Source organism: Polaromonas sp. P1_F2 (assembly GCF_056405735.1).
This window is the reverse complement of the sequence record NZ_JBFUBN010000001.1, coordinates 443,499-499,076: the sequence shown is the minus strand read 5'-3', so window position 1 is coordinate 499,076 and position 55,578 is coordinate 443,499. Positions and strand designations below refer to the sequence as shown.

Sequence of the window (55,578 nt, the reverse complement as noted above, 5' to 3'; positions counted from 1 at the left end):
AGCTCGAAGACCTGGCGCGCGCCAACGGCCTGCTGCATGACGCGGCGCACGATGCGTTGTCCGACGTGCGCGCCACCATCGCGCTGGCCCGGCTGACCCGCCAGGCGCAGCCCAAGCTCTTCGACTTCGCCTTGAGCCTGCACAAGAAGGACCGCGTCGCCGCCGAACTCGGCCTGCCCACCAGCCCGCAGACGGCCCAGCCCTTTCTGCATATCTCGGGCATGTTTCCGCCCGAGCGCGGCTGCCTGGGCGTCATGTGGCCGCTGGCCACGCATCCCACCAACAAGAACGAGTTGCTGGCCTGGGACCTGTCACAAGACCCCGCTGAGCTGCCGCTGCTGGACGTCGCCACGCTGCGCCAGCGCCTCTTCAGCAAATCCGTCGACCTGCCCGAGGGCGTGCAGCGCCTGCCCATCAAGTCGGTGCACCTCAACAAGTCGCCTATGGTGGTGCGCAAACTCGCCACCCTGACGCCCGAGATGGCGGCCCAGTGGGGCGTGGACATAGACGCCGCTTTGCGCAACGCCGAAAAAGCCGCAGCCCTGCCCGACATGAGCGCCATCTGGCCCGAGGTTTTCCAGCGCCCCAAAGAGGCCGCGCCCGACGTCGACGAAGACCTCTACGGCGGCTTCATCGGCAACGCCGACCGGCGCCGCCTGAACCAGCTGCGCGCACTGTCGCCCGCCGAGCTGGCCCACAGCCGCACCGGTTTTGACGACGACAGGCTCGAAGAGCTGCTGTTCCGCTACCGCGCCCGCAATTTCCCCGAAACCCTGTCGCCCGAGGACGCCGAGCGCTGGGAGGGGCACCGCGTCGCCTGGCTGCTCGAAGGCGAGGGCGGGGCGCGCAATGTGGATGCACTGTTCGCGCGGATTGACGTCCTGTCGGAGACGGCGGATGAACGGGGGGAAGGGATTTTGGGGGCGCTTTATGAATATGCGGAGGTTGTGGCGCCAGAGGTTTAGGCGCCGGGTCTTGCGCTGGCGAGCGCGCTTCCTCTCCTCCTGTGTTCTTTGCTGAGTGTTGCTGGCCGGGGTCGCCCGGCGGCGACTCACTTTTCTTTGCTTCGCCAAAGAAAAGTAAGCAAAAGAAAGGCGACCCGCAGTCTGGGTCCCTACGCTTCGCTACGGGCAACCTGCGGTGCTCGAGCCAAGCGGGGTCCGGCTAAACTCGCCTTCGGCTCAGACAACGCCGGCCCTGATCCGCTTGTCTCTGCGCTCCTCGGCCCAGCCAGGACGGGGCAAGCGGGAACGGGGACAGAAGACAAACACCAAAGAACAAACCAAGACAAACAAGGACTCGCCAAGGCGAGTCCTTGTGGTTTTCAGTATTTGAATTTGGTATTCCTTCCCCACCCCTTGTGGATGCGCCGAGGAGCGCAGGTTCAGGCGGATCAGGGATCGCGTTGTCTGAGCGAAGCGAGTTTAGCGAGACCCCGCCTGAACCGAGCACCGCAGGTTGCCCGTAGCGAAGCGAAGGGACGCAGCAATCAGGGTCGCCTTTTCTTTTGCTTACTTTTCTTTTGGCGAAGCAAAAGAAAAGTGAGTAGCCGCCGGGCTACCCCCGGCCAGCAAGATCAAGAGAAGGGCGCACCGCCGGAGCAAGAACCGAACTCAAGCCGCAGCTTGTTCCGCAGCATGCTCCGCATAAGCCCTCCCAAACCGATTCCCCAAAAAATCCCCCAACAAAATATCTTCCTGCCGCACAAACCCCCGCGCCGGCAGCCGCCCTGCAGCCAGCAGGTCCAGCACCGCACAAATACCAGAAGCCGTGGTGACCTGGATCGCGCTGCGAAGCACGCCATCGACCACCTGGCTGTAAACCTTGTGGGCATAGGTCTCCTGCATGAGCCGACCTTCGCGCTGGCCGCTGACGGTGACGAAGACGATGACCACGTCCTGCAGCGTCACGGGCAGGGCGTTTTCGAGTAGGTCCTTGAGCACGTGGCGGCGCTCGCGCAGGCGCAGGTCGTTGAGCAGCACCTTCATGATGGCCGCGTGGCCCGGGTAGCGAATGGTTTTGTAGTTGAGGTGGGTGACCTTGCCCTGCAGGGTTTCGCACAGGGTGCCCAGGCCGCCCGAGGTGTTGAAGGCTTCATAGGTCACGCCGTCGAGCGAGAATTCCTCGTGCTCGGCCAGCGGCGGTACCTGGCGCAGCACGCCTTCGACAATCGCTTCGCAGGGCTCGCAGTACTCGTTGATGACGCCGTCGGTGCTCCAGGTCAGGTTGTAGTTGAGCGCGTTCGACGGGAACTGGGGCAGTGCTCCCACGCGCATGCGCACGCTGTGCAGGCTGTCAAAACGGCGGCACAGGTCGGCCGCGACGATGGAAACAAAACCCGGGGCCAGGCCGCATTGCGGGATCAGCGCCGAGCTTGCGCCGGCTGCCGCCAGCTCCTTCACGCGCCGTGTACTGGCCACGTCTTCCGTCAGGTCCAGGTAGTGCACGCCCTGGGCCACGGCGGCTTCGGCGATCGCCGTGGTCAGGTGAAACGGCGCCGCGCTGAGCACCGCGTACTGCCCGGCCAGTGCCTCACGCAGGGCCTGCGGCTTGCTGATGTCCAGCGCCAGCCGCTGTACGCGCGGGCCGGTGCTGATGCCCGCCAGCGCCGCCGGCGAGGCGTCGGCGACGGTCACCGAATAGTCCCCGGTGGCGCCCAGCAGCGCGGCGATGGCGGAACCGATTTTCCCGGCGCCTGCAACCATGATTTTTTTCATGAGGGTCTCCTTGGATAGTGCACCCCGATGCAGAGGCATGGACCATTGTGGAAGCCCGGGAAGGCAGTTGCCAGTATCAATTTAGACAAAATAACGCCATACTTTAGATAAAGAGGCTATCTAAATACGCGATTTAACTAATTTGAGTGAGTACCATGCAACTCGACGCCATAGACCAGACCCTGCTGGCCGAACTGCGCGACAACGCGCGCTGCCCCATGGCCCTGCTCGCGCGCAAGGTCGGCTTGTCGCGCACGGCGGTGCAGGCCCGCATCACGCGGCTGGAGCGCGACAAGGTCATCACCGGCTACGGTGCGCGCACCGGCGATGCCTATGAGCAGTCGCAGGTGTCGGCACACGTGATGCTGACCGTCGGCCCCAAGCTCACGGGCACGGTGGAGGCGGCGCTGCGCAAGATCCCCGAAGTGCGCTCGCTGCTGTCCATCAGCGGCGCCTACGACATGATCGCCATCGTGCAGGCCGGCTCCATCGAAAGGCTGGATGCGCTCATAGACGGCATAGGGCTGCTGGACGGCGTGGAGCGCACGCATACCTCGGTGGTGCTGTCTACGCGGATACAGCGTTGAGATGTGTCTTTCTTGCTCCCTCTCCCTCTGGGAGATGGCCGGGGTGAGGGCCGCAGCCTGTGCATGAAACTGCGGTATTGCTATCGCCGCTGGCCCTCACCCCAACCCTCTCCCAGGGGGAGAGGGAGTAAAGCGCAGCCTGTAAAGAGGAAGAGGGGCGATGACCTTTTGCCTAGTCGTCCTTCGCAACAGACCACTTCCCCGCCTTCAATTCAAGGCGCATGGGACACGATCTTGATTCGGGCATATCCGGCGCGCACAGGCCCGCGACCTTGATGGTGGACGGCCCGCTCCAGCGTGTGTCGGTCGGGCTCCAGTCGCGGGCGTCCGGCCCATAGGTGTACTCGACACGGGGCTTGCCCTGGTTGATCCTCCAGACCTCCACGCCGTTGCCGTCATAGTTTGCTTCGCCCGCCGCCGAGAAGGCCACGGCTCTTTTGCGGTCGGGTGACACGGCCGGAAACCCCAGCATGGGGTATTGCCGGCCGGTGGTGTGGTCGACGGCGACGTAGCTGCTGCCTTCCCACAGCTGGGCATAGAGCACGTGAAGCCGGGCATCCGGCAAGTAGGCGAGGTAGTTGTAGCTGACGTCCTGGTCGCTCTCGTTGTTGACGTCCTTGATCCGCACCGTCTTGTGGGCGGTGCGTATGCTTAACAGCGGGCCCGCCCGCGAAAACCGGAACGACTGGGCGGACTTCGCCTGGACACGTTCTATGGCCTGGGCGCACTCAAAAGAGGGCTGCTGGTTCTGGCAGTGCACCAGAAGCTTCTGGTAGGCCGGGGGCTCGGCCTTGCCGGGGCCGGCCAGCAAGGCGAGGGGCAGCAGCAAAAGGAAGGGGCGCATCGCCTGTGCCGCAATCACTGCGGCGGCAAGAAGGCGCCCCATAGCGTCATGATCATGAGGGGGATGCCGAGCACCACGCCCACCCAGTTCCAGGCGGAGAAACGGCTGTTGGGTTCATGGCCCGGCGCCACTTTCCGGTTCAGTTCGTTGATGAAGCCCTGCACCGGCAGCAGCACAAAAATACTGGCCAGGCAGATCAGCCAGTAAGGGTCGGGTAGCTTCCACAACAGGTTGGGGATGATCCAGGCGGCGGCCAGGCCGCCCGCCTCCATCTTCGCGGCGGGTGAGTCGGGGTCGTGTTTTTTGACCCGGTCCAGCAGCGAATAGAAAAAGAACACGCCGAAGAAGGCGCGCCAGAAAGGCATGATGTTTTTTTCGTCCGTGCGCAGGCGCACCATCTTCCAGTTCTTGTACAGCCAGTACATCTGGTAAAGGCCCAGCGTGCTGAAGAACATCACCAGCAGCTTGAGCCGCGAAACCGGGAAGAAAGGCGGGGCGTCCGCGCCGGCATCGGGTATCTCGGCAACGTCGGCGACCGGGGCCTGGGGTGGGGCGTAGGGATTGGGGTTCATGTGTACTCCTACCACCAGCCGTTTTGCCTGAGCACCATCTTCTTGTAGTAATCGATGTTGGAGCGGGCCGCGAAGATGGCCGCGACGCCATAGCCCAGCGAACTGCTGAAGCGGCCCAGGCCCATCATTCCCAGCACGAGCTGGAGCAGCAGCACCACCGCCACGCACACCACAAACAGGCTGATGGCTTTTTTCCACATGCCTTTGGTGAGGTAATAGAAGGGGCCGAAAAGGAAAGCCAGCACGCTGAAGCCGATCTTCATGCGTTCGCCGACGCCGAGGGCCTTGAACTGGGGCAGCTTCACGCCGCCGGCTTTTTCGATGAGCTGGAATTTGGTCTTCCACGCATCGGAAACCGGCAGGCCGGCGATGGCTTCGGTGGCCTGTGGCGCGGGCACGTCGCTGACCGGCGCTTGCGGCGGCGCAAAAGGGTTGGGCTGGGGCGTGGGCTGACTCAAGATATTCCTCCCGTTGATGACTGGCATGGGCGCGGCTGGTAGCGGCCTGCGGCGGCGGCGCTGCCGGCTCAGTGTCCGGTCTGGGGCGTCGCTGTGTGGTTTATATCAGCATTGAACCCGGACGTCGCTTGCCTGCCACGGCGCGTGTTTTTCCATCACGCCCAGGAAGCGCGCGCCGGCCTCAAAGCCCGCCAGCCAGGCCTGCAGCCGCGGCCAGGGCTGCGCGGCGAACCAGGTCGCATCGGTGTGGGCGAACTGGCGCACAAAGGGCAGCAGGGCCATGTCGGCCAGGCTCACACGCGGGCCGAACAGCCATCCTTCGTTCAGCATGCCATCCAGCTTTGCCAGCCATGCCGCGCCTTGCGCGCGGTGCAGCAGCGCGAACGCCTGAACGTCGCCTGCGGAATCTTCAGGATAGCGGTGCGGGTATTTGTAGCGGTCCAGGTCGCACTTGAAGTCCCCGTCATTGGCGGCAACCAGCGCCAGCATGTCCTCGATGGCGCCTCGTGGCGGCAACAGCCAGCTTTCCGGGTCCTTGCGCCGCAGCGCCCACAGCATCACGTCCAGGCTCTGGTCAATGACCGTGCCGTCAGGCAACACCAGCACCGGCACCGTGCCCTTGGGCGAGGCGGCCAGCAGCTCGGCGGGTTTGTCGCGCAGCACGACTTCGCGCAACTCATACGGTTCGCTGCTGGCCGCCAGCGCCAACCGCGCGCGCATCGCATAGGGGCAGCGGCGAAAGGAATACAGGACGGGCAGGGCGCCGCTCATGGGCAGAGGGGTCAGGCGCCGGGCTGGCGCACGCCTATGTGCGCGGCCTGGCGTTTTTCGGCGAGCTCGACCTGGCGCTGGCGCTCGCGGTAGCCGGCTTTTTGTTCTTCCGTCGTTTTGCCGTGGCAATGCGGGCAGCTCACGCCGAGTTCATACAGAGGCGATCGGCGGTCTTCCTCGCTGAGCGGGTCGCGGCACGACCTGCACAACGTGAAGCCGCCGGGCTTGAGCCCGTGGCCCACCGAAACGCGCTCGTCGAACACAAAACATTCGCCCTGCCAGCTGCTTTGGGCCTCGGGCACGGTCTCCAGGTATTTGAGAATGCCGCCTTCGAGGTGGTAAACCTCTTCAAAACCCTTGGAGCGCAGCAGCGCCGTGGATTTTTCGCAGCGTATGCCACCGGTGCAGAACATCGCGACTTTGGGTTTCTTGCCGTCCTGCGCCGTCAGCTTGCCGCCCTCGGCCATTTCGCGCTCCACCCAGCCGGGCAGCTCCGAAAAACTGCCGGTGTGCGGGTTGATCGCGCCTTCAAAAGTGCCGATGGAGACCTCGTAATCGTTACGCGTGTCGACCAGGACCACGCCGGGCTCGCTGATCAACTGGTTCCAGTCCTGCGGCTTGACATATTCCCCGGCCATCAGCGCCGGGTGGACTTCGGGCACGCCCATGGTGACGATCTCGCGCTTGAGGCGCACCTTCATGCGGTAGAAGGGCATCTCCGCGGCCCAGGCCTCCTTGTGCTCCAGATTGGCCAGGCGCGGGTCGGCGCGCAGAAACGCCAGCACCGCCCGCACGCCCTCGGGCAGGCCGGCGATGGTGCCGTTGATGCCCTCGGGCGCCAGCAGCAGCGTGCCCTTGACGCCGTGCCCCTCGCAGCGCGCGAGCAGCGGCGCCTGCAGCGCGGCGAAGTCGGGCAGCTCGACGAATTGGTACAGGGCGGCAGTCAGGAAGGGGGACATGGAGCGGATAAAACGGGATGAAACGGGTTGGGGAGGGCCCGAAGAGGCTTTTTAAGGCGTGCGGGCCAAGCCTTTAATGGTAACGGCCTGGGCTTTTACGCCACCAAAACCTGATTTTGTGACAAAAGGCACCTGATTCAAGCCAGGCGGCAGCGCTTTAAGCCTCTGCCCGGTAGACATTTTGCTGCAATGCAGCAAAATAACCGTGTACTTATTAAAGACACCCGTCCAGACCGCGCCGGCCACCCTTCATGACTTCCCAAGCACAAGCCCTTCCATGCCCAAAAGCCTGAGCAGCCTCTGGCTGAAAAGCCTGCGCCGCGTCAGCAAGGCCCAGCAAGCCCAGCAGGCGCGGGGCCTGCGCCTGCTGGAAAGCCTGTTGCCCAAAGCCGTGCCGGCCACCAAACCGCGCAGGCCAAAGCTCAAACTGGTCAAGCCCGCCGTGGCCCGGCCCGCCAAAAAGGCGCGCCGCCCCACGGCCGTACAGACCCGCGCGGCCGCGGGCTTGCCCGGCACCTGGCGCAAGGCCTGGTTCAGCGTGCCGGCGGACGGCCCCTTCGGGCATGCCCGGCGCATGCTGTACTGGCTCTACCTTCCCGCCAGCGCGGCCGGAATGACGGATACCCCGCCAGCGCCGCGGCCCCTGGTCGTGATGCTGCATGGCTGCAAGCAGACGGCGGCCGACTTCGCGGCCGGTAGCCGCATGAACGCGCTGGCCGAACGCAAGGGCTTCGCGGTGCTGTACCCGCAACAATCCGCCGCGGCCGACGCCCATCGCTGCTGGCACTGGTACCGGCGCGACACGCAGCGCGGCGAGGGCGACGTCGAGCTGATCGCCGCGATGATCGCGCAGGTGCAGCGCAAGCACGGCCTGGACACTTCGCGCACCTATGTCGCGGGCCTCTCGGCCGGCGCCGCGCTGGCTGCCATCGTGGCCTTGCGCCACCCGGAGCTGATCGCCGCCGTGGGCATGCATTCGGCGCCGGTGTTCGGCACCACGCATTCGCCCTTCAGCGCCTACCGCGCCATGCAGCACGGCTCGGGCTCGTCTTACAGTGCCGCGGCGCGCGAATTTTCCGGTATGCAGCCACAGTTCCCCGGCATGCCCGCCATCCTGGTCCACGGCGACCACGACACCGTGGTGCGCAGGGTCAATGCCGACCAGCTGGCCGAGCAGTTTGAAATCATCAACGGCCCGGCCCTCACGCAGGGCGCGTCGCGCGAAGGCCCCGTGGTACGCCGCCACGCCGAGCGCCGCGGCGGCCGCAAGCCGCGCCACGCCTACCAGACCGCCACCTGGTACGCCGGCCGCAAGCCGCAGCTGGTGAGGTGCGACGTCGATGCGCTGGGCCACGCCTGGAGCGGCGGCGACGCCAGTGTCGAGTTCAACGAGCCCGACGGGCCCGACGCTTCGCTGCTGATGTGGACCTTCTTCAGCTACCACCGCCGCAATGCTGTCGTTGCGGCGGCGGAAGCGGGTGAGCCGCTGCAGAAACCTTGACCCCTGGGGCACTCATGCACGCCCCGTCGCGGTGAGTCCGGTCATTGAAGCCAATCCCTTCGTCATCAGCCGCGGTGGCATAGGCAACTATTTCACGCTTTCAAGAAATAAATCCCGATCCGCAACAGTTCGTTGCAATTCGTGCGCATGGCTCTCCGAGCCTCTGTTGGGTGATGGCTAAGATTGCCCGCGGCGCAGCAGGGATGGGCCCGCCGCGCTCCAGGCCACGACGCATATTTGCCCGGGGCCTGCTTTTTATCCAGAACGTAAGGAAGAGGGAGAAGCATGATTAAAAAGATAGCAGGCCAATGGGCCTTGATGTGGGCCTTGGGCGCCGGCCTGGCGGGAGTGGCTCAAGCGGCGGCGCCTGATGTGGGCGGCATTCGCCTCGGCATGGATGTGCAGGAGGCCCTGAATATTGCAAACACCGAGCTGAAAAACAATGTCTATGTGTCCACCACGAAAACCGCACTGAAGCTCACCATAGACGGCAGAACCGGTACCTTCGACAACTACACCTACGTCCCCAAATTCAACAACACGGCCAAGAACCTGAACTTCAGCATTTCGCCTTTGACCAACAAGGTGTGGGCTATCACCAAGACGGAATACCCGGCGGGGGACCGGCCCGCATTGAAGGCCATCGCGGATGCATCGGCCAAATACGGCAAGCAGGACCCCGCGAGCATTAAGCCCACCGGCTATAGCCAGCACTGGATGTATGACAAGGCGGGCAAGGAAATCGAGTGGGTCAACGTCTACGACAAGCCCAGGAACGGCAACTGCTTTGAGGAGATCAAGGATTATTTTGTGGGCGGCGTCGTGACGGGCTATCTGTATTACCCCGTGGCACCCACCTACGCTTGCGCCACGATCTACAGCGTATCGTCCAAGTCCAACAAGCAGGACGGCCTGGCCGACAAATTCTCGTCCTTTGCCATGGATGTCAGCGCGTTTGCCGACTGGTACAAGGTGCTGGATGCGCAGAGGACCAAGGCGCTGGAAAGCGAAAAAAGCCGCGCGGCCAAGCCTGCACTCTGAGTGATTCCGGGCATTGACGCGAAGTTCATGGGATTGTTGAATCCATGGAATCGCACCATCCCCATCCCTTATGCCATATGAGGAATGGGGCAATGAACACGAACCGGCGGGGCAACCCGCCGGTTTTTTTATTGGAGGGTTGTCAGCGCGGCAGCAAACCCGTGATGAAACCGTCGACCGCCTCGGTGTACGCGCCGGGCAGTCCCAGCGTGGTGTTGACCTGTGCATGCGTGAGGTCCTGCGGCAGCACGCTCGCATGGCCGCCCTGGGCCGTGGCCTTGGCGGCAAAGTCACGTGCCTGTGCGCAGGGGTCGTCTGCCCGCTGTGTCGAGCACACCAGCAGCATGGGTGCGGCGCCCGACGCCAGCACGCTGCTGGGCGACACGCTGCGCCAGTAGGCCGGGTCGGCGCCGAACACGCGGTCGTAAAAGCGCATGTGCCGCGCTTGCATGATGCGTTCCAGGTCCAGCGCGGCGCTGTCGAGCGCGACCGTGCCCAGCCAGGGCTGGGCGCCGGCCTCGCGCGCCAGCGACGGCGAGGCCGCCAGCAGCGCCGCCAGGTGCGCGCCGGCCGAATGCCCCATGAGGATGAACTTCGCCGGGTCGCCGCCCCAGGAGTCCGCCAGGCCCTGGGCCTTGGCTAGCGCCGTGGCCACGTCGCGCGCCTGAAGCAACGGGTCGGCTTGCGGCGAAAGGCGGTAGCCCACGGAGACAAAGATATAGCCCTTTTTCTGGACCCAATGCGCCACCTTGTTGTCGACCACATTCGACATGGCTTTGTTACCCACCATCCACGCGCCGCCGTGCACCATGACGATCACGGGCGCTTTCGCCGTCTCCGTCGCGGACGCCGGCAGGTACACGTCCATGCGCTGGCGCGAATCCGTGCCATAAGCGATGTCGGCCATGCGGCGCACGCCGTCAGGCACGGCCGGTGCAGCCGCGGCAAAGGTGGCCGAGAAAAGCAGCGTGGCGACAAGGCCGGCCTGTCGCGCCCGGGTGGCAAGAGCTGTCATCAAAATCTCCAGTCAAGCAGTGCCCGGCGGGGCGTTCTTGAGGTTAAACCATTCGTGTGGCCTTGTGCGTGGCGGCCCGCATCGAAGCCGCCGCATCAGCCGGCCGGCTTGCGCGCGCCTTTTTTCGAGACCACAAATGCCTCGATGTCGGCCAGCGAAATGGCGCCTGTATGGCCGGCGTCGATGGTGTCAAAGTTTTTGTACACCTTGGGCATCTTTGCCTGCGCTTCTTCGCGGGTCAGCTTGCCGTCCTTGTTGGTGTCGGCCGATTCAAAGCGTTTTTGCAGTTCGGTACGGGCTTTTTCCATACGGTCGGCCTTGGGTGCCTGGGCATGGGCCGCGGCGCCCAGTGCCAGCAGGCCCATGATTGAAAGTATGCGCAGGGTGGAAGAAGACATCATGAAAGTACTCCGGTTAAACAGGGGATAAGCGAAATGTGAAGGGGGCACGCTCAGCGCGACGGGCAGCTCATGCTGGCGCCGCTGGCGTCATAGCAGGTTGTGCTGCGGGTGACGCCGGTGGCCTGGTTATAGGAGGCCGTGCTTTGCACGCTGTTGCCGGTGGCGGCGCTGGTGGCACTGGTATTGCGGCTGGCGTTGATGCTGCCGTCGGCGGTTTTGCTGCTGCTGCCGCTGCTTTCCACGCTGCCTTTGGCGCCGCTGGCGGCAAAACTGCCGCTGCGCTGCGCGGAGCCGTCCGCGCTGCGGCTGGCCTGGCCCGAGCGCACGGCGGTGGCACCGTTAGGGCCTGTGGTGGAGACGTTACCCGCAGTGCTGGCGTTGCCTTGCCCATCGGCGGTGGTGCTGTGGTTGCGCACCCGTGTGCCGCCTTGTGGACCCTGGCGCGTGACAGCCTTGGTGACGGAGGTGCCGCCGTCGGCATGGGCCCGCAGCACCTGGCGGCTGGCCGCTTCGGCGTCGGGGGCGGCAAAACCCGCGGCGAGCAGGGCGCATGCCAGGGTGATGGAGGAAAGCGTGGTTTTCATGGCGAACTCCTTGGGGGAACGGTGAAGGGTTTTGAGGTTTCGGCCGCATTGCAGCGCCGTGATGCCACTGTGGCCGCGAGATGTGAGCCAACCATGGCTGGCGCCGGCCTCTTGATGACAAGGCATGAACAAAGCGCGGCTTTGTCATCGTTTGTCATGATTTGCCGGGTGGACGGCCCGGTGCGGGCCGCTACCATGGGGCATCTTTCTTGCAGTGGGATGTTTCTGATGCTGGTTTCCAACGCGCTTTTGCGGGCAGGCCCCTCACCATGAGCGAGGCATTGGCCCGGGTCCTGGTGGTCGACGACGAGGCCGACCTGCGCAGCCTGCTGCAACGCTACCTGAGCGACCAGGGTTATGCCGTGCGCACGCTGGAAGACGCCAAAACCCTGGACACCCTGCTGGCGCGCGAGCGCTTCGACGTGCTGGTGCTCGACGTCATGATGCCGGGCGAAGACGGCCTGGCGGTGTGCCGCCGCCTGCGCGCGCAGGGTGAAACCATTCCCATCGTCATGCTCACAGCCCGCGGCGACCCGGTGGATCGCATCGTTGGCCTGGAGATGGGGGCCGATGATTACCTGCCCAAGCCTTTCAACCCACGCGAACTGCTGGCCCGCATCCAGGCATTGGTGCGCCGCCAGCGCATGCTGGGCGCGCACAGCGGCCCCTTGCCCGGCCAGGGCACTGTGCGGTTTGGCGCTTTCACCCTGAAGCTGGAAGCACGCCGGCTCGAAAAAAACGGCGAAGACCTGCCGCTCACCACCGGTGAATTCAGCCTGTTGCAGGCGCTGGCCCTGCACCCCAACCGGCCGCTGGGCCGCGACCGGCTGATCGAGCTGGCCTACGGCCGCGACCACGAAGCCACCGACCGCAGCATCGACGTGCAGGTCATGCGCCTGCGCAAGCTCATAGAGGCCGACCCATCGCAGCCTGCCCACATCCAGACCGTGTGGGGCGTGGGTTATGTGTTTGTGCCGGAAGGCGGCGCGGCAAAACACGGCAAGGCGGGCAAGCCGTGACACTATTTCCGCGCAGCCTGTTCGGCCGCAACGTGCTGCTGATCGTGGTGCTCATCGTGGCGGGCCAGCTGGCCAGCGCGCTGCTGGTGCGCCAGCTGATCGTCAAACCCCGGCTGGCGCAGCTGTCGGTGGCGGTGGCGCGCAATGTCAGTTCCATCCGCGCCGGCCTGGCCGCGCTGCCGCCCGCGCAGCGCGAGGCCTTTGTGGCGCAGTTCAACCGCCGCGCCATGCAAGGTGTGGCGGATGAAGACGGTGACGGCCGCGGCGGACGCCTGTTGCTCAGCCGGCTGGAGCGGCGCTTCGTCAATGAAGCCTCGCGCGGCATTGCGCTGGAAGGCGAGGGCTCTGAAATCATCTGGCGCCGTGAAGCCGGCGGCAGCCTGGCGGTGCGCTTGCGCCTGGACGGCGCCGACCATTGGGTCACGCTGCCCGGCGTGCTGCCGACGCGTGAATTTACCGGCGCCTGGGTCGCGGCCTCGCTCACCAGCGCATTGCTGGCCCTGCTGGGTGCGCTGCTGATTCACCGTTACCTGAACCAGCCCCTGCGCCGCGTGATGGCTTCGGCGCGGACGCTGGCTGGCGGCGCCAGCCCCCAGCCCTTGCCTGAAGACGGCCCCACGGAAATCGCAGGCCTGAGCCGCAGCTTCAACCAGATGGTGCGCAGCCTGGCCCAGGCCGACGACGAACGCACGCTGATGTTGGCCGGGGTGTCGCACGACTTGCGCACGCCGCTGACCAAGCTGCGCCTGGGCATCGAGATCCTGCGCGACAAGGCTGATGAAGAGTTGATGGCCCGCATGACCCGCGGCGTTGAGGAGATGGACGCCATCATCGGCCAGTTCCTCGACTTCGCCCGCAGCACCGACGGTGAAGCGCTGTCGCCGGTCGACGTCGATGCGCTGGCGGCCGAAGTCACCGCCGCATCGGCTGCCCAGGGCATGCCGGTGGCGCTGCGGGCCGGCGGGCCGCCGGCCGTGTTGCTGCGCCCGCGCGCCATGCGGCGCGTGCTGGCCAACCTCGTCGAAAACGCCTGGCGCCATGGCCGGCCGCCTGTGGCCATGGCCACAGGCATGCAGGATGGCTTTGTCTGGATAGAGGTGACTGACGCGGGCCCCGGCATCCCGCCCGAACAGGCCGAGGCGCTGAAGCAGCCTTTCCGCCGCGCCGAAGGCACGCGCGGCGGCCCGGCCGGCGCCGGCCTGGGCCTGGCCATCGTGGACCGCCTGGTGCGTGCGCATGGCGGGACGCTGGCGCTGCTGCCGGCTGACGGCGGCGGGCTGCGCGCCCGCATCACCTTGCCAACAGCCTGAAGGCCTGGCCGGTCCGCGGCTTCAGCAAGGCCGGCGCGCCTGGCGCCGGCCGGGATCACCTTCAGAGGTTTAGAGGAAGTGGTAACGCAGGCCGAAGTTGACCTGGTTCACCGCGCTGACACCGGTGGCGGAGGTGCCGACGCGGTTGTAGTGCACCAGCTCCGCCGTCGCATCCACATTCGGTGAGATGGCGTAAGCGACACCGGCGCCCAGCGCCAGCGAGGTGTTGGAGCCTGTCGTCGATACGTTGGCGGTGCTGCCGGTGGCCGAGGCCGTGTCCAGCGAGGTGTGCCACTGTTCGACGCCGGCGCGACCGTAGAGCGACCATTGGTTGTCGAGCGGTGCGATGCCCAGCACGTGCAGGCCGAAGCCGTGCGCCTTCCAGGTCCCCGAAGCGCTGTCCGCCGCCGGCGATGCGATGGCGGACTGCAGGTCGGTCGAGCCTATGCGGTCATAGCTGGCCTCGACGGCCAGGTTGGGGTTGAGGCGGTAGCCCAGGCGCAAGCCGCCTGAGGTGCCCGGTGTGCCGGTCGAGGTGCTGCTGGCCAGCCCCTGGTTGCCCAGCGCGCCGTCGATGCTGCCGCCCAGGCCGGACGCGCGGCTGGCGGCGATATTGCCGCCGAGGTAAACATCCTGTGAGCCCGCCGCCAGCGGCGCCGCCTGCGCCGGTTGCGCCAGTGCGGCGCCCAGCGACAGCGCGGCGGTGGACAGCCACAACAATCTGGATGAATAGGTGAACTTCATGATTTCTTTTTCTCCGGAAAAAGCCGGCGCATGGCACCGGCAACTTCAGACCTGCCTGGGTGGGACAACAGGTGCACCCTGTTGTTCAACCCAGGCCGCGCAGGACCCTGCGCCTCGCCATTGAGCGATGGCCCGGTATAGCGGCGGTCTAGCGCCGGTAAACCAACGGTAAAAAAATTGTGACTTTACGCAGTGCGCCGCACCGCACGGGCCTGTTCGTCAGCGACGGGTCAGGCCGGCCCGGCAGCGGCCTCAAGCGAAGTGCACGAGGTTGAGAATCGGCAGCGGGCCGCCCGGAAACTGCGCGAGGCGCGCGCCCACGGCCAGTGCACCCAGGTCTATGCCCGAGAAGCCGAGCCGGGCGATCAGTGCGGCCACGGTGGCCTTGGCGGCTGCGTCGTCGCCTGAATAAAACATCACGCGCTTGCCGCCGTGGTCGGCCGGGTCGGTGGCCAGCAACGCGGCGGCCAGGTGGTTAAAGGCCTTCACCACACGGGCACCGGGCACCAGGTCCGCCACTATCTCGCTCGACAGGCGGCCGTTCAGTTCGGCGGGCTTGAACAGCGGCGCCTCGATCGGGTTATTGGTGTCGATGACGATGCGGCCGCCGAAATTGGGCAGGCCGGCCAGTGCGGCCGGCAGGCGGCCCCAGTTGACGGCGACAAACACGATGTCCTTGGCGGCCGCTTCCTCACGCGTGCCGGCCGTGATGCCGGGAAGTCCGTGCACCAGTTCCTTGAGCGAGCCGGGGCCGCGGCTGTTCGAGAGGGTGGCCGGGATGCCGTGGCGGGCCAGGATGGCGGCGACGGCCGAGCCGATGGCGCCGGAACCGATGATGCCGATGCTGGGGGTGTTGACGGCGCTGGTGTTGACGGGGGTAGACATGAATTCACTCCTTGGGTTGTTGATGGAGTGAATGATGGGATTTGGATTGCCTTTTGATAAGCCGGTAATGGCTTGAATTATCTTCAAGCATTGCTTTAAGATGAGGCGATGGAAACCCTGGCCAACCTCGAATCCTTTGTGCGCAGCGCCGAAAGCCGCAGCTTCTCGGAAGCGGCGCGGCGCCTGGCTTTGACGCCCGCGGCCGTCAGCCGCAATGTCGCGATGCTGGAGCGCAACCTCGGCGTGCGCCTGTTCCAGCGCTCCACGCGCAAGCTCACCCTGACCGAGGCCGGCGAGCGCTTCCTGGTCTCCATAGGCGGCAACCTTGACGCACTGCAGTCCGCCATCGCGGCGCTTGCCGACGACGGCGGTGCGCCTGCCGGCACACTCAAGGTCAGCATGTCGCCTACCTTTGGCGTCGAACACATACTGCCGCTGCTGCCGGCTTTTCTCGAGCGCTACCCCCTGGTGCGCCCCGACTGGTATTTTGAAAACCGCCCGGTCGACCTGATCGCCGAGGGTTATGACGCCGCGATAGGCGGCGGCTTTGAGCTTTCGCCCGGCGTGGTGTCACGCCCCCTGGCGCCCATCCACCTGGTCGCCGTGGCTTCGCCCGCCTACATGGCCGGCCGCCAGTTGCCCACTGACCCCGCGGGCTTGGCCGGGCACAGCGGCATCGTCATGCGTTCCAGCGCCACGGGCCGGCTTCGCCAGTGGGTGATGCGCGACACGGCCGGCGCCGAAATGCCGGCCGCCCAGGCCGAGTCGGTGCGGGTGAACGACCCGACCGCCATGCGCACCGCGGCGCTGATGGGCCTGGGCGTGACCTTGCTCGCCGTGCCTGACGTGCTGCCGCAACTGGAGCGCGGTGAACTCGTCAGGCTGCTGCCGCGCTGGTATGTGGATGCCGGCGCGATCTCGATTTATTACGCCACGCGCAGCCAGATGCCCGCCAAGACCCGCGTCTTTATCGATTTTGTGGCCGAAGCCTTTGAACGAAATCAGCTGGCCCGGCGCTTTGCCGGCAGCCTCGGGTAGGTTTGTCTCCCGCCGCCAGCAGGCACGGCGGACTTGAAACACAATCGCTGTCTTCACATCTCCCGCCAAGCGGAAGGCAGCTCTCCATGACCCAATCCCTCAAAGTCGCCGTGATGGGCGCAGGCGCCGTCGGTTGTTATTTCGGCGGCATGCTGGCGCGAGCCGGGCATGAGGTCGTGCTGATCGCGCGGCCGCAGCATGTCGAGGCCATTGCGCGCGACGGCCTGCGCATGGAAACCCGCATGTTCGACGAACACGTGCGCCTGGCCGCCAGCAGCGACCCGGCTGCCGTCAAGGGCGCCGACCTGGTGCTGTTTTGCGTCAAGTCCACCGATACCGAATCGGCCGGCGCGCTGATACGCCCGCATCTCGCGGCCGGCACCCTGGTGCTGTGCCTGCAAAACGGCGTCGACAACGCCGACCGCCTGCGCGCGGTGCTGCCCGGCAACGCGGTGGCCGCCGCCGTGGTCTATGTCGCTACCGAAATGGCCGGCCCCGGCCACCTCAAGCACCATGGCCGCGGCGACCTGGTCATCGAGCCTTCAACGCGCAGCGACAGCGCCGCGCAAGCCCTGGTCGCCGCCGGCGTGCCCACCGAAATCTCCGCCAATGTGCGCGGCGCGCTGTGGGCCAAGCTCATCCTCAACTGCGCCTATAACGCCGTCTCGGCCATCGCCCAACTGCCTTATGGCAAGACGGTGCAGGGCGTGGGCGTCGTGGACGTGATGCGTGACGTGGTCGCCGAATGCCTGGCGGTGGCCAAGGCCGAAGGCGTGCAGGTGGCCGGCGACGTGCATGTCGCCGTCGAAAAGCTGGCCGGCAGCATGCCCAACCAGTACGCCTCCACCGCGCAAGACCTGGCGCGCGGCAAACCCACCGAGATCGATTACCTCAACGGCCTGATCGTCAAACGCGGCGATGCGTTGGGCGTGGCGGTGCCTGCGAACCGGGTGCTTTGGGCCATGGTGAAACTGCTTGAAGGAAAAGCCGCAGCGGCCTGAGCGGCTCTCCCCCAGAGGGGAAGGTGCAAGAGAAATGGCAAGGGCAGGGCGCAGGCGTCACAAACCGGCAGCGTCAATCGTCATAGAGGCAGGTGGTGCTCAATTTCGAGCCACTCAACCAGGAGGAACTCCACCTCTACCTCCACCCTGAACCAGAAAGTGCACACATGAAGATCGTCGTCATCGGAGGCTCAGGCCTCATCGGATCCAAACTCGTCAACATCCTTCGCCAGCGCGGCCATGAGGCCGTGGCCGCATCCCCGGCATCCGGCGTCAACACCCTCACCGGCCAAGGGCTGGCGGAAGTCCTTGCGGGCACCCAGGTGGTGGTCGACGTGGCCAACTCGCCCTCGTTTGAGGACAAGGCCGTGCTGGAGTTTTTCGAGACTTCGGGCCGCAACCTGCTCGCGGCCGAAGCGGCCGCCGGTGTCACGCACCACATCGCGCTCTCGGTCGTCGGCACCGACAAGCTTGTGGAAAGCGGTTATTTCCGCGGCAAGATCGCCCAGGAAAAACTCATCCGGGCCGCCAGCATCCCGTACACCATCGTCCACTCCACCCAGTTCATGGAATTCCTGGGCGGCATCGCGCAGTCGGGCACCGAAGGACAGACGGTCCGGCTGTCGCCGGCCTTTGTGCAGCCCATCGCGTCCGACGACGTGGCCGCCGCGATGGCCGACTACACACTGGGCGCGCCGGTCAATGGCACGGTCGAGATCGCCGGGCCGGAAAAAGTGCGCCTGCCTGATCTCGTCCAGCGCTTCCTGACCGCAAGCAATGACCCGCGCAAGGTCGTCGCCGATCCGCAGGCACGCTACTTCGGCGCCGAGCTCAAGGACGACACGCTGGTGCCCGTTGGCAAGGCACGCCTGGGCACGGTGCGGTTTGAGGAATGGTTCGCCAGGGCACAAGCTGCGAAATAAGCGCAGCCACTCCTTACCCCTCTGGGGGAAGGCTGGGATGGGGGCTCCCCGGTTTCCGTGTTCCACGCCTGCCAGGCAAATCGATGGCCGCGAGGCCCCCATCCCTACCTTCCCCCAACGGGGGAAGGGGCAAGAGTGAGAACCTGCCGGCGTCACAAGCCGGCGCCCTGAATCGTCTTAAGGGGAGGTGCCTCAATTCCGAGCCGCATCAAACAACCCTGTGAAGAGTCCCTTATGAAAAAGATCTGCATCTCCCTGTTCCTCGCAAGCGGCGCCTTGCTCACCCAGCCGGCCCTGGCCGTCGGCCCAGAAGGCGTGCGCGTCACGCCGGTGATGGCGCAAGACCTGGCCGATTTTCCCGGTAAAGAGGGCCTGATGATCACCGTCGACTACGCCCCGGGCGCGGCCGACCCGGTACATCGCCACCTTGCGCATGCCTTTGTTTATGTGCTCGAAGGTTCCATCGTGATGCAGGTCAAGGGCGGCAAGGAAGTCACGCTGACGGCCGGCCAGAGCTTTTATGAAGGCCCCAAGGACATCCACACCGTGGGCCGCAACGCCAGCACCACCCAGCCCGCGAAATTCCTGGTGTTGCTGATCAAGAAGAAAAAGGCCGAGGTGCTGGAACTGGTCAAGTAGCCACCGGCGCCGGCCGGCCCGCAGGCACCAAAATGTCGAGCCCGCCGCGGCCCGGTGCACGCATTTGGGGCAATGCGCGCCTGCTGCCGTCGCATGGCGGGGCAGAAAGGCCGGTTTCCGCCCGCATTCCTCGCGGCACAGTAGTTGCTTTGACCTACCTGTCCGGCTAATGACGGCTGGGCATGGCGTGGCCCGCGGGCCGCTGCCCGGCGGATTCAATGGATAACGGCGTCCACTTCCAGCCTCCCATTTTTTGGGGAGCGCCTGGGGGTGGATTTTTTTTGGCCTTTTGATTTGAGGCCCACAACTACAGACGAGAGGATCGTATGGCGTATTTAGTGCCTTCGGAATTTGTGACCAAGATGGTGGACGCGGGGGAATCCAAGATTTTCATGTCCACCCGCGACACCGTTATCCGGGCCTATATGGCCGGCGCCATCCTGGCCCTGGCGGCCTGGTTCGCCGTCACCATCAATGTGCAGACCGGCCAGCCCCTGCTGGGCGCCGTGCTGTTCCCGGTCGGTTTTGTCATGCTTTACCTGTTCGGCTTCGACCTGCTGACCGGCGTGTTCGTGCTGTGCCCGCTGGCCTTGATCGACAAGCGCCCGGGCGTCACCGTCAAGGGCGTGCTGCGCAACTGGGGGCTGGTCTTCACCGGCAACTTTCTTGGGGCCTTCACGGTGGCGGTGATGATGGCCATCTACGTCACCAATGGCTTTTCCACAGAGCCCAGCGCGGTGGGCAAGGCCATAGGCGTGGTCGGTGAAAACCGCACGCTCGGCTACCAGAAGTACGGCGCGAACGGCATGCTCACCTTGTTCGTGCGCGGCATGCTGTGCAACTGGATGGTGTCGGCCGGCGTGGTCGGTGCGATGATCTCCACCCAGGTCAGCGGCAAGGTGATCGCGATGTGGATGCCCATCATGCTGTTCTTCTACATGGTGTTCGAGCACTCGATCGTGAACATGTTCCTGTTCCCCTCGGGCCTGTTGCTGGGCGCGCATTTCACCATCATGGACTACCTGATCTGGAACGAAATCCCGACGGTGCTGGGCAACCTGGTGGGCGGCCTGGCTTTCACCGGCTTGACGCTGTACGCCACGCACATTAAAACCGGACCCGTGCGTTCCATCAAATAATCCGCCTTTAAAACAAAGCAGCCTCAAAAGCCCCCGCGCATGCAAAGAAGCGCGGGGGCTTTGCGCCACCCCACATGTCCCCTGAACTGAAGATATCGGCAGGCCAGTATTCGGACAAGGGCCGCAAAGAAACCAACCAGGATTTCCACGGCATCTACGTGCCGGTGGAGCCGCAGCTGAGCGCCAAGGGCATCGCCATTGCGCTGGCCGACGGTATCAGCAGCAGCGCCGTCAGCGACGTGGCCAGCCAGTACGCCGTCACCGGTTTCCTGGAAGACTATTTCTGCACCTCGGAAGCCTGGTCGGTCAAGACCTCGGCCGAGCGGATCCTGAGCGCCACCAACTCCTGGCTGCATGCGCAGACGCAGAGAAGCCAGTATCGCTACGACAGCGACAAAGGGTATGTGTGCACCCTGAGCGCCATGGTCATCAAGTCGACCACCGCGCATATCTTCCATGTCGGCGATTCACGCATTTACCGCCTGCGCGGCAAGGTGCTGGAGCAGCTGACGAATGACCATCGCGTGTGGATTTCCCAGGGCCAGAGTTACCTGGGCCGCGCGCTGGGCTTCAAGCCCCAGCTGGAGATCGACTACCAGACCCAGCCGGTGGAGCAGGGCGACATCTTCTTGCTGGCCACCGACGGCGTCTACGAACACGTTACCGAGCACGACATGGCCGCCATCATCCGCGGCGGCGCCGATGCGCCCGGAGGCCTTGAGCTTGCCGCCAGGGCCATCGTCGACAAAGCCTTTCAGCGCGGCAGCGAAGACAACCTCACGGTCCAGCTCGTGCGCGTCGATGCGCTGCCCCGCCGCGAGGCCGGCGAGATGGTGCAGCAGCTCTCAGGCCTGCCGCTGCCGCCCATCCTCGAGGCCAGGGCGGTGTTTGACGGTTACACCATCGTCCGCGAAGTGCGGGGCAGCAGCCGCAGCCACATCTACCTGGCCACCGACAACGACACCGGTGCGCTGGTCATCCTCAAGACGCCCTCCATAGACCTGGGCGGCGACCCGGCCTACCTTGAGCGGTTTTTGACGGAAGAGTGGATCGCCCGGCGCATCAACAGCGCGCATGTGCTCAAGCCTTATGTGCCGACCCGAAAGCGCCACTATGTCTATGTGGCCACCGAGTACATCGACGGGCAGACGCTGAGCCAGTGGATGATAGACAACCCCCGGCCCAGCCTGGAGGCGGTGCGCGGCCTGGTCGAGCAGATCGCCAAGGGCCTGCGCGCCTTCCACCGGCACGAGATGCTGCACCAGGACCTGCGGCCCGAGAACATCATGATCGACGGCACGGGCACCGCGAAAATCATCGACTTCGGCGCCACCCGCGTGGCCGGCCTTGTGGAAGCCGACACACCTGGTGGGCACGAGGACATCCTGGGCACGGCCCAGTATTCGGCGCCCGAGTATTTTCTGGGGGAGGGCGGCACCCCGCGCTCCGACCTTTTCTCGCTCGGCGTCATCACCTACCAGATGCTGACCGGCAAGCTGCCCTATGGCGCCGAAGTGGCCAGGTGCCGGACGCGGGCCGCGCAGGACAAGCTGCGTTATGAGTCGGTGCTTTACGAAGACCGCGAGATCCCGGCCTGGATAGACGAGGTGCTGCGCAAGGCAGTGCACCCCAACCCCGCGAAACGCTACGGTGAGCTGTCGGAGTTTGTCCACGACCTGCGCCATCCCGGGCAGGCTTTCTTGCAAAAGACGCGTCCGCCGCTGCTGGAGCGAAACCCGGTGGCCTTCTGGCGCGGTCTGTCCCTGATCCTGGCGGTGGTGGTTGTGGTGTTGCTGGCGCTGAAGTCCACCAGCGGGTAAGCCCCGGTTTACCGCCTACCGACTAGCGGATGCCGCCATAGTCCGCCAGCAGCCCGGGCAGCGCCCGGTCGGCGATCTGCAGCTGCTCGGGACTGAACTGCGCCAGCAAGACCTGCGCGGTGGCGTCCAGCGTGGCCAGCATGTTGGAGCGCCTTTGCGCGTCGGCCAGCAGGTACTGGAAGGCGTCTTTCGCGTTCTGTTCGTCCACGATGCGCATGCCGGCCGGGCCGCTGGTCACCATGTCCAGGAAACGCCCCCGGAAATTCTCCCAGGCCGGGCCTTGCTCTTTTGTGATCTGCAGCGCCACCCGCAGGTCAAACAGCCGGCGGCTGACCTGCTCCCAGCGTGACTGGATGCGCGGCGCCTGCGGGCCTTCCGCCTGGGCTTCCCCGGAGCGAGGGGCGCGCGCCCCCCCGGTGTTGTACTGGGCATGGCTGGTGCAAGCCAGGCCCGCCAGCAGCAGGGCCGCGGCGCCCGCTCGCCAGTGTGCCGATGAAATATGCATGTCCTCTTCCTGTGGTTGACGCGCGGCCTTGCGCGCCCCGCCTATTTTCAAGACGCTTGCGCGTCCGGCAGGTAGTGCTTCGGTAAAGGCAGAGTAAACCACAGCCGGAGCGGTCGCTTCCGGCTCGCGGGCTCACGCATTTCGGGGAAGGGAGAGAGGGTGGGGCGAAGGCGCGAAAGCCTTGCCCCTTCAGCGGCCGCTCAGCTGTCGGCCCGTATGCCCCGCAGCATGATGATGCCGCCCAGGTTGCGCGTGTCGGCGCGCATGCGCGTGCGCAGGCCCTCGGCCGTGGACGGCGCCGGCTGCCAGCCCACCGTGATCAGCCGCTGGCGCGTCTCGCCGGTCTTGAGCACGTCGATCAGCGCCGCGCCCAGCTTGTCGCGCACCGCGGCCGGCAGCGAGGCCGGGCCGGCCAGCGCGGTGAAGAGTTCCATGTCCGCGCCCATGATGCCGACTTCGCGCAGGGTCGGCAGCTCCGGCACCAGCATGCTGCGCGTCTCCGAGGTCACGCCTATGACTTTCATCTTGCCGGCCTTCACCTGCTGCATCGCCAGGCCGGGCGGCAGCAGTGCCGCCTGCAGCTGGCCGCCCAGCATGGCGGTGATGATCTGCGGGTTGCCGGGGTAGGGCACATGCATCACGCCCAGGCCGCCGCTGCGGCTCTTGATCAGCTCCATGCCCAGGTGGCCCGGCGTGCCCGCGCCCGGCGAGCCGTAGTTGGCCTTGTCGCCCTGGTTGCGCAGCCAGGTCAGCCACTCCTGCGGCGTGCTGCCCTGCGCGAAATTGCTCACCACCATCACCATGGGCGTCGTGCCTATCAGCGCGATGGGCGCCAGGTCCACGGCCGGATCGTAAGGCGCCATCGGGTTCAGCAGTTTGGCAATCGTCAGCTGGCTGTTGTTCATCACGCCGAAGGTGTGCAGGTCCGTCGCCTTGGCCACCTGGTCGGCCGCGATGATGCCCGAGGCGCCGGCCTTGTTCTCCACAATCACCGGCTGGCCCAGGGTCTTGGACAGCTGCTCGCTGATGGAGCGCGCCGACAAGTCCTGCACCGAACCCGGCGGAAAGCCGATCAGCAGGCGTATGGTTTTGGTCGGCCACTCGATGGCCACAGGCGCCGCCGCGGCGGGCTTCGCGGCCGCCGGTTTTGCGGCGACCGTGAGCTTGCCGCTCGCCGTCTTGCCCGGGGGGATGGGAGTGGCCTGGCCAAAGGCAGCCGGTGATGCCGCCGCCAGCAAAGCCGCCTGCACCAGCAGTGCGCGCCGTGGGAGAAGTCGTGTCATGAGAAGCCCTCTGTTGGAGTGAAGAAAAACCGCCACGGGTCTCAAGACAAGTGGGGCGGCATGCCGATCCCCGGCATGCCGCCTGGCCATGCCCGCAGCCAGTGCCGCGGGCAGTTCACCGCTCCCCCTCTTGTCGTCCCGCCCTTGTTGTTCAAATCATTGTGTTGAGCGGCCCGTGCAACGGTCAACCTGTCAGGGCTGACAGGGTTGGGGGCACAGAAGGCTGGGTAAGCGGGAGAGGGATGCGTCGTCAAACGCTATGTACACAGACGAGGTGCCGGTTTTGGCTGCGCTGGGTGCTTGTGTCAGGAATGACAGTGACGAATTGGGCGGCGGCCGCGCTGTTGTGTGTTTGTCACGCGGCTCAGGGTATTGGGCGGCATTGGTTTTGTGGGCCTTAAGTCATAGGTCTTCCGTTACCTACGGCGCAGAGAACTATTGGCTATCAGCCCGCGATCAGCTGTCAACGTCGCCTTTGGCGGGCTCGGTATGATGCCTCCGACTCAAGCTTCATATCCAAACATCAATCATGAGGGAGACTCATATGAAATATGTACGCGCTCTGGCCGTAACACTGACCTTGGCCGCGGCTGTACTTGCCAGCGGATGCATGTCAGTCCAGGATCCCAAAGTCAACAACCAATCCGGGATGGCAGAGCCGTCCGGAGACACCAAGCCCAATGTTTTGCTGGTGTTTCAGGTCGCGCTGGAGAGAAAGAACTTTCTCACCAATACCCCTGAAAAGGCCGAGGTGTTTTATCACCTTGCCGGGCAGGCCTTCGTCAAGCGGGTAGAAGCGCTGGGAGGCCAGGCAGATTACAAGGTGTTCAGTGATTCGAGTGACTTTGAAATACCCAAAGCTGGCTACACGCATGTACTGGCAGAAAAAATCAAGCAACTCAGCGTCGACAGCGCCGGGAATGCCTGGGACCGGGTATGGGACGCCACCTTGTGGGTGTTGGACAGGTCACCCGAAAAACGGGCGCCGAAAAAAGTCTTTACCCAGGTCTATGAGTCCGACGGTGTCCGCTGCTTCTCCCTCAGCCAGTACGCCAACAGGGCGGAGTGCCAGGTGAAATACATTGACCATTTGGTGGCTCAGGTGGCTCCCGTTCTTCCGGCAAAGCAAGCGGCAAAGTAGCAGGCACGGTTCAAGTCGGGCTGCCCAGCAGCTTGGTGATCAACCGCCAGTGTTGCGGCTCCACCGGTGTGATCGACAGCCGGTTGCCTTTGCGCAGGATCACCAGGTCCGCCAGCGCTTCATTGGCGCGCAGTTCGGGCAAGGCCAGGTTGCGCGTTTTCTTCAGCATCTGCACATCGACCAGCAGCCAGCGCGGTTCCTCGCGCTTGGACTTGGGGTCGTAGTAAGGCGACTTGGGGTCGAACTGTGTAGGGTCAGGGTAGGCCGGCGACGCCACACGCGCGATACCGATAATGCCCGGCTCGGCACAACTCGAGTGGTAGAACAGCACGCCATCCCCGACCTTCATCCCGTCACGCATGAAGTTGCGCGCCTGGTAGTTGCGCACGCCGACCCAGGGGACCGTCGAGTTCTTGGCCGCGAGTGCGTCGTCGACGGAGCACTCTTCGGGTTCGGATTTCATGAGCCAGTAGCTTGTCATGGGGTTTTGATGCATTTTGCTTAGAGCGCTGTAGAGGAGCCAATACGACTAGTGAGAAGAACGATGGTCGGAATGGTGGCTTCGTACATAGAGGATACCAATGGCGTCTCGTTAACTTGCATTTCAGCTTGCCTAAACTCTATCATCACTGACAATGGTGTATGGCAATAACTCCAACGTTGTTAATACCTTTCCTCGCTCAACATGTCCCCTCTGTGTTTGGTTGGGCCGCCGGGTTATTGGCAAAAGTGTTAATTGGAGAAAAGGCAAAGACCGTCTTAAAGGATCGAAGCCAGCGTCGTGCGTATCTCAATGCGGTCGGTCGAGCATTTTCTGACTTTGCCAAAGCGTTTCCGGATTTAGCAGCATCATTTTTTGATGAGTATTTTCTCCGCTCCGTAATTGCCGATGAAATGTTGAAATTTCTGAGTCGGGAGCAAGTGCCGGACAAGGGCAGGATTATTGAAGCTTATGGCCTGCAATTCGGTGCGCCTCCATCTGGAGACATCTCTGCCGCCGTTGACGCATTTCTGCACCTGGTTGAGCGCCATTGCAAGTCCGAAAAGCCGTTGCAGAGTCTATTGAATAGTCGTCAAACGGAAGACAGTAATCGAATTCTTCGAAGACTAGAAGACGGGTACTTGAACTCGGCGCCAATCGCCCTTCCTTTGCAATTTTCTCTCGATGAGGCCCGACCAATACACACCGAAAATGTGATCTCCGCATTCAAAATGGCATCGCAGGAACTGCTGAGTTGGCCTCAACTTCTGGAGGGAAAACATTGGATTGAGCGACCGGAGTTAATGCAACTGATGGGCCGACTTGAAAGCACGAACTATTCGGTTTCAATACTCATCGGTGCCCCAGGCAGTGGGAAATCGGCACTTTTATCTCGACTCGCGGAACGTTGCATTAATTGCGATTGGGCTGTGTTGGCGATTAAGGCTGACCAGCTTCCAGAAGAACTCGCAACATTGGATGAAATGCAAGCGATTTGTGAACTGCCGGCACCAGTCGTTAGTTGCATTCGAGATGTGGCTAAAACAAAAAAAGTCGTACTTCTTATCGATCAGCTAGATGCGTTAAGTGAATTAATTGATCTAAAGACAGAGCGATTGAAAATCCTCTTGCGTCTTGTGAGTCAGGTAAGAGAAATTGAAAGTGTCCATGTTGTTTTCTCGTGCCGCGTTTTTGACCGAAATTACGACAAACGTCTAAGCTCAATTGAAGCAGAGGATATGCAATTAGAGCTTCCTGCTTGGGAAGCGATAGAGACGTTGTTGCAAGAAAAAAGTATCAAATCCAACGGCTGGCCGCAAGCATTCAGGGAAATCCTGCGCGTACCTCAGTGCCTCAAGTTGTTCCTGCTTCATTTTTCAGGAACTGCTGAGTTGAGCATTTTTGAGAGTTACCAAGCAATGCTAGAGCGGCTCTGGTCCGATCGCTTGTTCGGATCTTCCAGTATGCAAGGAGCGGCCGAACTCTTATACGGAATTGCGACCGAAATGGCCGAACGAGAAGTAATGTTTGTGGCTGCTGCAAAGTACGACAACAGTAGAAAAGCTCTCGACTATGTGGTTGGAGCGGGTGTACTGCAGTACGACCGCACTGGTAGGCAAATAAGCTTTACGCATCAGACGCTCTTTGATTTCGCGCGCGCTCGTGCATTCATTGCAAATGAGCAATCGCTAAGCCGGTATGTTTTGAAGCGTCAATCAGGACTATTTGTTCGTCCGAAGCTATGGAGCGCTCTGTACTACCTTCGTGGCAGTGATCCGACTACGTATGAGAGCGAACTCGTGAGTATTTGGAGTGCAGAAGGCCTACGGTCACACATTCGGATGCTGCTTATCGATTTCGTCGGCCTGCAGGAACCTCCGTCGGATACTGAGGTTCAGTTATTACGTCCTGCGTTTTCCGACCAGACTTATGCTCCAAATGTGCTTGCTGCCATCGCAGGGCGGCGAGGTTGGTTTGAGGTCGCAAGATTTGATCTCATACCCGCAGCAATGCGTGGCTCTCCAGAGATGGCGTGGGCAACGACTCGAACATTAGAAGCGGCGTGGTCATTTGCTCCCGAGATAGTTCTTGACCTTATAAAAGCGCATTGGCTTCGGGATGCCGAGAAGCGAAATTACGCATGGCATACGTTACGTGGTCTTCAGCAATGGACTAGGCCTGCGCTTGATATTGCTCTTGCCGTTGTTGAACGCGAAGACCTCAACAATAATTCAGTGCATGACCTCGCGACGCTTATTTCGGCGACAGCTCCCGATTTAGCACCGGAGTTGGTGGCAGCTCAAATCGGTAAGCAAGTCGATATGGGGATGAAGTCAAGGCAACCAATCCCTGAACATCCCCCAGGTGAGAGCGATGAGGAACGCATGATCGCTGTGATGAATCACCACGATGGAGATCCTTTAAGAAAAATTCTTGAGAGTCATAACGAATGGTATGAACTCGCGGCAATCGCAGAGGCCGCACCTAAAGCTTACTTAGCGCATGTATGGCCACATGTGCGGAGGATTCTCGAGGCAGTATCAAAGGAAGACTCAACGCACTTTGTAACTTACCGAGAGGACCATCTAGCTGCGACTACCCTGGAAATTGAGCAGAGTAGGGTGAGTTATGAGCACCCATTAATGGATTCATTTGTGTACGCGATTTGCACTTTGGCTAAGCAAGATTTCGCGAGCTTTCGAGATTTTCTGAAAAGGAATGAGGGAAGTGATTCCATGACGGTGCAGCGATTATTGGCTCTTGGTCTTTGCGAAGTAGCTGAACTGGCACCGCAGTTTGTTCTCGACTATGTATTAGGTGATAAGCGACGCCTTTCGTTAGAAAATTTTCACGAAGATGAGCGTGAAACAAAAATGTTGTTGCGTGCCCTAGTTCCATATCTTGCTGAGGCTGATTGCCGCCGATTGGAGCAATACATATTGAATGCCGAGTTGCATAGAGATGCTGCGGCGGAGAAAAATCCAAAAGATCGACAACGCTTAGCGAAGTACACGCGCCAATTTCGCCTTCGCCTTCTTTTGCAATTTCCAAAAGAAAAACTCTCAAAAGAAACTCAAGACTTTATTGACAGCGAAAAACGTATTTTCTCTGGCTTTCGAGATGAACGTCGTGAGGTTGAAATGCTAGCTTCTAAAAGTGCGATGAAAGCGGACGCGATGCAGCAGGCCACTACGGAGACATTGGAGAAATTTCTTACGGCCTTTCCCGACTCGACTGAATGGGGTGATCAATTTCGAAGCCACGGCGGAAGCATAGAAGTCTCACGTGAGTTTGCGCAATTCGCCAAACTAAACACGCAGAAGGCCATGTCGCTCATCGGTGTCCTGGACCCTAGGACCCATCAGCGCCCCGCAGCGTATGCCATTCGTGAGCTTACCGAAACCGAGCTTTCCGATGAAGCCCTATTCGAGTTGGTTCTTTCGCTAGATGCAAAGGGATTTGATGGTGAGGAGTTTCGACAATGCGTAGCGAGTTCATTTCGCAAACGAGTCAAAAGTACTATAGGACTTCCTGATGCTGTTATTGATCTCCTCGAGCGATGGCTTGGTGAATATGTAATAGAGAAGAAGGAAGGGGAAGTGGACCACGAAGCAAAATCCACTGATCGCAAAGAAAGCCATCTTTGGGGATATGGCGGGACGCGAATATTACCTAATGGAAGCTATCCGTTACTTGACGCAATTTTCTTTGGGCTTATTGCGCGCGAACCTATTCCGTCGAAACGTCTCCTCAATGTACTTGCTAAGCAACTTGCTCGAGGAGACAGAATAGAAGTGTGGGATGCTTTGGGCGACGACACGCTTAAGCGCGTGCGATATTGCGAGCATGACGCGGCTCAAGCGTTCCTCAACGACTTGTTCAATACTCATCCTCAGCTACTGGGACGACATTCAGGAGCGTTCTTGATCGCGTATGGCTTAACTTGGGTATCTCCCGATTTGACGAAGTCATGGATTAAGCAGGTGGCCACAAGTAAAGGGCGACGAGCTCGTCAGACGTATGGAGAGTTGCTAGCACTTCGCGCGGTTTTGTTAAAAGATGATTCTTGGAGTCGGGGCGAGATTGCAACCATCATTGCTCAAGCGACGTCCGGCTCTATAGATGATTCTTTGCCTCTATGCGGACTGGTATACGGAGCTGCAAACCTTTGGAAGGACGCGGAGGATCGCTCTTTACTCAAAGTCATTCTTTGTAGTGGCATGAATTCTTTGAACAAAGACGTGGCGAGAGCCGCCATGGACTGGTTTCGAGTCACAGGGGCACTTCAGTTCGATGCAGAAACCCAATCAATTCTTGAGGCTTTTGTGACCGGCAATTCATTGGATATAGCAGGTACACGCTCATACGCACTTGATCATGTGGGTGACCTGATCGATCAAGCTCCCGATCTGGTGTATCGGGTTTCTAAGCGATTACTCGATATCTTCAAGGCAGATGTCGGCAACCTTGCAAGCAATTCAGCTCTTGAAGCTGAGTCTCTCGTGAGTATTGCATTGACTCTACAGCGTCAAGAGGAGCCATATAGGACGCGAGGATTGGAATTATTCGAGCAGCTTCTCAAATACAACGCTTATAAGGCACGAGATGTGCTTATGGATATTGATCGGCGTCCGGGTTCGGCAATACCTGCTATTCAATTGCGTCGGCGCCGGAGAAAGCGAGCCGCCTCCGCAAGGTGATCTATTGGGCGCGCGAGGGACTAAAGGTCGTACGGGGAAGCTAGCGCTTCGTCATCCACGCAGCCATGGCATCCAGCAGCTCCTCGCGCACCTGCGCATCGGTGCGGCCTGAACGCACCAGCACATGGAAGGCGTGGTCGGCGCCATCCACGATATGCAGGCTTGCCTTTTTGCCGAGGCTTGCCGTGGCCTGCGTGACCAGGTCCAGGTCGGCGAGGGCATCGCGCGTGCCTTGCAGAAAGAGCATGGGCAGTTGGACATCGTTCAGGTGCGCGGCGCGTTCGGCGGAAGGTTTGCCGGCCGGGTGCAGCGGAAAGCCCACCAGCACAAGGCCCTTCACGCCTGGCAAGGGCTCAGCCGCCTGCGCCTGCGTGCTCATGCGTCCACCGTAGGACTTGCCGCCGGCGAACAGCGGCACACCCGCAGGCATACGCTGCGCCGCTTCAGCGACTGCCGCCCGGATCGCCGCATGCGCCACGGCGGGAGAGTCCGGGCGTTTTGAGCCTTGTTCCATGAACGGAAAATTGAAGCGCAAGCTGGCAATGCCGCGTTCCGCGAGACCCTGGGCGATGGACGCCATGAAGGCGTGGTCCATGCCTGCGCCTGCGCCGTGGGCGAACACGTAGCAGGCCTTAATGCTGGCCGGCTTCTGCAGCAGGCCGGAAACGGTTGCGCCGGAGGGGAGGGCAATCGTCAGTGGAATGGGGCGTGTCGGCATCAAGGGAGAGCGTGCGCGGTTGAATTCATTCCTGGGGTTTTGCCGCAGGGTCGGCGATCCCGGGCGGCAGGCGGTTCAGCAGCCAGCGGATCGCCAGGGGGACCAGTACCAGGTCATCGACAATGCCGATGACGGGCAGGACGTCGGGGATGAGATCAATCGGCGAGAACAGGTAAAGCGCAATCGCCGCGGTACCCCATTTCAGCCAGGCGGGCGCTTCGGGGTGGCGCAGGGCCGTCCACAGCCGCCGTGCATCGCCGCGTATCAGAACCCAGAGCAGGGTCAGGCGTTTGAACATGAATACTCCTCGGGTGAAGGTGCAAGCCCGGTGGGCCGCTGGCATCCAGATGGCGCTGCTTGTATGGGCTGCAAGGGCACTGACAGGGCGTTACATTCGCGCGCCGGCGTGCGGATTGTTCTTTCTTGCTCCTTCCCCCTTTGGGGGAAGGTTGGGATGGGGGCTCGCGGCGTGTGATGACACCGCCGCTTTGGGTTGGAGGCCGGTTGGCCCCCATCCCTGCCTTCCCCCAGCGGGGGAAGGGGTAAGAGGAGGTCAGTGCGCCAGATCGGCCACCAGCTTGTTGGCCGCCTGGACAGCCTCCTCGCGCGTGGGCCAGGTCCTTTCGGCGCTGTCGTGCAGGGGCGGCAGCGATTCAATATGCACCACGTCGATGTACCAGGGGCCGTCAGGGAGGTGGCACAGCCTGGCCATGTAATGCCTGCCGTTTGCAACGCCGGGGACATATTCCTCAATCGGTTCCGGCTCTTCTGCTTCTTCCACTTCTTCTGGTTCGGGGTTCATCGGCTTTCTTTCCAAATCCCGATTATCCGCAAAGGGTGCGGCTAATCCTTGAGGTCCACGTTTAGCGCCGCGAGCTTTTTGGCGTAAGCGTCCCTGCGTTTGGCGGCTTTTTCCGCAGTCTCGACGGCCATCTGGATCGCCTTGGGTCCTTTGGCGGCAACGGTTTTAATCAGGCCGAATTTGTAGGCGGCCTCTGCCTCCGCCTTTCGGTAAGTGGCGATGAGCTCGGCGTGGGCAATAGATGAATTCACGGAGTACCTTTTTGCTGACTTTACGGGCTCTACTGGCTACCTGCCCTAAGCTTCAAAACGCAACTCTACCGCGCCGACGCCCGCTATGTCACCACGCACGGTCGCATCCATGGGGGCGTTCAGCAGGCCGGTACAGGAGCCGGTGGTCACGATCTGGCCTGCTCTAAGCGGCTGTCCACGTTCGGCGCAGTGCAGCGCCAGCCAGGACAGCAGGCGCCAGACGTCTTGCGCCGGATTTCCGCCGCGGGTGTGGGCGGCGGATGTCGCGCCAAAACTCAGCGACGCCTCTACCGTGCGCAAGTCAACTTGTGCAGGCGTTAACGCCGACGGGCTGCCCAGCACCAGCGCACCGTGGCATTGCAGGTCGGCCAGCTGGGCCAGCGGGTCGGCGGTTTGCCCATCGGCCAGGCGGCTTTCCACAACTTCCATTACCGGCAGCACCGCGTCAAAGGCTTGGGCCAGTTCGGCGGGTTCCAGCAATTTGCCTTGGGGGTCGAGGTCGCGGCCCAGCCGGAAAGCGACTTCCACCTCGACACAGCGCCATCGCCAGGCAGGGCCTGTCAGCGTGACGCCCGAGGCATGGACGCCCGATGCGGGCAGCGGTGCGCAATGCGGCTCGACTTGCGGGCCTTTGGCGCCTACCTTCCAGCCGGCGATGGGGCCCATGGCTGCGAGTGTCGCGTCCTGAATCGCGTAGGCGCCGGCGCGGTCGGTGGGAACGATGCAGCGCCAGGGCACGGCGGGGCCGCCGGTTCGGGCGGCGATCAGTTGTTGCGCGGCTTGTAAGGGGGTCATGCGGATCGCAGCCTGATTTCTTCAAGGTCAAAGTGGCTCTTTGCACTTTTACCTTGAAGATTCAATCACGGCACAGGCCTATCGAGAAACCATAAAACCAGTCGTCACCGGCCGGCCCGGCAGCGACAACTGTGCAGAGACTTCGGGCGTCTGCGCCAGCAACATTCCCTTCTTCCACACCTTCAGCCGGTTCGCTCGCAGCCGTATCGCCTCCACCGCATCCCGCGCCTGCAGCAGCACAAAACTCGCATCGCAACCCACGTCCAGGCCATAGCCCTGCAGGTGCATGACCTTGGCGGCATTGACGGTCACCGCATCAAAACACTGGCGTATGCCTTTCTGGCTGGTCATCTGGGCCACGTGCAGGCCCATGTGGGCGACTTCCAGCATGTCGGCGCTGCCCATGCCGTACCAGGGGTCCATCACGCAGTCGTGGCCGAAGGCGACGTTGACGCCTGCGGCCATGAGTTCGGGCACGCGGGTCATGCCGCGGCGTTTGGGGTAGGTGTCGTGGCGGCCTTGCAGGGTGATATTGATCAAGGGGTTGGCGATGATGCTGACGCCGCTTTCGGCGATCAGGGGCAGCAGCTTGGAGACGTAGTAGTTGTCCATGCTGTGCATCGACGTGCAGTGGCTGCCATTGGCGCGGCCCTGCAGGCCCAGGCGCTGGGTTTCATACGCCAGGGTTTCGATGTGGCGCGACAGCGGGTCGTCGGATTCGTCGCAGTGCATGTCGACCAGCAGGCCGCGTTCGGCAGCGATCTCACAGAGCAGCTTCACGCTGGCGGCGCCGTCGGCCATGGTGCGTTCAAAGTGCGGGATGCCGCCGACCACGTCCACGCCTTTGGCTAGCGCGCGCTTGAGGTTCTCGACGCCGCCCTGGCTGCGCAGCACGCCGTCCTGCGGGAAGGCGACCAGTTGCAGGTCGATATAAGGGGCAACCTGTTTCTTGACTTCGAGCAGCGCATCGACCGCCAGCAGGCTGGCGTCGCTGGTGTCGACGTGGCTGCGGATTGACAGCAAGCCTTTGGCGACGGCCCAGTCGCAGTAGGCGAGGGCGCGTTCGATGATGGCTTCGGCCGTCAGCAGCGGTTTGAGTTCGCCCCACAGCGCGATGCCTTCCAGCAGCGTGCCGCTTTCATTGACGCGCGGCAGGCCGTAGCTCAGTGTGGCGTCCATGTGGAAGTGGGGGTCTACGAAGGGCGGGCTGAGCAGGTAGCCGGCGGCGTCTATGGTTTCTTTGGCCGGTGCTTGCAGGCCGGCTTCGACGGCGGTGATCTTGCCGTTTTGCACGCCGATGGACATGTTGCTGCGGCCGTCGGGCAGGGTGGCGTGGGTGATGAGGAGGTCTAGCATGGCAGTGGGCCTTGTGTGGGGTGTCAGCGGGCGCGCTGAGTGCGGTAGCGGTACTGGCCGTTGGCCGGACCGACTTCGATGGTGATGCGGCGTAGCTTGTCGTCATGCCCTGAGGAGGCGCGTGCCGTGAGCACGATGCCGCCGGGTGTCGCGCGGCAAGTAAGGCCGCTGAGCGCGATCTCCGAATGGTCGTTGTTCATCTCCGCGATCCCCACCGTGTGCTCGGCATGCAGGCTGCCGTTGGCGTCACGCGTCATCCATTGAACATAAAGAAAAGATTGTGCGTACTGGTCGGCGTGCAGAACGCGATAGGTCCCCTGCTTGTCTTTGCCCCATGTCCCGCACATCCGTACCCAGCTGACCGCGTCGGGCGTCTTGAAGGTGTCGTAACTGTAGTTGCTGCCGAGTGCCTGCGCACTCGCGCAGGCCAGCGCCAGCAAGGCCGCCAGCAGCGCGCCCCGAGGGGTGATGATCCTTGCCATCAACGCTCCCCTTTGCGATACGGTTTCATCCAGGCGTGGGTGACGAGGAGGTCTGGCATGGCGTGGGCCTTTCAGCTGCGATTTTTCGGGGTCGCGGCCCAGCGTGCGCGAGGCAGGCGGTACACACAGCAGCGCCGTTCAGGATTGTCCGCGGGATAAGCCCAGTGGTCGAATTCGTAGTCAGGGCTTTCCTGCATGCCCAGGCGCTGCATGACGGCGCGCGAACGGGTGTTGCGCAGCGTCGTCATCGCGACGATCTCTTCCAGGCCCAGGGACTCGAAACCGGCGCGCAAGGCCATACGGCCTGCCTCGCTGGCCAAGCCCAGGCCCCAGAAACGCCGCGCGAGCCGCCAGCCCACTTCCACGCAAGGGCCGAGCGGAAATTGCGGGTCTGGAATATTGAGGCCGGTGAAGCCGGCGAATTGCGGGGCCGGCGCTCCTTCGGCCAGGTAGTCCAGGGCCCAGAGTCCCCAGCCGCGCTCGCTGATCTTGCGGCTCATGCGGTCTATCCAGGCGTCGCTTTGCTCACGCGTGAGCACGGCCGGAAAGTGGCGCATGACCTCGGCATCGGCCGTCATGGCCGCAAACGGTTCGCGGTCGGCATCTTTCCAGGGGCGCAGCCGCAGGCGCGGGCTGGCCAGCAAGCTTGGTGCAATGGCGGCGGCACCGCCGGGCGCCCATTCGATGTTCTCGGCCTCGAGGCCGCCGCCCAAGGCGTCCAGCAGGAGCTGGCGCTCGGCTTGTTTGCGGGCGGTTTTTTCGTTAAGGAAAGCCGGATCGGCGCTTTCCGGTTTTCGGCTGCGCATCAGCGCTCACCCTTGCGATACGGTTTCATCAAGGCCTGAGGATACGCCGCCTTGCGCGCCACCAGCACCAGCGCGAGGATGGACAGCAGGTAGGGCAGCATCAGGTAGACCTGGTAGGGCACGTTGACCAGGCCCGAGGTCTGCAGGCGCAGCTGCAGCGTGTCAAAAAACGCGAACAGCAGCGCGCCCAGCAGGGCCTTGCCGGGCCGCCAGGAGGCGAACACCACCAGCGCCACGCAGACCCAGCCACGGCCGTTGACCATGTTGAAGAAAAAGGCGTTAAAGGCCGAGAGCGTGAGGAAGGAGCCGGCCACACCCATCAGGGCCGAGCCGGCGACGATGGCCGCCGTGCGTGTGGCCGCGACGGAGACGCCCTGGCCTTCGGCGGCCTGCGGGTTCTCGCCGACCATGCGGATGGCCAGGCCGGCCGGCGTTCGGTAGAGCAGCCAGGCGACCAGCGGCACCAGGGCCAGGGCCAGCAGGGTGAGCGGGGTTTGTGCGGCCAGTATGTCCAGACCCGTGCCGTCCAGCCAGTGCATGGGTGCGAAGGGCGTGACCGTGGGTGGCGTGTCGACCTTGGGGAAACTCACGCGGTAGCCGTAATAACTGAGCGAAGTTGCGAGCAGGGTGATGCCCAGGCCGGCGACGTGCTGCGACAGCGCCAGGCCCACGGTGAGAAAGGCATGCAGCAGGCCGAAGGCTGCGCCGGTCAGCGCCGCCACGGCCACGCCCAGCCACAGCGGCGCACCGGCGTACACGGTCAGCCAGCCGCTGAAGGCGCCGGCGACCATGATGCCTTCGATGCCGAGGTTGAGCACGCCGGCACGCTCGCAGAGCAGCACGCCGAGTGTGCCGAGGATCAAAGGCGTGGCGATACGCAGGACCGCGATCCAGAAGGGCGCGGCGGCGAGGATGTCGAGAAGCTCGCTCATGACGTCAACTCTGGGTGTGAACTCCCTCCTCCTCTGGGGGAGGGCAGGGGTGGGGGCCGACGGCCGTGTTGGCGCAGGCAGCCCCCATCCCAGCCTTCCTCCAGAGGGGGAAGGAGTGAATACCAAAGCGGATGAGGGGACTTCATTTGATCCGCAGCCGGTATTGCGTCATCAGCGTCGCCACCAGCACCGAAATCAGCGAAGCCGCGACGATGACGTCGGCGATATAGGTGGGCACGCCGACCGCGCGGCTCATGGTGTCGGCGCCCACCAGCACACCGGCCACAAACACGGCGGCGGCGATCACGCCCAGGGGGTTGAGGGCGGCCAGCATGGCGATGACGATGCCGGTGTAGCCGTAGCCGGGCGACATGTCCAGCGTGACGTAGCTGGTGCGGCCGGCCACCTCGATGGCGCCGGCCAGGCCCGCGAGCGCGCCCGAGAGTAAGGCGACCAGCACCACGGTGCGCGTGACGGGCACGCCGGCAAAAGCCGCCGCCCGGGCGTTGGCGCCCATGGCGCGTATGTCAAAACCCAGCACGGTGTATTTAAGCAGGGCCCACAGCGCCACGGCCAGGCCGCAGGCCCAGAACAAGCCGGTGTGGATGCGCGTCTGTTCGATCAGCTTGGACAGCTCCAGGTCGCCCAGCAGCGCCACGCTTTGCGGCCAGCCCATGGCGGTCGGGTCTTTCATGGGGCCGTCGAGCATGACCGAGACAAACAGCAGCATCACGAAATTGAGCAGCAGGGTGGTGACGACCTCGTCGACGCCCAGCCGCGCTTTCAGCAGCGCCGGCCCCAGCAGCAGCAGGGCGCCGGCCAGCGCGGCGGCCACCATCATGAGGCCGAACAGCAGCCAGACGGGCAGCTCGAAGCCAGTGCCGCCATGCAGGCCGCCCACGGCCACGGCGGCCAGCGCGCCGGCATAGAGCTGGCCTTCGGCGCCTATGTTGAAGAGCCGCGCCTTGAAGGCCACGGTGGCGGCCAGGCCGGTGAGGATCAGCGGGATGGCGCGGGTCAGGGTTTCGCTGAGCGCGAAGACCGAACCAAAGCCGCCCTTGAACAGCAGGCTGTAGGTCTGCCCCAGCGGCGCGCCAGCCCACAGCACCAGCAGCGCGCTGACGAGCAGCGTGAAGGCGATCGCGCCGATGGGGGCCAGCAGCAGGGCAAGCTTGGAGACTTCGGTGCGCTTTTCCAGCCTCATACCGGCACCTCATGCGCGGCTTCGGCGCCGGCCATCGCCAGGCCAATCGCTTCCCGCGTCCAGGCTTCGCCCGGCAAGGCTTCAGTCAGTCGGCCCGCATGCATGACCGCAACCCTGTCGCCCAGCGCAATGACCTCGTCGAGGTCGTCGGAGATCACCAGTACGGCTGCGCCGGCATCGCGCGCGGCGATCAGCTGCTGCTGCACATAGGCAACGGCGCCTATGTCCAGGCCCCAGGTCGGCTGGTGGGCGATGATCAGTTGGGGTGGCTTCGGAGCGGCTTCTGTCGAAGGAGCAACCAGCGCTCGCCCGAGGATCAGCTTCTGCATATTGCCGCCCGACAGCGAACGCGCGGCCGTGTGCGGCCCGCCGCCGCGCACGTCGAACTCGCGCACGATGCGTGCCGCATGGGCTTGCGCGGCCTGGCGCTTGACCCACAGCGCGCTCGAAAACGCGGGGCTGCGCAGGCGCTCGGACACGGCGTTTTCCCAGACGCTGAGGTCGCCGACCACACCGACGCCGTGCCGGTCTTCAGGGATGCGCGCCACCCCTTGCGCCACCAGCCAGGCCGGTGAGGCTTTCAAGGGCTGGCCCAGCAAGCTCACTGTGCCCCGGCTGGCCTGGCGCATACCGCACAGCAGTTCGGCCAGGGCGAGCTGGCCGTTGCCCGAGACACCGGCAATCGCGACGATCTCGCCGGCCTTGAGCTGCAGCGAGACGCTGTCGAGCCGGTCGCGGCCCGCGTCCGTCGTGCTCACGGCGTCCAGCGTGCAGACGGCCGCGCCCGTGGCCGGCGCGGGCCGGCGCTGTGCGGCCGCGACGGCATGGCCCACCATCCACTGCGCGAGCTGGGCCTGGCTGGTGCCGGCGGCCGGCGCCTGGGCCACCAGCTTGCCGGCGCGCAGCACGGCCACACGCTGCGAGACACGCAGCACCTCGGCCAGCTTGTGGCTGATGAAGATGATGGAAAGGCCTTGGGCCACCATCTGGCCCAGGGTGTCGAACAGCGCCTCGCTCTCCTGCGGTGTCAGCACGGCCGTGGGTTCGTCGAGGATCAGGATGCGCGCGCCGCGGTACAAGGCCTTGAGGATTTCGACGCGCTGGCGTTCACCGACCGAGAGGCTGCCGACCTTGGCCTCGGGCGCGACCGGCAGGCCGAAGCGCTGCGCCACGTCCAGCAGTTTTGCGCGTGCGGCGCCGCGCCGCGAAAACGGCTGCCACAGCGGTTCGCTGCCCATCATCACGTTGTCGAGCACGCTGAGGTTGTCGGCCAGCGTGAAATGCTGGTGCACCATGCCGATGCCGGCATCCAGCGCCGCGCGCGGGTTGCCGGGCGGCAACGGCCGGCCGAAAGCTTCGATGCTGCCTTCATCGGCCGTGTAGTGGCCGAACAGGATGGACACCAGCGTGGATTTGCCCGCGCCGTTCTCGCCGAGCAGCGCGAGGATCTCACCGGCGTGCAGGTCGAGCGAGATCGCGTCGTTGGCGAGCAGCGGGCCGAAGCGTTTGGTGATGCCGTTGAGGCGAAGGACGGGAATTGCTGTCACGGTATGGCTCCTTCCCCCGCTGGGGGAAGGCTGGGATGGGGGCCGGCGGCGTTTGATGTTGCGCCGTGTGTGTTTGCAGGCCGCAGGCCCTCACCCCAACCCTCTCCCAGGGGGAGAGGGAGTGAAGAGGGGGAGCGCGGCGCTGAAGAAGCCAGCTTGCCGCAGAAGGCCTGAATCGCGAGGGCGGCAGGCGCCGCCGAGGCCTGCAAAAGGCAATGCGGGCCGTCAAGCCTGACGACTTCTATGGCCGGGAGGTTTTGCTTCAAAGATTCAGCCGCCGAGCCTGGAACAACCCTGTCCTGTTTTGCCTGCAGGTACATCACCGGCACGTCGATCTGCTTGAGCTGGTCCCTCACATCCACCCGGAGAACTTCCTGTATCCGCCTGATCATGGTTTGCGGTGACAGCTGGCGCAGGGCCTGTTCCAGCATGAGCCTGCGCGCGGGCGGCGCAAATCCGCCGAGCAGAAAAGGGGCGACGACGCGGGTCAGCGCATGCGGCGGAATTCTCCGGAACAGCGGGTTGTCCGCCACGGAGGAGAGAAAAGACAAGGCAGGGCGGGGAGTTTTCGCGAAGGTGCAGGACAGGATGAGCCCGCGCAAGCCGGCTGGCCGCTCGGCTGCAATGGAGATGGCCAGCGGCCCGGAAAAGGATTCGCCGAGCAAGACAAAGGGCGCGGAAGTCAGGCGCGCCAGGACGAGTTTCTGGAGTTCCTCGTAGCCCAGCGCCTCATTCCCTGGGTAGCGCACGACCTCGACCGGCAAGGATGGCGACAGTGCTTTGAGCAAAGGGCTAAACAAATCCCCCGTGCCATCCATTCCCGGCAGCAGGACGAGCCGCAACGGCGCCATCGCTACTTCCACGCGGACAGGAACGCCAGCAGCACCTTGGCCGAATTGTCCGCGGCGATATTCATGAAGGTCACCATCTCATTGGCGCCTTCGCCGCCGCCGGCCAGGTCGCTGAGGGAGCGGAACGCGATGTAGGGCACGCCGTTGCTGTAGGCCACCATGCCGACGGCGGCGGTTTCCATGTCGAGCACATTGGCGCCAAAGGTCTTGAAGGTGTATTCGCGGAAGGCGGCGTTGTCGACGAAGGCCTGGCCGGAGACGCCGTTGCCGCCGACCAGGAGTTGCGGCTTGTGCGTCAGGCAGACGCCGGCATTGCAGGATTCCAGCGCGATAGGGCCCAGGCCGCGGGCTACGGCCAGCATGCGCGGGTCGACCTCGAACCAGAACTTGCGCACCGGCGCCGGGCTGGCGGCCGTGCGGGTTTCGACGGGGCGCGGGTGCAGCATGCCGTAGGGCGCCAGGGTCTGGGCTTCCATGCGCGGCGGGATGGCGAATTGGCCGGGTGCGGTTTCGCGCGCCATCAACACCTCGAGGTACTGGCCCCACTGGGCCGGCACATTGACGTCGCCGATGTGCAGGCCGGGGTTGACGCCGCCGGCAATGCCGCTGAAGACGATGCTGTGGACGTTGAAGCGGTCCAGCACGAGTTGCGTGTTCATGGACGCATTGACCATGCTGATGCCGGAGAGAAACAGCACGACGGGTTTGCCCTGCAGCGTGCCGGTGTGGAAGTCGACACCGTTGATGCGGTGCCGCGCGGGCGCCTGCAACTGCCGCAGCAGCAAGGTGAGTTCAGGCTGGAAGGCCGACATCACCGCGATGCGCGGGGTTTCATCCAGCCGCACCGGCGTGCCGGTGTCGGGCCGGGTGGCGCAGCCGGCCAGGCTCAGGGCCAGAAAGCCGGCGATGGCAAAAGCCACCAGCCGGGACGGGAGCGCGCGCCGCCAGTCAAACTGAGAATGCATACGGCACGCCTTTCGGGTTCAGCGATTATTTGGTCGTGGACTTGGGCTGGTTGTCGTCGACCTTGATGGTGGCCTTGCCGTCGAGGATGTCTTTTTCCTTGGCCTTGACCTTGGCGACGATGTCGGCGGGGATCTTCTTCTCGAAGGTGCCCAGCGGGGCCAGTTCGGAGCCCTTGTGTTTCATCATGGAGTACGGGCCGTAGTCTTCGGCCTTGAACTTGCCTTCCTTGACCAGCTTGATGGCGCGGTCGATGCTCGGTTCCATGTTCCACAGGGCCGAGGCCACCACGGTGTCGGGGTATTTGTCTTGCGTGTTGATGACGTTGCCGATGGCGAGCTTGCCTTTTTCCTTGGCGGCGTCGCTGACGCCGAAGCGCTCGGCGTACATCACGTCCGCCCCTTTGTCGATCATCGCGAAGGCGGCTTCCTTGGCCTTGGGCGGGTCAAACCAGCTGTTGATGAAACTCACGCTGAACTCGACCTTGGGGTTGGTTTCCTTGGCGCCGGCCATGAAGGCGTTCATGAGGCGGTTGACTTCCGGGATCGGGAAGCCGCCGACCATGCCGATCTTGTTGGTTTTGGTGACGCCGCCGGCGATCATGCCGCTCAGGTAGGCCGGCTCCTGGATGTAGTTGTCGAACACCGAGAAGTTGGGCGCCTGCGGTTTGCCCGAGGATCCCATCAGGAAAGACACTTTCGGGAAATCCTTGGCGACTTTGCGGGCCGCGGCTTCGACGGCGAAGGCCTCGCCGACGATCAGCGTGTTGCCGGCCGTGGCGTATTCGCGCATCACACGTTCGTAGTCGGCATTCGACACGTTCTCGGTCGCCTTGTATTCAATCTCGCCGCGCGCCTCGGCGGCCTTCAGCGCTTTGTGCAGGCGGCTGACCCATTGCTGCTCGAAGGGCACGGTGTAGAGCGCGGCGACCTTGGTCTTGGCCTGGGCAAACGCCAGGCCGGGCAGGGCGATGGCGGCGGCGGTGGCCAGCAGCACGAGTTGGCGGCGCTTGAGGCGGGAGGCTTGAAACATGGGACTCTCCGGGTTGGTGGGTTCAGGTTCAGTTGGGGAATCGGGGGTTATTTGGTGCCGAAGATGCGGTCCCCGGCGTCGCCTAGGCCCGGCAGGATGTAGCCGTGGCTGTTGAGTTCACGGTCAATCGCCGCCGTGTAGATCGGCACATCGGGATGCGCGGTCTGCAATGCCTTGATGCCTTCGGGGCAGGTCAGCAGGCAGACGAACTTGATGGACTTGGGGTTCAGTTCCTTGAGTCGCTCGACGGCCGCGATGGCCGAGTTGCCGGTGGCCAGCATGGGGTCGACGACCACGATGTCGCGCTCTTCCATGTCGTGCGGCATCTTGAAGTAGTACTCGACGGCCGTGAGCGTCTTCGGGTCGCGGTACAGGCCGACGTGGCCCACGCGCGCGCCGGGTACCACGCTGAGCATGCCTTCGAGAATGCCGTTGCCGGCGCGCAGGATGGAGACGAACACCAGCTTCTTGCCGTCTATGACCCTGGAGGTGGTTTTTTCGAGCGGGGTTTCGATCTCGATGTCCTGCATGGGCATGTCGCGCGTGACCTCATAGGCCATCAGCATGCTGAGCTCGTTGAGAAGTGTGCGGAAGGTGTTGGTGGAGGCGTCCTTGCGGCGCATCAGGGTGAGCTTGTGCTGCACCAGGGGGTGGTCTATCAGGTGAACTTTGCTGGGCTGGATGGTCATGTGCGTGTGTGCCTCTTTGATCTTGTCTTTATTGATCGTTGCTCTTGTTCCGGCAGGCTTTCCGGAAAAATTTCAGAAAACCGTGCCGTCGCTTTCGATGTTCAGGGGCGGCAAGCCTTGATGCAATTGCTGTGCCAGTGCGCGCCCCGCGGCCCAGGTGCCGCCTTCGAGCACACAGGCCAGCGGCATCTGTTCGGCCGTCAATCCTAACTGCTCGCGCACCAGCGGCGCGAGTTCGTCGAGCAGGGCGACCGTGAGGGCGCGCCATTCGACGATGAGTTCGTCGCCAGCCTGGTGCAGGCGGCCGGCCTGGGCCGGATCCTTGAGCAGCAGCACGCCGGCGTCCAGGAACAGGCCGCCATTGCGGTACTCGGGCAGGCCGGTGAGGGCGTCCAGGCCGTTGACCTGCACGCCGGCCCATTCAAAGGGCTCAAGCAGCGAATAGGTGAGCCACTGCGAAAGTTTGTGGAAGGGCATCCAGCCCTGGCTGGGCCCGCCGTCGGCCTCGCCGGCCGCCGGGTGCCGCCAGCAGTCGCCCAATGGGATGCTGCCCAGCAGGTTCTGCGCGGGCCAGATGGACGACAGGCCGGTCAGCAGGATGGACAGCAGCTCATGCGCCTCGACGGTGTTTTTGCCGGGCAGCACCAGCACCTCGAACAGGTGGCCGGGGCGGCCGCGCGGACCGAAGAGCGCGGGCTGGTCCTGCAGGGCCTGGCCCAGGCGGCGCAGCAGCGCGGCGCGGCCTTCAAGGCCGACCAGCGGATTGCCCTCGGTGACCTGGAAGGCGGCGGCGAGTTGTTCGGCGGTGACGGCCTTGAGGCCCGCGGCATCGGCCTGCAACGGGTACTGCGGGTCGCTGGAGAACATACCGGCCATGAAGGCGTGGAAGCTGGCCACGCCCAGGCCTTCGGAGCGGCTGTATTCGCAGCCGGGCCGCTCGCCTTGGGCGGCTTCAAGGTAGCGCCACTGCGGGCCGGCGCCGGCGTCGAGCAGCACGCTGATGAGCGCCAGGTCGATCTGGGCTCGTGCGCGGCCGGCCGCCGTGGCGGAGCCCAGCGCTTCACTGAGCAGGGCCGGGCGGTCGATGCCGCCGGCCTCGAAATGCCGCCAGCGCGAGTGGTAGGGAATGTCCAGGGTTGGGTAGCGGGCGCGCGTGATCTCGGCGACCAGCCCCGCGGCGGTGGACAGCGCGCCGTCGTTGACGCTGAACCAGGCCGATTCGCCGCGGCGCGCGCGGGCCAACAAGGCGGCGGCGCGCGCGCGTATGGTGGCGGTGGATCGCAGTTCGGTGGCGGCGCCTATGCCGCGCAGGTTACCGGCGATGGTGTAAGCGGCATTGACAGGAGGCGTGGTGGCTTCAGGCATCCAGCCCCCGGCCCTTGGCTTTTTTGAGTTCCTCGGCATCGGGCACGGCGCCGGGCGTGAAGTAGCCGGCGGCCATCTTGGCGTCCATTTCGACCTGGGCGTCGGCGGGAATCATGTGGTCGGGGATGTTGACGCGCTCGACGACCTCGATGCCGGCGCGCGTAATGGCGTCGTATTTCATGTTGCTCATGGACACCAGGCGGTGGATTTTCCGGATGCCCAGCCAGTTCAGCACGTCGGGCATGAGTTCCTGGAAGCGCATGTCCTGCACGCCGGCCACACATTCGGTGCGGGCGAAGTACTGGTCGGCGGTGTCGCCGCCGACCTGGCGCTTGCGGGCGTTGTAGACCAGGAACTTGGTGACCTCGCCGAGCGCGCGGCCTTCCTTGCGGAAATAGGACACCAGGCCGACGCCGCCGCGTTGCGCGCCCTGGATGCATTCCTCGATGGCGTGCGTGAGGTAGGGGCGGCAGGTGCAGATGTCGGAGCCGAAGACGTCCGAGCCGTTGCATTCGTCGTGCACGCGGGCGGTGAGTTCGATCTCGGGGTTGGCCAGGTCGCGCGGCTTGCCGAAGATATACGCGGTAAGGCCTCCGATAGGAGGAAGGAAGACCTCGAGGTCGCTGCGCGTGACGAGTTCGGGGTACATGCCGCCGGTTTCCTCGAACAGGACGCGGCGCAGGTCGGTCTCGCTGCAGCCGAAGCGCCGGGCCACCTCGGGCAGGTACCAGACCGGCTCGACCGCGACCTTGGTGACCATGGCCGCGCCGCCGGCCGTGAGGTATTTGCCGTCGGCCTTGAGGCGGCCGGACTGCAGGGCCTCGATGACCTCGGGCAGGATGACGTGGGCCTGCGTGACCGCGATGGTCGGGCGTATGTCGTAGCCGGCGGCCAGTTCGGCCGAGAAGACGTCGGCCACGGTGGCGCCCCAGGGGTCCATGGCGACGATGCGGCCGGGCTCGCTCCACTGCGGGTAGGGGCCGATGACGTCGGTGGGCGAGGTGTTGGTGAGGTCCGCCTTGTGTTTGGCCGACAGCGCACCCGAGGCGATGGCGAGCGCGCGGTAGACGCTGTAGGAGCCGCTGTGGGTGCCGATGACGTTGCGGTGGCTGCGTTTGGTGGTGGTGCCGACCACCGGCCCGCGCTCGGCCGGGGTGGCCGCGCCCCAATGGATGGGCAGCGCGCCTGAGCCGCCGGCGTGCGAGGTCAGCCTGATGTGGGAAGCGGGGGAAGCCGGTGAGGCAGGCGGGGAGGACTGAGGACCGGAAGACGGGGCAGCAACTTCAGCAGGCATTGCGTATCCTTCAAAAAAACCAATGTAGCGATGCGGGGCAGGCTTGACAAGCTTGTCCCCGCTGGCGGTCGCCAATTTGCGACAGGCGGTATTGCTCCTTCCCCCGCTGGGGGAAGGCTGGGATGGGGGCCTGTGCGGTGCTGGATGTTGCACCGCGTGTGTTCAAAGGCCGCTGGCCCTCACCCCACCCTCTCCCAGGGGGAGAGGGAGAAAGAGCATTCGCCTCAACGTTTCTTGCCGCCGAAGATGCTGCCCAGCACGCCGCGGATGATCTCGCGGCCCACGGCCGAGCCCATGGTGCGCACCGCCGACTTGGCCATGCTTTGCGCCAGGCCGTCGTGTTTGCCGCCGCGTGGGCCGGTGCTGCCGAAGAGCACGTCGTTGAGCCCGCCCATGATGCCGCCGGAATCGCTGGTGCCGGCCGCACCGCCCTGGGGCGCTTTGGCGGCTTCGGTGGCCGCCACTTCGGCCCGGCCCTTGATTTTTTCGTAGGCCGATTCGCGGTCCACGGTTTTTTCATAGACACCCGCGACCAGCGAACCCTGGAGCAGGGCCTGCCGCTGCGCCGGTGTGATGGGGCCGATCTGGCTGCCGGGCGGCAGCACATACACGCGTTCGGTGATGCCGGGCCGGCCCTTGGCGTCGAGCAGGCTGACCAGCGCCTCGCCGACGGCCAGTTCGGTGATGGCGGTCTCGATGTCCAGGCCGGGCTTTTGCCGCATGGTCTGCGCCGTGGCCTTGACGGCCTTCTGGTCGCGCGGCGTGAAGGCGCGCAGCGCGTGCTGCACGCGGTTGCCGAGCTGGGCCAGCACCGAATCGGGGATGTCCAGCGGGTTTTGCGTCACGAAGTAGACGCCGACGCCCTTGGAACGCACCAGGCGCACCACCAGTTCGATGCGCTCGACCAGAACCTTGGGCGCTTCGTTGAAGAGCAAATGCGCCTCGTCGAAGAAGAAGACCAGCTTGGGTTTTTCGGGGTCGCCGATTTCGGGCAGTTGCTCGAACAGCTCGGAGAGCATCCACAGCAAGAAGGTGGCATACAGGCGCGGCGAGTTCATGAGCTTGTCGGCGGCCAGGATGTTGATGACGCCCTTGCCGTCAACGGTTTGCATGAAGTCGCTGATGTTGAGCATGGGCTCGCCGAAGAACTTGTCGCCGCCCTGGCTTTCGACCTGCAGCAGGCCGCGCTGGATGGCGCCCACGCTGGCGGCGCTGACGTTGCCGTACTGGGTGGTGAACTCGCTGGCGTTGTCGCCCACGTACTGCAGCATGGCCCGCAGGTCTTTGAGGTCCAGCAGCAGCATGCCGTTGTCGTCGGCGATCTTGAACACCAGGTTGAGCACGCCGGCCTGGGTCTCGTTCAGGTTGAGCATGCGGCCCAGCAGCAGCGGCCCCATGTCGGAGACGGTGGCGCGCACCGGGTGGCCCTGCTCGCCGAAGACGTCCCACAGCGTGGCCGGGCAGGCCAGCGATTCGGGAATCTCTATGCCGCGCTCCTTGAGCACGCCGGCCATCTTGGCGCCTATGGTGCCGGCCTGGCTGATGCCGGTCAGGTCGCCCTTGACGTCGGCCATGAAGACGGGCACGCCGATTTTCGAGAAGTTTTCGGCCAGGGTCTGCAGCGTGACGGTCTTGCCGGTGCCGGTGGCGCCGGTGATCAGGCCATGGCGGTTCGCCAGGCCGGGCAGCAGTTCGCACTGGGTGTCGGCGTTGCGGGCGATGAGCAGGGGGAGGGCGGTGGTTTCGGCCATGGCGGTGTGGAGTGGGTGAAAAAGTAAAATGCGGTTTGTAGATTAAATCAATTAATCACCGAAAAGCATTGAATAAAGGGTTTCCGTCGTGGCTGGTCATAGTAAATGGGCGAATATTCAACACCGCAAGGGCCGCCAGGACGAAAAACGCCAGCGAATCTGGACGCGCGTGATGCGCGAGATCATGGTCGCGGCCCGCATGGGCGGCGGCGACCTGGGCATCAATCCGCGGCTGCGCCTGGCGGTGGACAAGGCCAAAGCGGCCAACATGCCCAGTGAAAACGTCAAATACGGCATCGCCAAGGCCACCGGCAGCCTGGAAGGCGTGCAGTACGAAGAGGTGCGCTACGAGGGCTACGGCATAGGCGGCGCGGCCATCATCGTCGACTGCATGACCGACAACAAGGTGCGCACCGTGGCCGAGATCCGCCACGCCTTTTCCAAGAATGGCGGCAATATGGGCACCGAGGGCTCGGTGGCCTTCCAGTTCAAGCACTGCGGCCAGCTGATTTTTGCACCCGGCACCAGCGAGGACAAGGTCATGGAAGTGGCGCTGGAGTCCGGCGCCGACGACGTGATCACGCATGAGGACGGCGCCATCGAGGTGCTCACACCCTACACCGGCTTCGAGGCCGTGCGCAACGCGCTGGAGGCCGCCGGGCTCAAGCCCGAAATCGCCGAAGTCACCATGCGCGCCGACAACACGATCGAGCTCGCCGGCGAGGACGCCCGCAAGATGCAAAAGCTGCTGGACGTGCTGGAAGACCTGGACGACACCCAGGACGTGTTCCACAATGCGGCCCTCGAAAACTGAAGCCCCGAGGTGAGATGATGGACGATTCCGAACGGCTGGCCCGCATTGAAACCCTGCTGCAGGAGGGCAACCGCCTGCGCGGCGAGGCGATCGCGCTGCAGAAGGAATCCCTGGAAGTGCAGAAGTCGCTGGTCGACGAAACCCGGGCCAACATCGTGAAGGCCGGCAAAGTCAACGACCAGGCACTGGACATTCAGCGCCGCGCCAGGGTGGCCGCCAAGGTTATTTTCGGCATCGTATTTGTTCTTGTTGTGTACCTCAGCTATTTGCTGTTTTTTAGATTGAACCTCCCGTGAAAGTTCTTGTTATTGGTGGCGGCGGCCGTGAGCACGCGCTGGCCTGGAAACTGGCCCAGTCCCCGAAAGTCCAGGCGGTCTACGTCGCGCCCGGCAACGGCGGCACGGCGCTCGATTCGCGGCTGGAAAACATCGCGATCACCGACGTGAAGGCGCTGCGCGAATGGGCGCTGGCCGAAAAGATCGCGCTGACCGTGGTCGGCCCCGAGCAGCCGCTGGCCGCCGGCATCGTCGATGAATTCCGCGCGCACGGCCTGCGGGTTTTCGGTCCGACCAAGGCTGCCGCGCAGCTGGAAAGCTCCAAGGCCTTTTCCAAGGCCTTCATGAAGCGCCACGGCATTCCCACGGCCGAATACGAAACCTTTACCGATGCGGCCGCGGCCCACGCCTACGTGGACGAAAAAGGCGCGCCCATCGTCGTCAAGGCCGACGGCCTGGCGGCCGGCAAGGGCGTGGTGGTGGCGATGACGCTGCACGAGGCGCACGAGGCCATCGAGTTCATGCTTGCGCCCAACCCGGACTTCAACCCGCTGGGCGTGACGCACAACGAGGGCGGCGCGCGCGTCGTCATCGAGGAGTTCCTGCAGGGCGAGGAAGCCAGCTTCATCGTGATGTGCGACGGCAAGAACGTGGCGGCCATGGCCACCAGCCAGGACCACAAGCGCCTGCTGGACGGCGACGAGGGCCCGAACACCGGCGGCATGGGCGCGTATTCGCCGGCACCGGTGGTCACGCCCGAGGTGCACGGCCGCGCCATGCGCGAGATCATCCTGCCGACCATCAAGGGCATGGAAAAAGACGGCATTCCCTTCACGGGTTTCCTGTATGCCGGCCTGATGATCGACGCCGAAGGCAAGCCCAAGACGCTCGAATTCAACTGCCGCATGGGCGACCCGGAAACCCAGCCCATCATGATGCGGCTCAAGACCGACCTCTATGACGTGATGATGGCGGCCACCTCGGGCGCGCTGGACCAGATCGAGCTCGATTGGGACCGCCGGCCCGCGCTGGGTGTGGTGATGGCCGCTCACGGCTACCCGCTGAACCCGCGCAAGGGCGACGCGATCCACGGCCTGGTCAAACCCGGCGACGCGCCCGAGGACGCCATGGTGTTCCACGCCGGCACGCGCAAGGAAGGCGACGCGACGCTGACCTCGGGCGGCCGCGTGCTCTGCGTGACGGCGCTGGGCAGCACGGTGAAAGCCGCGCAGCAGCGCGCTTATGAAGTGGCGCAAGGCATAGGCTTTGACGGCGCGCAGTATCGCAAGGACATCGGCTGGCGCGCGCTCAAGCCCTGATCACCGGACGGGTGCCGCTGCCCGGCGCCCGTTTCTTGGGGAACACCTCAGCATGACTACCGATATTTCAGGCGTTCGAGACTTTTTGCTGGCGCTGCAGCAGCGCATCACCCTGGCCATCTCTGCAATCGACGGCAGCCCTTTTGTGGCTGACCGCTGGCAGAAAGAGCCGGGCGAGGCGCTGCAGGGCAACGGGCTGACCATGATCCTGGAGCAGGGCAAGGTGTTCGAGCGCGCCGGCTGCGGCTTTTCGCATGTGCGCGGGCCCAAATTGCCGCCCTCGGCGACGCAGCACCGGCCCGAACTGGCCGGCGCACCGTTTGAGGCGCTGGGCGTTTCGCTGGTGTTCCACCCGCGCAATCCCTATGTGCCGACGGTGCACATGAACGTGCGCATGCTGGCCGCGGCGCCGGCCGCCAGCCCGGATGCGCCGGTCTGCTGGTTCGGCGGCGGCATGGACCTGACGCCGTACTACGGCTTCGAGGAAGACGCTGTGCATTTCCACCAGGCCTGCAAGGACGCGCTGGCGCCCTTCGGCGAGGACAAATACCCGCGCTTCAAGCAGTGGTGCGACGAGTACTTCTACCTCAAGCACCGGCAGGAGCAGCGCGGCATAGGCGGCGTGTTTTTCGACGATTTCCAGGAACTGGGCCCCGAGCGCAGCTTTGCCATGATGCAGGGCGTGGCGGACTCCTTCTTGCAGGCCTACCTGCCCATCGTGGAGCGGCGCAAGGACACGCCTTACGGGGAGCGCGAGCGCGAATTCCAGCTCTACCGCCGCGGGCGCTACGTGGAATTCAACCTGGTCTGGGACCGCGGCACGCATTTCGGCCTGCAGTCGGGTGGGCGCACCGAGTCCATCCTGATGTCCATGCCGCCGCTGGCGAGCTGGTCCTACCAGCGGGGCGTCGAGCCCGGCAGCCCTGAAGAGCGCCTGTACACGGCGTTTTTGCCGCGGCGGGACTGGGTTTGAACGCAAAGCCGCCTCCCGCGGGCAAACGCATCGGCGTCTTTGGCGGCGCTTTCGACCCGCCGCACAACGCCCACGTGGCCCTGGCCGGGGCGGCGGTCACGCAGTTTGGCCTGGACACGCTGTATGTGGTGCCCACGGGCCACGCCTGGCACAAGTCGCAGGCCCTGAGCGCGCCGGCCCACCGGCTGGCCATGGCCAGGCTGGCGTTCGAGCCCATTCCCCATGTGCGGGTGGACGAGCGCGAGGTGCAGCGCCCCGGGCCGACCTTCACGATAGACACACTCCTGGCCCTGCAGGCCGAGAATCCGGGCGCCCATCTCTACCTGTTTATAGGCGCCGACCAGTTCGCCGCCTTCCGGCAATGGCACCGATGGCAGGACATCCTTGACCTTGCTATAATTTGTATAGCTGGCCGCGCACAATCCATGCCGGCCGAGCCTCAGTTTGAGGCCTATGAAAGCCGCAGCAGCCGTTTTACCCTGCTCGATCTACCCCTGATGCCCGTGAGCGCCACCCAGATACGCCAGTTAACGGCTTCCGGCGCGGCCACGGCGGGGGAAATTACCCGGTTGGTCCCTGAAGCCGTTGCGCGTTATATTTCACTGCACCAGCTATACCGTTCCCATTAATTCCCTACCTTATCGAAGCACAACACTGCATGACCTCCACCACCGCCAAAACCTCCGCCGCCGCCGATAAAAAGGATGTGCAGAAATTGCAGCGCGCCATCATTGATGGCCTGGAGGACGTCAAGGCGCAGGACATCCAGGTTTTCGACACCGAACACATCACCTCGCTGTTTGAGCGCGTGATCATCGCCTCGGGCAGCTCCAACCGCCAGACCAAGGCGCTGGCCGCCAGCGTGCGGGATGCGGTGCGCGACGCCGGCTTCGCCAAGCCGCGCATCGAGGGCGAAGACAACGGGGAATGGATCATCGTTGACTGCGGCGCCGCGGTGGCACACATCATGCAGCCGACCATTCGCCAGTACTACCACCTCGAAGAGCTCTGGGGCGACAAGCCCATCAAGCAGAAACTCGGTGCGCCCGCGCCGCTGGTGAAGGCCTCCAAACCCGACGCCGAACCCGCGGCCAAGCCCAAGGCAGCCCGCGCCGGCGCTAAAACCGCCGCCAAACCAGGCGCAAAGACGGCTGCCAAATCGGCGGCAAAAGCACCAGCCAAGGCGCCCGCCAAGGCCCCTGACTCCAGCTATGTGGGCCGCGTCGGCAAGACCAACGACTGGACCGCCAAACGCAACGCGACCGCGACAGCGGCCGAACCCGCCGCCAAGCCGGCGCGCGCCGGAGCCAAGCCGGCCAAGCCCGCCGTGAAGACGCCCATCGTCAAGGTGCCGGCACCCAAAAAGGTTGTCGCCCGGAAAACGGCCGTGGCCGCCGCCAAGACCACGGCGAAGAAACCCGCCCCCAGGAAAACCGCTTCCCGGAGCAAATGAGGCTGACGATCGTAGCCGTCGGCCAGAAGGTGCCCGACTGGGCGCAGACGGCCTACGACGACTACGCCAAACGCTTTCCGCCCGAACTCAAGGTCGAGCTCAAGGCCGTCAAGACCGAGCCGCGCGCCTCCAAGACCCTGGAAAACCTGCTGTCCGCCGAGCGCGGGCGCATAGAAGCCAGCATCGCGCGCGGCACCCGTGTCGTGGCGCTCGATGAACGCGGCACGGCCGTGACCACCGTGGCCTTGGCCGAAAGGCTTAAAGCCTGGCAGCTGTCCGGCGACGACGTGGCCATCGTGATAGGCGGGCCCGACGGGCTGGACGCCGGCTTCAAGCAGGCCGCGCACGAGCGCCTGCGCCTCTCGGACCTGACCTTGCCGCATGCCATGGTGCGTGTGCTGCTCATTGAACAGCTCTACCGCGCCTGGAGCATCACGATTAACCATCCTTACCATCGCGAATAGTCCGTCCATGGCTGACTTTATCTACCTGGCCTCGCAAAGCCCCAGGCGGCGGCAGCTGCTGGAGCAGCTCGGCGTACGCCACGAACTGCTGCTGCCGGACGCTGAAGAAGACGCCGAGTCGCTGGAAGCAGTGCTCAGGAACGAGGCCCCCGCCACCTACGTCCAGCGCGTCACGGGCCTCAAGCTTGACGCGGCGGTTGCCCGCCTGAAGCGGCGCAAGCTGCCGCCGGCGCCCATACTCTGCTCGGACACCACGGTGGCCATGGGACGCGTGATTTACGGCAAGCCGGACGACGCGAAAGACGCTGCCCGCATGCTGCGCGAGTTGTCGGGCGGTACGCACCGGGTATTGACGGCCGTGGCGGTGCAGGCCTGGCGCCGCCGTTTTGAGGCGCTCAGCAATTCGCGCGTGAGTTTTGACGAACTGACGCCGGCCGAGATCCGCAGCTACGTCGCCAGCGGCGAGCCCATGGGCAAGGCCGGCGCTTATGCGGTGCAGGGCAGGGTGGCCATGCACATCAGCCGGATAGACGGCAGCTACAGTGGCATCATGGGGCTCCCGCTGAGGGAAACGGCGCTTTTGCTGAAAGCCGCCGGCATTCGCCTCTAGCCTTCGAATCCCACACTTTTTCAGGACCCCCATGCAACAAGACATCCTGATCAACTGGTCGCCGCAGGAAACCCGGGTGGCGGTGGTCGAGCACGGCGCGGTGCAGGAGCTTCACGTCGAACGTACGCTGGAACGCGGCCTGGTCGGCAATGTCTACCTGGGCAAAGTGGCCCGGGTGCTGCCCGGCATGCAGTCGGCTTTTATCGACATCGGCCTGGACCGCGCGGCCTTCCTGCACGTGGCCGATTTGATGAGCAGCATCAGCAGCCGCCATGCCGACAGCGATGCCCAGGCCGCAGCCGGCGGCCTCACGGCGCCGGCCATGGCCTCGCTGCAGCCGATCGAAAAACAGCTGTTCGAAGGCCAGGCGGTGATGGTGCAGGTCCTCAAGGACCCCATAGGCACCAAGGGCGCGCGCCTGACGGCGCAGATCAGCATCGCCGGCCGCCTGCTGGTCTTCCTGCCGCAGGACAACCACATCGGCGTCTCGCAGAAAATACCGCCCCGGCAACGCGAGGAGCTGCGCCAGCGCGTGCAGGCCCTGGCCGGCGACATGGGCGGCGGTTTCATCCTGCGCACCAACGGCGAGGACGCGACGGATGCCGAGCTGGCCGAGGACATCACCTACCTGCGCAAGACCTGGGCGCGCATCAAGGACGCCTCGCTGCGCCTGCCGCCGGCCTCGGTGCTGCACCAGGACCTGAACCTGCTGCAGCGCGTGCTGCGCGACCTGGTGGTGGAGGACACGCAGACCATACGCATAGATTCGCGCGAGCAGTTCGAAAAGCTCAAGACTTTCGCCATGGAGTTCATGCCGGCCACCGTGCAGAAGCTGCAGCACTACGGCGGCGAGCGGCCCATCTTCGACCTCTTCAACATCGACGAGGAGATCGCCAAGGCCCTGGGCCGGCGCGTGGACTTGAAGTCGGGCGGCTACCTGATCATCGACCAGACCGAGGCGTTGACCACGGTGGACGTCAACACTGGCGGTTTTGTCGGCGCGCGCAATTTCGACGACACCATCTTCAAGACCAATCTGGAGGCCTCGCAGGCCATCGCGCGCCAGCTGCGCCTGCGCAACCTGGGCGGCATCGTGATCGTCGACTTCATCGACATGATCCGGGAAAACCACCGCGACGCGGTGCTGGCCGAATTCCAGAAGCAGCTCGCGCGCGACCGCATCAAGACCACGGTCAACGGCTTTTCCGCGCTGGGCCTGCTGGAGATGACACGCAAGCGCACGCGCGAATCGCTGGCCCACCAGCTCTGCGAACCCTGCAGTGCCTGCATGGGCAAGGGCGTGGTCAAGACCGCGCGCAGCGTGACCTACGACATCCTGCGCGAGATTCTGCGCGAGGCGCGCCAGTTCAACCCGCGCGAATTCCGCGTGGTGGCCTCACCCAAGGTGATAGAACTCTTTCTCGACGAGGAAAGCCAGCACCTGGCCAGCCTCAGCGATTTCATCCGCAAGCCGATTTCCCTGCAGGCCGAAGCCGCGATGGCGCAGGAGCAATACGACATCGTGCTGCTGTGAACCCTTTCCGTCCATGCCGACCCTGAACCGCCAACCCATCCCCATCCTGGTCTACCACCAGATCGCCGAGGCTCCGCCCAAGGGCAGCAGCCCGTTTCGCGGGCTCTACGTGTCGCCCGCGGCTTTCGCGCGGCAAATGGCCTGGCTCAAGCGCCTGGGCTACACCGGCCTCTCGATGAGCGGCCTGATGCCTTACTTGCGCGGCGAGTTGAGCGGCAAGGTCGTGGGCATCACCTTTGACGACGGCTACCGCAACAACCTGAGCCATGCCCTGCCTGTGCTGGTGAAACAGGGTTTCTCGTCGACCTGCTATGCGGTCAGCGGCTTGCTCGGGAAGACCAACATCTGGGACGAGGGCATCGGCATCCCGCAGACGCCGCTGATGGACGAGGGCGAGATCCGCCAATGGGTGGCGGGTGGGCAGGAGATAGGCTCGCACACCCACAGCCACGCCAACCTGATGGAAACCGACGAGTCGGGCTGCGTCGAGGAAATGGTGCGGGGCAAAACCGGGCTGGAGTCCGTCACGGGCGGGCCGGTCGGGCATTTCTGCTATCCCTACGGCCATTTCGAGTCCCGGCATGTCGAGATGGCGAGGACGCTGGGTTTTGCCACCGCCACCACCACCCAGCGCAGCCGCTGCCATGAGGGCATGGACCTGCTGCAGCTGCCGCGGGTGCCGGTGCTGCGCTCGACCACCTTGCCGGTGTTCTGGCTCAAGGTTGCCACCGCTTACGAAGACCGCCGGAAAAAATGAGCCAGCCCACGCCTTTAGCCGCTGGGCCCCGGACACTCCGCATCGCCGTTTTCAACCGGACTTTCTCTCCGACCGGTGGCGGCGCTGAGCGTTATTCCATAGCCCTGGTCGAGCAGCTCGCGGCCCGGCACGAGGTGCATGTGTTCGCGCAGCAGATCGACCACCAATGGCCGGGCGTGATTTATCACAAGGTTTCGGCCCCGCTGCGCAAGCCGCGCTGGATCAACCAGCTGTGGTTCGCCACGGCCACCTGGTGGGCGACACGCCGCGGCTTTGACGTGGTGCATTCGCATGAGAACACCTGGCACGGCGAGGTGCAGACGGTGCACGTGCTGCCGGTCAAGCACAGCCTGTTCCAGGGACGCCAAGGCTTGCGGCGTGCCCTGCGCTGGATCAAGGTCGTGACCAGCCCGCGCCTGCTGGCCTACCTGGGCCTGGAGCGCGCACGCTATGCCGCCAGCCC

The 55,578-nt window shown here is 64.1% G+C and carries 57 protein-coding genes (2 of these 57 running past the window's edge); 25 read left to right on the top strand and 32 right to left on the bottom strand.

All coding sequences use genetic code 11. The features are described 5' to 3' along the window. Positions 1–965: the 3' portion of an exodeoxyribonuclease I gene (gene sbcB / locus AC1D0O_RS02460; RefSeq protein ID WP_477651963.1), read on the top strand. Its footprint begins 505 nt before the window's first position; only the last 965 of its 1,470 coding nucleotides appear in the window; its start codon lies beyond the left edge, outside the window; it ends in the stop codon at positions 963–965. A gap of 648 nt (positions 966–1,613) precedes the next feature. Here sbcB and AC1D0O_RS02455 read toward each other — a convergent pair. Continuing rightward, complete coding sequence (locus tag AC1D0O_RS02455) at positions 1,614–2,717, bottom strand: saccharopine dehydrogenase family protein (RefSeq protein ID WP_477651962.1); 1,104 nt, start codon at positions 2,715–2,717, stop codon at positions 1,614–1,616. A gap of 155 nt (positions 2,718–2,872) precedes the next feature. Between AC1D0O_RS02455 and AC1D0O_RS02450 the strand changes: the two genes are divergently transcribed. Continuing rightward, on the top strand, positions 2,873–3,304 hold the full coding sequence (locus AC1D0O_RS02450; RefSeq protein ID WP_477651961.1) for an Lrp/AsnC family transcriptional regulator: 432 nt from the start codon (positions 2,873–2,875) through the stop codon (positions 3,302–3,304). 172 nt (positions 3,305–3,476) lie between these two features. Here the strand turns inward: AC1D0O_RS02450 and AC1D0O_RS02445 are convergent, their stop codons facing one another. The 5 genes from AC1D0O_RS02445 to trhO form a co-directional block, all read right to left on the bottom strand. Continuing rightward, positions 3,477–4,190 (bottom strand): hypothetical protein, encoded by a 714-nt coding sequence (locus AC1D0O_RS02445; RefSeq protein ID WP_477651960.1) that lies wholly within the window; start codon positions 4,188–4,190, stop codon positions 3,477–3,479. Further along, positions 4,163–4,720, bottom strand: a complete 558-nt coding sequence (locus AC1D0O_RS02440) for a hypothetical protein (RefSeq protein WP_477651959.1) — start codon at positions 4,718–4,720, stop codon at positions 4,163–4,165. Before AC1D0O_RS02440 ends, AC1D0O_RS02445 begins: the two co-directional genes overlap by 28 nt. A gap of 8 nt (positions 4,721–4,728) precedes the next feature. After that, entirely contained in the window at positions 4,729–5,178 is a 450-nt protein-coding gene (locus AC1D0O_RS02435; protein ID WP_477651958.1) for a DUF2628 domain-containing protein, read from the bottom strand. A 105-nt stretch (positions 5,179–5,283) separates the two neighbouring features. Then, positions 5,284–5,949: a glutathione S-transferase gene (locus tag AC1D0O_RS02430; RefSeq protein WP_477651957.1), complete on the bottom strand. Its 666-nt coding sequence runs from the start codon at positions 5,947–5,949 to the stop codon at positions 5,284–5,286. Positions 5,950–5,960: 11 nt separating this feature from the next. Further along, positions 5,961–6,908, bottom strand: coding sequence for an oxygen-dependent tRNA uridine(34) hydroxylase TrhO (gene trhO, locus AC1D0O_RS02425; protein WP_477651956.1), 948 nt, complete (start codon positions 6,906–6,908; stop codon positions 5,961–5,963). 277 nt (positions 6,909–7,185) lie between these two features. On the opposite strand from trhO, the gene AC1D0O_RS02420 reads away from it, so the two are divergent. After that, complete coding sequence (locus AC1D0O_RS02420; protein ID WP_477651955.1) at positions 7,186–8,409, top strand: extracellular catalytic domain type 1 short-chain-length polyhydroxyalkanoate depolymerase; 1,224 nt, start codon at positions 7,186–7,188, stop codon at positions 8,407–8,409. A 285-nt stretch (positions 8,410–8,694) separates the two neighbouring features. Then, positions 8,695–9,450: a hypothetical protein gene (locus tag AC1D0O_RS02415; RefSeq protein ID WP_477651954.1), complete on the top strand. Its 756-nt coding sequence runs from the start codon at positions 8,695–8,697 to the stop codon at positions 9,448–9,450. Positions 9,451–9,592: 142 nt separating this feature from the next. On the opposite strand, the gene AC1D0O_RS02410 is transcribed toward AC1D0O_RS02415, so the two are convergent. From AC1D0O_RS02410 to AC1D0O_RS02400, 3 genes are all read right to left on the bottom strand, one after another. Beyond that, a complete protein-coding gene (locus AC1D0O_RS02410; RefSeq protein ID WP_477651953.1) occupies positions 9,593–10,465 on the bottom strand; it encodes an alpha/beta hydrolase in 873 nt (290 codons plus the stop codon). A gap of 95 nt (positions 10,466–10,560) precedes the next feature. Further along, positions 10,561–10,866, bottom strand: a complete 306-nt coding sequence (locus AC1D0O_RS02405) for an EF-hand domain-containing protein (RefSeq protein WP_477651952.1) — start codon at positions 10,864–10,866, stop codon at positions 10,561–10,563. Positions 10,867–10,916: 50 nt separating this feature from the next. After that, a complete protein-coding gene (locus tag AC1D0O_RS02400) occupies positions 10,917–11,450 on the bottom strand; it encodes a hypothetical protein (RefSeq protein ID WP_477651951.1) in 534 nt (177 codons plus the stop codon). Between the two features lie 269 nt (positions 11,451–11,719). On the opposite strand from AC1D0O_RS02400, the gene ompR reads away from it, so the two are divergent. Both ompR and AC1D0O_RS02390 read left to right on the top strand, forming a co-directional pair. After that, positions 11,720–12,469 (top strand): osmolarity response regulator transcription factor OmpR, encoded by a 750-nt coding sequence (gene ompR, locus AC1D0O_RS02395; RefSeq protein ID WP_477651950.1) that lies wholly within the window; start codon positions 11,720–11,722, stop codon positions 12,467–12,469. Beyond that, positions 12,466–13,779, top strand: a complete 1,314-nt coding sequence (locus AC1D0O_RS02390; RefSeq protein WP_477651949.1) for an ATP-binding protein — start codon at positions 12,466–12,468, stop codon at positions 13,777–13,779. The genes ompR and AC1D0O_RS02390 overlap by 4 nt, the downstream gene beginning before the upstream one ends. 69 nt (positions 13,780–13,848) lie before the next feature. Here the strand turns inward: AC1D0O_RS02390 and AC1D0O_RS02385 are convergent, their stop codons facing one another. Both AC1D0O_RS02385 and AC1D0O_RS02380 read right to left on the bottom strand, forming a co-directional pair. Then, a complete protein-coding gene (locus tag AC1D0O_RS02385) occupies positions 13,849–14,523 on the bottom strand; it encodes a porin family protein (protein ID WP_477651948.1) in 675 nt (224 codons plus the stop codon). Positions 14,524–14,775: 252 nt separating this feature from the next. Further along, positions 14,776–15,408 (bottom strand): NADPH-dependent F420 reductase, encoded by a 633-nt coding sequence (locus AC1D0O_RS02380; RefSeq protein ID WP_477651947.1) that lies wholly within the window; start codon positions 15,406–15,408, stop codon positions 14,776–14,778. Between the two features lie 108 nt (positions 15,409–15,516). On the opposite strand from AC1D0O_RS02380, the gene AC1D0O_RS02375 reads away from it, so the two are divergent. The 6 genes from AC1D0O_RS02375 (at position 15,517) to AC1D0O_RS02350 (ending at position 21,968) form a co-directional block, all read left to right on the top strand. Then, positions 15,517–16,446: a LysR family transcriptional regulator gene (locus tag AC1D0O_RS02375; protein WP_477651946.1), complete on the top strand. Its 930-nt coding sequence runs from the start codon at positions 15,517–15,519 to the stop codon at positions 16,444–16,446. 86 nt (positions 16,447–16,532) lie between these two features. Next, positions 16,533–17,447 (top strand): ketopantoate reductase family protein, encoded by a 915-nt coding sequence (locus AC1D0O_RS02370; protein WP_477651945.1) that lies wholly within the window; start codon positions 16,533–16,535, stop codon positions 17,445–17,447. Between the two features lie 167 nt (positions 17,448–17,614). Beyond that, positions 17,615–18,370, top strand: coding sequence for an SDR family oxidoreductase (locus tag AC1D0O_RS02365; RefSeq protein WP_477651944.1), 756 nt, complete (start codon positions 17,615–17,617; stop codon positions 18,368–18,370). A gap of 234 nt (positions 18,371–18,604) precedes the next feature. After that, the gene (locus tag AC1D0O_RS02360; RefSeq protein ID WP_477651943.1) at positions 18,605–19,009 is read left to right on the top strand and encodes a cupin domain-containing protein; all 405 of its coding nucleotides are present in this window, start codon (positions 18,605–18,607) and stop codon (positions 19,007–19,009) included. 326 nt (positions 19,010–19,335) lie between these two features. Next, the gene (locus tag AC1D0O_RS02355; RefSeq protein WP_477651942.1) at positions 19,336–20,148 is read left to right on the top strand and encodes a formate/nitrite transporter family protein; all 813 of its coding nucleotides are present in this window, start codon (positions 19,336–19,338) and stop codon (positions 20,146–20,148) included. 74 nt (positions 20,149–20,222) lie between these two features. Further along, positions 20,223–21,968: a bifunctional protein-serine/threonine kinase/phosphatase gene (locus AC1D0O_RS02350; RefSeq protein ID WP_477651941.1), complete on the top strand. Its 1,746-nt coding sequence runs from the start codon at positions 20,223–20,225 to the stop codon at positions 21,966–21,968. A 22-nt stretch (positions 21,969–21,990) separates the two neighbouring features. Here AC1D0O_RS02350 and AC1D0O_RS02345 read toward each other — a convergent pair whose 3' ends face one another. Further along, positions 21,991–22,473 (bottom strand): hypothetical protein, encoded by a 483-nt coding sequence (locus tag AC1D0O_RS02345; RefSeq protein WP_477651940.1) that lies wholly within the window; start codon positions 22,471–22,473, stop codon positions 21,991–21,993. A 200-nt stretch (positions 22,474–22,673) separates the two neighbouring features. After that, positions 22,674–23,756, bottom strand: coding sequence for a Bug family tripartite tricarboxylate transporter substrate binding protein (locus tag AC1D0O_RS02340; protein ID WP_477651939.1), 1,083 nt, complete (start codon positions 23,754–23,756; stop codon positions 22,674–22,676). A 544-nt stretch (positions 23,757–24,300) separates the two neighbouring features. Between AC1D0O_RS02340 and AC1D0O_RS02335 the strand changes: the two genes are divergently transcribed. Then, the gene (locus tag AC1D0O_RS02335) at positions 24,301–24,897 is read left to right on the top strand and encodes a hypothetical protein (RefSeq protein ID WP_477651938.1); all 597 of its coding nucleotides are present in this window, start codon (positions 24,301–24,303) and stop codon (positions 24,895–24,897) included. A gap of 10 nt (positions 24,898–24,907) precedes the next feature. Here the strand turns inward: AC1D0O_RS02335 and AC1D0O_RS02330 are convergent, their stop codons facing one another. Further along, positions 24,908–25,378, bottom strand: a complete 471-nt coding sequence (locus AC1D0O_RS02330; RefSeq protein ID WP_477651937.1) for an EVE domain-containing protein — start codon at positions 25,376–25,378, stop codon at positions 24,908–24,910. A gap of 161 nt (positions 25,379–25,539) precedes the next feature. Between AC1D0O_RS02330 and AC1D0O_RS02325 the strand changes: the two genes are divergently transcribed. Further along, entirely contained in the window at positions 25,540–30,078 is a 4,539-nt protein-coding gene (locus AC1D0O_RS02325) for an AAA family ATPase (protein ID WP_477651936.1), read from the top strand. Positions 30,079–30,118: 40 nt separating this feature from the next. Here the strand turns inward: AC1D0O_RS02325 and AC1D0O_RS02320 are convergent, their stop codons facing one another. From AC1D0O_RS02320 to AC1D0O_RS02235, 18 genes are all read right to left on the bottom strand, one after another. Then, positions 30,119–30,796, bottom strand: a complete 678-nt coding sequence (locus AC1D0O_RS02320) for an alpha/beta family hydrolase (RefSeq protein WP_477651935.1) — start codon at positions 30,794–30,796, stop codon at positions 30,119–30,121. A 25-nt stretch (positions 30,797–30,821) separates the two neighbouring features. Beyond that, entirely contained in the window at positions 30,822–31,094 is a 273-nt protein-coding gene (locus AC1D0O_RS02315; protein WP_477651934.1) for a YkvA family protein, read from the bottom strand. A 255-nt stretch (positions 31,095–31,349) separates the two neighbouring features. Beyond that, the gene (locus tag AC1D0O_RS02310; RefSeq protein WP_477651933.1) at positions 31,350–31,598 is read right to left on the bottom strand and encodes a hypothetical protein; all 249 of its coding nucleotides are present in this window, start codon (positions 31,596–31,598) and stop codon (positions 31,350–31,352) included. Positions 31,599–31,639: 41 nt separating this feature from the next. Further along, positions 31,640–31,849 carry a hypothetical protein gene (locus AC1D0O_RS02305; RefSeq protein WP_477651932.1) on the bottom strand — a complete coding sequence of 70 codons (210 nt, stop codon included), beginning with the start codon at positions 31,847–31,849 and terminating at the stop codon, positions 31,640–31,642. Between the two features lie 45 nt (positions 31,850–31,894). Next, on the bottom strand, positions 31,895–32,644 hold the full coding sequence (locus tag AC1D0O_RS02300) for a 2-keto-4-pentenoate hydratase (protein WP_477651931.1): 750 nt from the start codon (positions 32,642–32,644) through the stop codon (positions 31,895–31,897). 78 nt (positions 32,645–32,722) lie between these two features. Beyond that, the gene (locus tag AC1D0O_RS02295; protein WP_477651930.1) at positions 32,723–34,000 is read right to left on the bottom strand and encodes an amidohydrolase family protein; all 1,278 of its coding nucleotides are present in this window, start codon (positions 33,998–34,000) and stop codon (positions 32,723–32,725) included. Between the two features lie 23 nt (positions 34,001–34,023). Then, positions 34,024–34,482: a hypothetical protein gene (locus tag AC1D0O_RS02290; RefSeq protein ID WP_477651929.1), complete on the bottom strand. Its 459-nt coding sequence runs from the start codon at positions 34,480–34,482 to the stop codon at positions 34,024–34,026. A gap of 71 nt (positions 34,483–34,553) precedes the next feature. Then, positions 34,554–35,288 (bottom strand): GNAT family N-acetyltransferase, encoded by a 735-nt coding sequence (locus AC1D0O_RS02285; protein ID WP_477651928.1) that lies wholly within the window; start codon positions 35,286–35,288, stop codon positions 34,554–34,556. Continuing rightward, complete coding sequence (locus AC1D0O_RS02280) at positions 35,288–36,220, bottom strand: ABC transporter permease (protein ID WP_477651927.1); 933 nt, start codon at positions 36,218–36,220, stop codon at positions 35,288–35,290. The genes AC1D0O_RS02285 and AC1D0O_RS02280 overlap by 1 nt, the downstream gene beginning before the upstream one ends. A gap of 142 nt (positions 36,221–36,362) precedes the next feature. After that, positions 36,363–37,424, bottom strand: a complete 1,062-nt coding sequence (locus tag AC1D0O_RS02275) for an ABC transporter permease (RefSeq protein ID WP_477651926.1) — start codon at positions 37,422–37,424, stop codon at positions 36,363–36,365. Beyond that, on the bottom strand, positions 37,421–38,971 hold the full coding sequence (locus AC1D0O_RS02270) for an ABC transporter ATP-binding protein (RefSeq protein ID WP_477651925.1): 1,551 nt from the start codon (positions 38,969–38,971) through the stop codon (positions 37,421–37,423). Before AC1D0O_RS02270 ends, AC1D0O_RS02275 begins: the two co-directional genes overlap by 4 nt. Continuing rightward, positions 38,968–39,834: an alpha/beta fold hydrolase gene (locus AC1D0O_RS02265; RefSeq protein WP_477651924.1), complete on the bottom strand. Its 867-nt coding sequence runs from the start codon at positions 39,832–39,834 to the stop codon at positions 38,968–38,970. Before AC1D0O_RS02265 ends, AC1D0O_RS02270 begins: the two co-directional genes overlap by 4 nt. Then, positions 39,825–40,787 (bottom strand): 5'-methylthioadenosine/S-adenosylhomocysteine nucleosidase, encoded by a 963-nt coding sequence (locus tag AC1D0O_RS02260; protein ID WP_477651923.1) that lies wholly within the window; start codon positions 40,785–40,787, stop codon positions 39,825–39,827. The genes AC1D0O_RS02265 and AC1D0O_RS02260 overlap by 10 nt, the downstream gene beginning before the upstream one ends. Before the next feature lie 25 nt (positions 40,788–40,812). Then, entirely contained in the window at positions 40,813–41,817 is a 1,005-nt protein-coding gene (locus AC1D0O_RS02255) for a BMP family protein (RefSeq protein WP_477651922.1), read from the bottom strand. A gap of 47 nt (positions 41,818–41,864) precedes the next feature. Beyond that, entirely contained in the window at positions 41,865–42,506 is a 642-nt protein-coding gene (gene upp / locus AC1D0O_RS02250; protein WP_477651921.1) for a uracil phosphoribosyltransferase, read from the bottom strand. A gap of 72 nt (positions 42,507–42,578) precedes the next feature. After that, positions 42,579–43,871, bottom strand: coding sequence for a URC4/urg3 family protein (locus AC1D0O_RS02245; RefSeq protein ID WP_477651920.1), 1,293 nt, complete (start codon positions 43,869–43,871; stop codon positions 42,579–42,581). After that, on the bottom strand, positions 43,864–45,165 hold the full coding sequence (locus tag AC1D0O_RS02240; RefSeq protein ID WP_477651919.1) for a GTP cyclohydrolase II: 1,302 nt from the start codon (positions 45,163–45,165) through the stop codon (positions 43,864–43,866). Before AC1D0O_RS02240 ends, AC1D0O_RS02245 begins: the two co-directional genes overlap by 8 nt. Positions 45,166–45,389: 224 nt before the next feature. Then, positions 45,390–46,916 carry a helicase HerA-like C-terminal domain-containing protein gene (locus AC1D0O_RS02235; RefSeq protein WP_477651918.1) on the bottom strand — a complete coding sequence of 509 codons (1,527 nt, stop codon included), beginning with the start codon at positions 46,914–46,916 and terminating at the stop codon, positions 45,390–45,392. An 88-nt stretch (positions 46,917–47,004) separates the two neighbouring features. Here AC1D0O_RS02235 and AC1D0O_RS02230 point away from each other — a divergent pair, with 88 nt between their 5' ends. The 11 genes in view from AC1D0O_RS02230 to AC1D0O_RS02180 are tightly spaced (at most 52 nt apart) and all read left to right on the top strand, a layout consistent with a single transcriptional unit that may run on beyond the window. Beyond that, positions 47,005–47,730 carry a YebC/PmpR family DNA-binding transcriptional regulator gene (locus AC1D0O_RS02230; protein ID WP_477651917.1) on the top strand — a complete coding sequence of 242 codons (726 nt, stop codon included), beginning with the start codon at positions 47,005–47,007 and terminating at the stop codon, positions 47,728–47,730. A gap of 17 nt (positions 47,731–47,747) precedes the next feature. Next, positions 47,748–48,026 carry a hypothetical protein gene (locus AC1D0O_RS02225; protein WP_477651916.1) on the top strand — a complete coding sequence of 93 codons (279 nt, stop codon included), beginning with the start codon at positions 47,748–47,750 and terminating at the stop codon, positions 48,024–48,026. Beyond that, positions 48,023–49,324: a phosphoribosylamine--glycine ligase gene (gene purD / locus AC1D0O_RS02220; RefSeq protein ID WP_477651915.1), complete on the top strand. Its 1,302-nt coding sequence runs from the start codon at positions 48,023–48,025 to the stop codon at positions 49,322–49,324. The genes AC1D0O_RS02225 and purD overlap by 4 nt, the downstream gene beginning before the upstream one ends. 52 nt (positions 49,325–49,376) lie before the next feature. Beyond that, the gene (gene hemF / locus AC1D0O_RS02215; protein WP_477651914.1) at positions 49,377–50,297 is read left to right on the top strand and encodes an oxygen-dependent coproporphyrinogen oxidase; all 921 of its coding nucleotides are present in this window, start codon (positions 49,377–49,379) and stop codon (positions 50,295–50,297) included. After that, complete coding sequence (nadD, locus tag AC1D0O_RS02210; RefSeq protein ID WP_477651913.1) at positions 50,294–50,926, top strand: nicotinate (nicotinamide) nucleotide adenylyltransferase; 633 nt, start codon at positions 50,294–50,296, stop codon at positions 50,924–50,926. Before hemF ends, nadD begins: the two co-directional genes overlap by 4 nt. Before the next feature lie 29 nt (positions 50,927–50,955). After that, positions 50,956–51,750 carry a ribosome silencing factor gene (rsfS, locus tag AC1D0O_RS02205; protein ID WP_477651912.1) on the top strand — a complete coding sequence of 265 codons (795 nt, stop codon included), beginning with the start codon at positions 50,956–50,958 and terminating at the stop codon, positions 51,748–51,750. Beyond that, positions 51,747–52,214 carry a 23S rRNA (pseudouridine(1915)-N(3))-methyltransferase RlmH gene (gene rlmH / locus AC1D0O_RS02200; RefSeq protein WP_436154540.1) on the top strand — a complete coding sequence of 156 codons (468 nt, stop codon included), beginning with the start codon at positions 51,747–51,749 and terminating at the stop codon, positions 52,212–52,214. The genes rsfS and rlmH overlap by 4 nt, the downstream gene beginning before the upstream one ends. A 7-nt stretch (positions 52,215–52,221) precedes the next feature. Beyond that, positions 52,222–52,824, top strand: coding sequence for a Maf family protein (locus AC1D0O_RS02195; RefSeq protein ID WP_477651911.1), 603 nt, complete (start codon positions 52,222–52,224; stop codon positions 52,822–52,824). Positions 52,825–52,855: 31 nt separating this feature from the next. After that, positions 52,856–54,358, top strand: coding sequence for a ribonuclease G (rng, locus tag AC1D0O_RS02190; protein ID WP_477651910.1), 1,503 nt, complete (start codon positions 52,856–52,858; stop codon positions 54,356–54,358). A 13-nt stretch (positions 54,359–54,371) separates the two neighbouring features. Then, positions 54,372–55,115 (top strand): polysaccharide deacetylase family protein, encoded by a 744-nt coding sequence (locus tag AC1D0O_RS02185; RefSeq protein ID WP_477651909.1) that lies wholly within the window; start codon positions 54,372–54,374, stop codon positions 55,113–55,115. After that, positions 55,112–55,578 carry the start of a glycosyltransferase family 4 protein gene (locus AC1D0O_RS02180; protein ID WP_477651908.1) on the top strand. The gene runs 724 nt beyond the window's last position, so only the first 467 of its 1,191 coding nucleotides appear in the window; the start codon lies at positions 55,112–55,114; the stop codon falls past the right edge of the window. The genes AC1D0O_RS02185 and AC1D0O_RS02180 overlap by 4 nt, the downstream gene beginning before the upstream one ends.

Coding starts and splice junctions, on each gene's coding strand:
- AC1D0O_RS02455 (WP_477651962.1), bottom strand. CDS start 2,717: ATGAAAAAAATCATGGTTGCAGGCGCCGGGAAAATCGGTTCCGCCATC.
- AC1D0O_RS02450 (WP_477651961.1), top strand. CDS start 2,873: ATGCAACTCGACGCCATAGACCAGACCCTGCTGGCCGAACTGCGCGAC.
- AC1D0O_RS02445 (WP_477651960.1), bottom strand. CDS start 4,190: ATGGGGCGCCTTCTTGCCGCCGCAGTGATTGCGGCACAGGCGATGCGC.
- AC1D0O_RS02440 (WP_477651959.1), bottom strand. CDS start 4,720: ATGAACCCCAATCCCTACGCCCCACCCCAGGCCCCGGTCGCCGACGTT.
- AC1D0O_RS02430 (WP_477651957.1), bottom strand. CDS start 5,949: ATGAGCGGCGCCCTGCCCGTCCTGTATTCCTTTCGCCGCTGCCCCTAT.
- trhO (WP_477651956.1), bottom strand. CDS start 6,908: ATGTCCCCCTTCCTGACTGCCGCCCTGTACCAATTCGTCGAGCTGCCC.
- AC1D0O_RS02420 (WP_477651955.1), top strand. CDS start 7,186: ATGCCCAAAAGCCTGAGCAGCCTCTGGCTGAAAAGCCTGCGCCGCGTC.
- AC1D0O_RS02415 (WP_477651954.1), top strand. CDS start 8,695: ATGATTAAAAAGATAGCAGGCCAATGGGCCTTGATGTGGGCCTTGGGC.
- AC1D0O_RS02410 (WP_477651953.1), bottom strand. CDS start 10,465: ATGACAGCTCTTGCCACCCGGGCGCGACAGGCCGGCCTTGTCGCCACG.
- AC1D0O_RS02405 (WP_477651952.1), bottom strand. CDS start 10,866: ATGATGTCTTCTTCCACCCTGCGCATACTTTCAATCATGGGCCTGCTG.
- AC1D0O_RS02400 (WP_477651951.1), bottom strand. CDS start 11,450: ATGAAAACCACGCTTTCCTCCATCACCCTGGCATGCGCCCTGCTCGCC.
- ompR (WP_477651950.1), top strand. CDS start 11,720: ATGAGCGAGGCATTGGCCCGGGTCCTGGTGGTCGACGACGAGGCCGAC.
- AC1D0O_RS02385 (WP_477651948.1), bottom strand. CDS start 14,523: ATGAAGTTCACCTATTCATCCAGATTGTTGTGGCTGTCCACCGCCGCG.
- AC1D0O_RS02380 (WP_477651947.1), bottom strand. CDS start 15,408: ATGTCTACCCCCGTCAACACCAGCGCCGTCAACACCCCCAGCATCGGC.
- AC1D0O_RS02375 (WP_477651946.1), top strand. CDS start 15,517: ATGGAAACCCTGGCCAACCTCGAATCCTTTGTGCGCAGCGCCGAAAGC.
- AC1D0O_RS02370 (WP_477651945.1), top strand. CDS start 16,533: ATGACCCAATCCCTCAAAGTCGCCGTGATGGGCGCAGGCGCCGTCGGT.
- AC1D0O_RS02365 (WP_477651944.1), top strand. CDS start 17,615: ATGAAGATCGTCGTCATCGGAGGCTCAGGCCTCATCGGATCCAAACTC.
- AC1D0O_RS02360 (WP_477651943.1), top strand. CDS start 18,605: ATGAAAAAGATCTGCATCTCCCTGTTCCTCGCAAGCGGCGCCTTGCTC.
- AC1D0O_RS02355 (WP_477651942.1), top strand. CDS start 19,336: ATGGCGTATTTAGTGCCTTCGGAATTTGTGACCAAGATGGTGGACGCG.
- AC1D0O_RS02350 (WP_477651941.1), top strand. CDS start 20,223: ATGTCCCCTGAACTGAAGATATCGGCAGGCCAGTATTCGGACAAGGGC.
- AC1D0O_RS02345 (WP_477651940.1), bottom strand. CDS start 22,473: ATGCATATTTCATCGGCACACTGGCGAGCGGGCGCCGCGGCCCTGCTG.
- AC1D0O_RS02340 (WP_477651939.1), bottom strand. CDS start 23,756: ATGACACGACTTCTCCCACGGCGCGCACTGCTGGTGCAGGCGGCTTTG.
- AC1D0O_RS02335 (WP_477651938.1), top strand. CDS start 24,301: ATGAAATATGTACGCGCTCTGGCCGTAACACTGACCTTGGCCGCGGCT.
- AC1D0O_RS02330 (WP_477651937.1), bottom strand. CDS start 25,378: ATGACAAGCTACTGGCTCATGAAATCCGAACCCGAAGAGTGCTCCGTC.
- AC1D0O_RS02325 (WP_477651936.1), top strand. CDS start 25,540: ATGGCAATAACTCCAACGTTGTTAATACCTTTCCTCGCTCAACATGTC.
- AC1D0O_RS02320 (WP_477651935.1), bottom strand. CDS start 30,796: ATGCCGACACGCCCCATTCCACTGACGATTGCCCTCCCCTCCGGCGCA.
- AC1D0O_RS02315 (WP_477651934.1), bottom strand. CDS start 31,094: ATGTTCAAACGCCTGACCCTGCTCTGGGTTCTGATACGCGGCGATGCA.
- AC1D0O_RS02310 (WP_477651933.1), bottom strand. CDS start 31,598: ATGAACCCCGAACCAGAAGAAGTGGAAGAAGCAGAAGAGCCGGAACCG.
- AC1D0O_RS02300 (WP_477651931.1), bottom strand. CDS start 32,644: ATGACCCCCTTACAAGCCGCGCAACAACTGATCGCCGCCCGAACCGGC.
- AC1D0O_RS02295 (WP_477651930.1), bottom strand. CDS start 34,000: ATGCTAGACCTCCTCATCACCCACGCCACCCTGCCCGACGGCCGCAGC.
- AC1D0O_RS02290 (WP_477651929.1), bottom strand. CDS start 34,482: ATGGCAAGGATCATCACCCCTCGGGGCGCGCTGCTGGCGGCCTTGCTG.
- AC1D0O_RS02285 (WP_477651928.1), bottom strand. CDS start 35,288: ATGCGCAGCCGAAAACCGGAAAGCGCCGATCCGGCTTTCCTTAACGAA.
- AC1D0O_RS02280 (WP_477651927.1), bottom strand. CDS start 36,220: ATGAGCGAGCTTCTCGACATCCTCGCCGCCGCGCCCTTCTGGATCGCG.
- AC1D0O_RS02275 (WP_477651926.1), bottom strand. CDS start 37,424: ATGAGGCTGGAAAAGCGCACCGAAGTCTCCAAGCTTGCCCTGCTGCTG.
- AC1D0O_RS02260 (WP_477651923.1), bottom strand. CDS start 40,787: ATGCATTCTCAGTTTGACTGGCGGCGCGCGCTCCCGTCCCGGCTGGTG.
- AC1D0O_RS02255 (WP_477651922.1), bottom strand. CDS start 41,817: ATGTTTCAAGCCTCCCGCCTCAAGCGCCGCCAACTCGTGCTGCTGGCC.
- upp (WP_477651921.1), bottom strand. CDS start 42,506: ATGACCATCCAGCCCAGCAAAGTTCACCTGATAGACCACCCCCTGGTG.
- AC1D0O_RS02245 (WP_477651920.1), bottom strand. CDS start 43,871: ATGCCTGAAGCCACCACGCCTCCTGTCAATGCCGCTTACACCATCGCC.
- AC1D0O_RS02240 (WP_477651919.1), bottom strand. CDS start 45,165: ATGCCTGCTGAAGTTGCTGCCCCGTCTTCCGGTCCTCAGTCCTCCCCG.
- AC1D0O_RS02235 (WP_477651918.1), bottom strand. CDS start 46,916: ATGGCCGAAACCACCGCCCTCCCCCTGCTCATCGCCCGCAACGCCGAC.
- AC1D0O_RS02225 (WP_477651916.1), top strand. CDS start 47,748: ATGGACGATTCCGAACGGCTGGCCCGCATTGAAACCCTGCTGCAGGAG.
- hemF (WP_477651914.1), top strand. CDS start 49,377: ATGACTACCGATATTTCAGGCGTTCGAGACTTTTTGCTGGCGCTGCAG.
- rsfS (WP_477651912.1), top strand. CDS start 50,956: ATGACCTCCACCACCGCCAAAACCTCCGCCGCCGCCGATAAAAAGGAT.
- rlmH (WP_436154540.1), top strand. CDS start 51,747: ATGAGGCTGACGATCGTAGCCGTCGGCCAGAAGGTGCCCGACTGGGCG.
- AC1D0O_RS02195 (WP_477651911.1), top strand. CDS start 52,222: ATGGCTGACTTTATCTACCTGGCCTCGCAAAGCCCCAGGCGGCGGCAG.
- rng (WP_477651910.1), top strand. CDS start 52,856: ATGCAACAAGACATCCTGATCAACTGGTCGCCGCAGGAAACCCGGGTG.
- AC1D0O_RS02185 (WP_477651909.1), top strand. CDS start 54,372: ATGCCGACCCTGAACCGCCAACCCATCCCCATCCTGGTCTACCACCAG.